This window comes from Shewanella sp. TC10 (assembly GCF_009663145.1).
Lineage (GTDB): Bacteria > Pseudomonadota > Gammaproteobacteria > Enterobacterales > Shewanellaceae > Shewanella.
This window is the reverse complement of the sequence record NZ_VKHR01000007.1, coordinates 57,672-115,342: the sequence shown is the minus strand read 5'-3', so window position 1 is coordinate 115,342 and position 57,671 is coordinate 57,672. Positions and strand designations below refer to the sequence as shown.

46 protein-coding genes and 8 tRNA genes (1 of these 54 only partly in view) are annotated in these 57,671 nt (G+C 40.4%); 29 read left to right on the top strand and 25 right to left on the bottom strand.

Annotated features, from left to right (window positions below; genetic code table 11):
* Nucleotides 1-37: 37 nt before the first annotated feature.
* Both FNZ24_RS04215 and gltX read right to left on the bottom strand, forming a co-directional pair.
* Nucleotides 38-113 (bottom strand) — tRNA-Ala (locus FNZ24_RS04215).
* A 105-nt stretch (nucleotides 114-218) separates the two neighbouring features.
* Nucleotides 219-1,628, bottom strand: coding sequence for a glutamate--tRNA ligase (gene gltX, locus FNZ24_RS04210; protein ID WP_153913165.1), 1,410 nt, complete (start codon nucleotides 1,626-1,628; stop codon nucleotides 219-221).
* A 607-nt stretch (nucleotides 1,629-2,235) separates the two neighbouring features.
* Between gltX and FNZ24_RS04205 the strand changes: the two genes are divergently transcribed.
* The 7 genes from FNZ24_RS04205 to FNZ24_RS04175 all read left to right on the top strand — a co-directional run bounded on the left by FNZ24_RS04205 (nucleotide 2,236) and on the right by FNZ24_RS04175 (nucleotide 2,995).
* Nucleotides 2,236-2,311: transfer RNA gene (locus tag FNZ24_RS04205), tRNA-Val, on the top strand.
* A gap of 36 nt (nucleotides 2,312-2,347) precedes the next feature.
* Nucleotides 2,348-2,423, top strand: a tRNA-Val gene (locus tag FNZ24_RS04200).
* A 37-nt stretch (nucleotides 2,424-2,460) separates the two neighbouring features.
* Nucleotides 2,461-2,536: transfer RNA gene (locus tag FNZ24_RS04195), tRNA-Val, on the top strand.
* A 37-nt stretch (nucleotides 2,537-2,573) separates the two neighbouring features.
* Nucleotides 2,574-2,649 (top strand) — tRNA-Val (locus FNZ24_RS04190).
* Between the two features lie 40 nt (nucleotides 2,650-2,689).
* A tRNA-Val gene (locus tag FNZ24_RS04185) sits at nucleotides 2,690-2,765 on the top strand.
* A 41-nt stretch (nucleotides 2,766-2,806) separates the two neighbouring features.
* Nucleotides 2,807-2,882, top strand: a tRNA-Val gene (locus FNZ24_RS04180).
* A gap of 37 nt (nucleotides 2,883-2,919) precedes the next feature.
* Nucleotides 2,920-2,995 (top strand) — tRNA-Val (locus FNZ24_RS04175).
* A gap of 371 nt (nucleotides 2,996-3,366) precedes the next feature.
* Here FNZ24_RS04175 and FNZ24_RS04170 read toward each other — a convergent pair.
* Nucleotides 3,367-5,196 (bottom strand): ABC transporter ATP-binding protein, encoded by a 1,830-nt coding sequence (locus FNZ24_RS04170; RefSeq protein WP_153913164.1) that lies wholly within the window; start codon nucleotides 5,194-5,196, stop codon nucleotides 3,367-3,369.
* Between the two features lie 184 nt (nucleotides 5,197-5,380).
* On the opposite strand from FNZ24_RS04170, the gene FNZ24_RS04165 reads away from it, so the two are divergent.
* The 7 genes from FNZ24_RS04165 (at nucleotide 5,381) to sstT (ending at nucleotide 13,621) form a co-directional block, all read left to right on the top strand.
* On the top strand, nucleotides 5,381-6,988 hold the full coding sequence (locus FNZ24_RS04165; RefSeq protein WP_153913163.1) for a DNA-3-methyladenine glycosylase 2 family protein: 1,608 nt from the start codon (nucleotides 5,381-5,383) through the stop codon (nucleotides 6,986-6,988).
* The gene (locus FNZ24_RS04160; RefSeq protein ID WP_194944990.1) at nucleotides 6,978-7,505 is read left to right on the top strand and encodes a methylated-DNA--[protein]-cysteine S-methyltransferase; all 528 of its coding nucleotides are present in this window, start codon (nucleotides 6,978-6,980) and stop codon (nucleotides 7,503-7,505) included. Before FNZ24_RS04165 ends, FNZ24_RS04160 begins: the two co-directional genes overlap by 11 nt.
* Before the next feature lie 195 nt (nucleotides 7,506-7,700).
* Nucleotides 7,701-9,044, top strand: coding sequence for a DEAD/DEAH box helicase (locus tag FNZ24_RS04155; protein WP_153913161.1), 1,344 nt, complete (start codon nucleotides 7,701-7,703; stop codon nucleotides 9,042-9,044).
* A 94-nt stretch (nucleotides 9,045-9,138) separates the two neighbouring features.
* A complete protein-coding gene (locus tag FNZ24_RS04150; protein WP_153913160.1) occupies nucleotides 9,139-9,609 on the top strand; it encodes a dual specificity protein phosphatase family protein in 471 nt (156 codons plus the stop codon).
* A 67-nt stretch (nucleotides 9,610-9,676) separates the two neighbouring features.
* On the top strand, nucleotides 9,677-11,194 hold the full coding sequence (locus FNZ24_RS04145) for a phospholipase D family protein (protein ID WP_153913159.1): 1,518 nt from the start codon (nucleotides 9,677-9,679) through the stop codon (nucleotides 11,192-11,194).
* An 88-nt stretch (nucleotides 11,195-11,282) separates the two neighbouring features.
* On the top strand, nucleotides 11,283-12,161 hold the full coding sequence (locus FNZ24_RS04140; RefSeq protein ID WP_153913158.1) for a chemotaxis protein: 879 nt from the start codon (nucleotides 11,283-11,285) through the stop codon (nucleotides 12,159-12,161).
* Nucleotides 12,162-12,397: 236 nt separating this feature from the next.
* Nucleotides 12,398-13,621 carry a serine/threonine transporter SstT gene (gene sstT, locus FNZ24_RS04135; RefSeq protein ID WP_153913157.1) on the top strand — a complete coding sequence of 408 codons (1,224 nt, stop codon included), beginning with the start codon at nucleotides 12,398-12,400 and terminating at the stop codon, nucleotides 13,619-13,621.
* A 79-nt stretch (nucleotides 13,622-13,700) separates the two neighbouring features.
* Here sstT and FNZ24_RS04130 read toward each other — a convergent pair whose 3' ends face one another.
* On the bottom strand, nucleotides 13,701-14,360 hold the full coding sequence (locus FNZ24_RS04130) for an RluA family pseudouridine synthase (protein ID WP_153913156.1): 660 nt from the start codon (nucleotides 14,358-14,360) through the stop codon (nucleotides 13,701-13,703).
* Between the two features lie 115 nt (nucleotides 14,361-14,475).
* Entirely contained in the window at nucleotides 14,476-15,072 is a 597-nt protein-coding gene (locus tag FNZ24_RS04125) for an ACP phosphodiesterase (RefSeq protein WP_153913155.1), read from the bottom strand.
* Between the two features lie 184 nt (nucleotides 15,073-15,256).
* On the opposite strand from FNZ24_RS04125, the gene FNZ24_RS04120 reads away from it, so the two are divergent.
* From FNZ24_RS04120 to secF, 6 genes are all read left to right on the top strand, one after another.
* Nucleotides 15,257-15,451: a hypothetical protein gene (locus FNZ24_RS04120; RefSeq protein WP_153913154.1), complete on the top strand. Its 195-nt coding sequence runs from the start codon at nucleotides 15,257-15,259 to the stop codon at nucleotides 15,449-15,451.
* A 231-nt stretch (nucleotides 15,452-15,682) separates the two neighbouring features.
* Nucleotides 15,683-16,723, top strand: coding sequence for a tRNA preQ1(34) S-adenosylmethionine ribosyltransferase-isomerase QueA (gene queA / locus FNZ24_RS04115; RefSeq protein WP_153913171.1), 1,041 nt, complete (start codon nucleotides 15,683-15,685; stop codon nucleotides 16,721-16,723).
* A gap of 144 nt (nucleotides 16,724-16,867) precedes the next feature.
* Nucleotides 16,868-18,001 carry a tRNA guanosine(34) transglycosylase Tgt gene (tgt, locus tag FNZ24_RS04110; RefSeq protein ID WP_153913153.1) on the top strand — a complete coding sequence of 378 codons (1,134 nt, stop codon included), beginning with the start codon at nucleotides 16,868-16,870 and terminating at the stop codon, nucleotides 17,999-18,001.
* Between the two features lie 31 nt (nucleotides 18,002-18,032).
* Nucleotides 18,033-18,365 (top strand): preprotein translocase subunit YajC, encoded by a 333-nt coding sequence (gene yajC, locus FNZ24_RS04105; protein ID WP_153913152.1) that lies wholly within the window; start codon nucleotides 18,033-18,035, stop codon nucleotides 18,363-18,365.
* A 17-nt stretch (nucleotides 18,366-18,382) separates the two neighbouring features.
* Nucleotides 18,383-20,233 carry a protein translocase subunit SecD gene (gene secD, locus FNZ24_RS04100; protein ID WP_153913151.1) on the top strand — a complete coding sequence of 617 codons (1,851 nt, stop codon included), beginning with the start codon at nucleotides 18,383-18,385 and terminating at the stop codon, nucleotides 20,231-20,233.
* Nucleotides 20,234-20,246: 13 nt separating this feature from the next.
* Complete coding sequence (gene secF, locus FNZ24_RS04095; RefSeq protein WP_153913150.1) at nucleotides 20,247-21,194, top strand: protein translocase subunit SecF; 948 nt, start codon at nucleotides 20,247-20,249, stop codon at nucleotides 21,192-21,194.
* Nucleotides 21,195-21,318: 124 nt separating this feature from the next.
* Here secF and FNZ24_RS04090 read toward each other — a convergent pair whose 3' ends face one another.
* Together FNZ24_RS04090 and FNZ24_RS04085 are read right to left on the bottom strand one after the other, a co-directional pair.
* On the bottom strand, nucleotides 21,319-21,552 hold the full coding sequence (locus tag FNZ24_RS04090; protein WP_153913149.1) for a hypothetical protein: 234 nt from the start codon (nucleotides 21,550-21,552) through the stop codon (nucleotides 21,319-21,321).
* A gap of 16 nt (nucleotides 21,553-21,568) precedes the next feature.
* Nucleotides 21,569-21,967 (bottom strand): DUF3224 domain-containing protein, encoded by a 399-nt coding sequence (locus tag FNZ24_RS04085; protein ID WP_153913148.1) that lies wholly within the window; start codon nucleotides 21,965-21,967, stop codon nucleotides 21,569-21,571.
* A 130-nt stretch (nucleotides 21,968-22,097) separates the two neighbouring features.
* Here FNZ24_RS04085 and FNZ24_RS04080 point away from each other — a divergent pair, with 130 nt between their 5' ends.
* From FNZ24_RS04080 to FNZ24_RS04060, 5 genes are all read left to right on the top strand, one after another.
* A complete protein-coding gene (locus FNZ24_RS04080) occupies nucleotides 22,098-22,415 on the top strand; it encodes a DUF2007 domain-containing protein (protein ID WP_153913147.1) in 318 nt (105 codons plus the stop codon).
* A 115-nt stretch (nucleotides 22,416-22,530) separates the two neighbouring features.
* Nucleotides 22,531-23,466 carry a precorrin-2 dehydrogenase/sirohydrochlorin ferrochelatase family protein gene (locus FNZ24_RS04075; protein WP_153913146.1) on the top strand — a complete coding sequence of 312 codons (936 nt, stop codon included), beginning with the start codon at nucleotides 22,531-22,533 and terminating at the stop codon, nucleotides 23,464-23,466.
* A 142-nt stretch (nucleotides 23,467-23,608) separates the two neighbouring features.
* Nucleotides 23,609-24,145, top strand: a complete 537-nt coding sequence (locus FNZ24_RS04070; protein ID WP_153913145.1) for a YaeQ family protein — start codon at nucleotides 23,609-23,611, stop codon at nucleotides 24,143-24,145.
* A gap of 250 nt (nucleotides 24,146-24,395) precedes the next feature.
* The gene (locus FNZ24_RS04065) at nucleotides 24,396-24,971 is read left to right on the top strand and encodes a CBS domain-containing protein (RefSeq protein WP_153913144.1); all 576 of its coding nucleotides are present in this window, start codon (nucleotides 24,396-24,398) and stop codon (nucleotides 24,969-24,971) included.
* A 97-nt stretch (nucleotides 24,972-25,068) separates the two neighbouring features.
* Nucleotides 25,069-25,533, top strand: a complete 465-nt coding sequence (locus tag FNZ24_RS04060) for a GNAT family N-acetyltransferase (RefSeq protein WP_153913143.1) — start codon at nucleotides 25,069-25,071, stop codon at nucleotides 25,531-25,533.
* Between the two features lie 192 nt (nucleotides 25,534-25,725).
* Here the strand turns inward: FNZ24_RS04060 and FNZ24_RS04055 are convergent, their stop codons facing one another.
* From FNZ24_RS04055 to FNZ24_RS03990, 14 genes are all read right to left on the bottom strand, one after another.
* Nucleotides 25,726-26,118: a rhodanese-like domain-containing protein gene (locus FNZ24_RS04055; protein ID WP_153913142.1), complete on the bottom strand. Its 393-nt coding sequence runs from the start codon at nucleotides 26,116-26,118 to the stop codon at nucleotides 25,726-25,728.
* A 4-nt stretch (nucleotides 26,119-26,122) separates the two neighbouring features.
* Entirely contained in the window at nucleotides 26,123-26,341 is a 219-nt protein-coding gene (locus FNZ24_RS04050; protein ID WP_153913141.1) for a DUF2892 domain-containing protein, read from the bottom strand.
* 28 nt (nucleotides 26,342-26,369) lie between these two features.
* Nucleotides 26,370-29,663, bottom strand: a complete 3,294-nt coding sequence (locus FNZ24_RS04045; RefSeq protein WP_153913140.1) for an efflux RND transporter permease subunit — start codon at nucleotides 29,661-29,663, stop codon at nucleotides 26,370-26,372.
* 4 nt (nucleotides 29,664-29,667) lie between these two features.
* Nucleotides 29,668-30,729: an efflux RND transporter periplasmic adaptor subunit gene (locus tag FNZ24_RS04040; RefSeq protein WP_153913139.1), complete on the bottom strand. Its 1,062-nt coding sequence runs from the start codon at nucleotides 30,727-30,729 to the stop codon at nucleotides 29,668-29,670.
* Between the two features lie 192 nt (nucleotides 30,730-30,921).
* A complete protein-coding gene (locus FNZ24_RS04035) occupies nucleotides 30,922-32,178 on the bottom strand; it encodes an OmpP1/FadL family transporter (RefSeq protein WP_153913170.1) in 1,257 nt (418 codons plus the stop codon).
* A gap of 381 nt (nucleotides 32,179-32,559) precedes the next feature.
* The gene (gene putP / locus FNZ24_RS04030; protein WP_153913138.1) at nucleotides 32,560-34,011 is read right to left on the bottom strand and encodes a sodium/proline symporter PutP; all 1,452 of its coding nucleotides are present in this window, start codon (nucleotides 34,009-34,011) and stop codon (nucleotides 32,560-32,562) included.
* A 153-nt stretch (nucleotides 34,012-34,164) separates the two neighbouring features.
* Complete coding sequence (locus FNZ24_RS04025) at nucleotides 34,165-34,869, bottom strand: DUF3379 domain-containing protein (RefSeq protein ID WP_153913137.1); 705 nt, start codon at nucleotides 34,867-34,869, stop codon at nucleotides 34,165-34,167.
* Nucleotides 34,862-35,425: a sigma-70 family RNA polymerase sigma factor gene (locus FNZ24_RS04020; RefSeq protein ID WP_153913136.1), complete on the bottom strand. Its 564-nt coding sequence runs from the start codon at nucleotides 35,423-35,425 to the stop codon at nucleotides 34,862-34,864. Before FNZ24_RS04020 ends, FNZ24_RS04025 begins: the two co-directional genes overlap by 8 nt.
* A gap of 72 nt (nucleotides 35,426-35,497) precedes the next feature.
* Entirely contained in the window at nucleotides 35,498-37,123 is a 1,626-nt protein-coding gene (locus FNZ24_RS04015; protein ID WP_228768369.1) for a BatD family protein, read from the bottom strand.
* Nucleotides 37,117-39,156, bottom strand: a complete 2,040-nt coding sequence (locus tag FNZ24_RS04010) for a vWA domain-containing protein (RefSeq protein WP_153913135.1) — start codon at nucleotides 39,154-39,156, stop codon at nucleotides 37,117-37,119. Before FNZ24_RS04010 ends, FNZ24_RS04015 begins: the two co-directional genes overlap by 7 nt.
* Nucleotides 39,156-40,166 carry a vWA domain-containing protein gene (locus tag FNZ24_RS04005; RefSeq protein ID WP_153913134.1) on the bottom strand — a complete coding sequence of 337 codons (1,011 nt, stop codon included), beginning with the start codon at nucleotides 40,164-40,166 and terminating at the stop codon, nucleotides 39,156-39,158. The genes FNZ24_RS04010 and FNZ24_RS04005 overlap by 1 nt, the downstream gene beginning before the upstream one ends.
* The gene (locus FNZ24_RS04000; RefSeq protein WP_153913133.1) at nucleotides 40,154-40,690 is read right to left on the bottom strand and encodes a DUF4381 domain-containing protein; all 537 of its coding nucleotides are present in this window, start codon (nucleotides 40,688-40,690) and stop codon (nucleotides 40,154-40,156) included. The genes FNZ24_RS04005 and FNZ24_RS04000 overlap by 13 nt, the downstream gene beginning before the upstream one ends.
* Nucleotides 40,691-41,635, bottom strand: coding sequence for a DUF58 domain-containing protein (locus FNZ24_RS03995; protein ID WP_153913132.1), 945 nt, complete (start codon nucleotides 41,633-41,635; stop codon nucleotides 40,691-40,693).
* 135 nt (nucleotides 41,636-41,770) lie between these two features.
* The gene (locus FNZ24_RS03990; protein ID WP_153913131.1) at nucleotides 41,771-42,727 is read right to left on the bottom strand and encodes an AAA family ATPase; all 957 of its coding nucleotides are present in this window, start codon (nucleotides 42,725-42,727) and stop codon (nucleotides 41,771-41,773) included.
* Between the two features lie 396 nt (nucleotides 42,728-43,123).
* Here FNZ24_RS03990 and fadI point away from each other — a divergent pair, with 396 nt between their 5' ends.
* The gene (gene fadI / locus FNZ24_RS03985; protein ID WP_153913130.1) at nucleotides 43,124-44,434 is read left to right on the top strand and encodes an acetyl-CoA C-acyltransferase FadI; all 1,311 of its coding nucleotides are present in this window, start codon (nucleotides 43,124-43,126) and stop codon (nucleotides 44,432-44,434) included.
* Between the two features lie 5 nt (nucleotides 44,435-44,439).
* Nucleotides 44,440-46,560: a fatty acid oxidation complex subunit alpha FadJ gene (gene fadJ / locus FNZ24_RS03980; RefSeq protein WP_153913129.1), complete on the top strand. Its 2,121-nt coding sequence runs from the start codon at nucleotides 44,440-44,442 to the stop codon at nucleotides 46,558-46,560.
* Between the two features lie 656 nt (nucleotides 46,561-47,216).
* Here the strand turns inward: fadJ and FNZ24_RS21455 are convergent.
* The 3 genes from FNZ24_RS21455 to FNZ24_RS03960 form a co-directional block, all read right to left on the bottom strand.
* Nucleotides 47,217-48,149, bottom strand: a complete 933-nt coding sequence (locus FNZ24_RS21455; RefSeq protein WP_194944989.1) for a hypothetical protein — start codon at nucleotides 48,147-48,149, stop codon at nucleotides 47,217-47,219.
* Nucleotides 48,150-48,231: 82 nt separating this feature from the next.
* On the bottom strand, nucleotides 48,232-52,521 hold the full coding sequence (locus FNZ24_RS03965; protein WP_153913127.1) for an EAL domain-containing protein: 4,290 nt from the start codon (nucleotides 52,519-52,521) through the stop codon (nucleotides 48,232-48,234).
* Nucleotides 52,522-52,795: 274 nt separating this feature from the next.
* Nucleotides 52,796-55,603: an insulinase family protein gene (locus FNZ24_RS03960; protein WP_153913168.1), complete on the bottom strand. Its 2,808-nt coding sequence runs from the start codon at nucleotides 55,601-55,603 to the stop codon at nucleotides 52,796-52,798.
* A gap of 199 nt (nucleotides 55,604-55,802) precedes the next feature.
* Here FNZ24_RS03960 and sixA point away from each other — a divergent pair, with 199 nt between their 5' ends.
* Nucleotides 55,803-56,276, top strand: a complete 474-nt coding sequence (sixA, locus tag FNZ24_RS03955; protein WP_153913167.1) for a phosphohistidine phosphatase SixA — start codon at nucleotides 55,803-55,805, stop codon at nucleotides 56,274-56,276.
* Between the two features lie 163 nt (nucleotides 56,277-56,439).
* Here sixA and smrB read toward each other — a convergent pair whose 3' ends face one another.
* Nucleotides 56,440-56,967: an endonuclease SmrB gene (gene smrB / locus FNZ24_RS03950; RefSeq protein ID WP_153913126.1), complete on the bottom strand. Its 528-nt coding sequence runs from the start codon at nucleotides 56,965-56,967 to the stop codon at nucleotides 56,440-56,442.
* An 80-nt stretch (nucleotides 56,968-57,047) separates the two neighbouring features.
* Between smrB and prmB the strand changes: the two genes are divergently transcribed.
* On the top strand, nucleotides 57,048-57,671 hold the 5' portion of the coding sequence (prmB, locus tag FNZ24_RS03945; RefSeq protein WP_102529495.1) for a 50S ribosomal protein L3 N(5)-glutamine methyltransferase. The gene runs 321 nt beyond the window's last position; the window shows 624 of its 945 coding nt (coding positions 1-624); it begins with the start codon at nucleotides 57,048-57,050; the stop codon falls past the right edge of the window.

Genomic DNA, 57,671 nt, shown 5'->3' with positions numbered 1-57,671 from the left:
TGTAGGCTAAAACTTAACGCTTTGATTTAAATATAATTGGTGGAGCTACACGGGATCGAACCGTGGACCTCTTCGCTGCCAGCGAAGCGCTCTCCCAGCTGAGCTATAGCCCCTCAACTATACTTAATACATTTGGACATGCTGCGATAAATAATCACGTTGTGTCTCAACTGCGAGGCGCATTCTATGCAGCCTGCCCAAAAGTGTCAACTCGTTTTTTAAGAATTTATTCTATCTGCTACAAAATCAATCGCTTTGGATATTCTTTGTTCGCAACGAGCCTTTCCAACTAAAAATATGGTTAAATCTACAGCAGGAGACATGCCAGCGCCTGTAACCGCTACACGTAAAGGCATTCCGACTTTACCCATACCCACTTCAAGTTCTGCAGCTGTATCTTCAATTGCTTGATGAATTGCTTCAACTGTCCATTCTGGTAATGCAGAAATTTTTTGTTGGATAAGCTTTAAAGGTTCCATAGCAACGCCACGCAAATGCTTTTTAGCAGCATTTTCGTCGAATGCTTCGAAATCTTCATAGAAGTAACGGCTAGATGCGGCTAGATCTTTAAGTGTTTTCGCTCTTTCTGCTAATGCTGTTACGACTTCAGCTAATGCTGGGCCATTTGCTGTATCAATTTTTTGGTCATCCATGTGCCATTGAAGATGCTTTGCTACATATTCTGGAGCAAGTTCTTTAATGTAGTGTTGGTTCAACCAATTCAGTTTTTCAGTATTAAAGGCAGAAGCGGCTTTATTGATATCGTCTAGTTTAAATAACGAAATCATTTCTTCCATAGAGAAAACTTCTTGGTCGCCATGTGACCAGCCTAAACGAACTAGGTAATTGAGCAGAGCTTCTGGTAAATAACCATCATCACGGTACTGCATAACGCCAACTGCACCATGACGTTTTGACAATTTAGCGCCATCATCACCTAAAATCATCGATACGTGAGCATATTCTGGTACTGGTGCACCTAATGCTTTAAGAATATTGATTTGGCGTGGGGTGTTATTGATATGATCTTCACCACGTACAACACAAGTAATCCCCATATCCCAGTCATCAACAACAACACAGAAGTTGTAAGTCGGTGTACCTTCTGTACGGGCGATAATTAAGTCATCTAATGTGTCATTAGCAAATTCGATACGACCACGTACGTGATCATCAAACACAACACTACCTTCGGTTGGGTTTTTGAAGCGAATAACAAATGGCTCGTCAGTATCACGAGGTTCAAGATCGCGACAGCGGCCATCATACTTTTGTGATTCGCCATTGGCTGCTTGTTCTTCACGCATTGCTTCAATACGTTCACGAGAACAGTAACACTTATAAGCAGTGCCTTCTTCTAGCATTTGAGCAATGATTTCGTTGTAGCGATCGAAACGTTTAGTTTGGTAATAAGGACCTTCGTCCCAAGTAAGACCTAACCATTCCATTCCTTCAAGAATTGCTGCGCAAGCTTCAGGAGTTGAACGTTCAATATCAGTATCTTCTACACGTAAAACAAACTCGCCTTGGTTTGCACGGGCATAAAGCCAAGAATAAAGTGCTGTACGAGCACCACCTACATGTAAAAAGCCTGTTGGGCTAGGAGCAAAACGCGTCTTAGTTGTCATAATGGGACACTGACCTATTTCAAAAACGTCTATATAAAGACAGATATAATAAAGTGGCCGATATTCTATACCCAAACCACCTTGTTATGCGAGTTTCGCTATTGATAATTTAAGCTACATCAATAAGCAGAGTAATAAAGCACACTATAAGCAAAAAACTATAGTTAAAGAGAGAGGTGATTGCTTAATTGAAATGACAATGTTTTTGCTTTTGTTTTAGCGAAATTGGTTAGGAGCTTAATCAAGTCATTTTAATCACAGATTAGTTGATTTAAATTTCTGAGTTAATTGATTCGCTGCTCAAGAAGTCAAAACGCTAACCCTTAGCCCCTCATCTTAAAACTGCAACCTTAGTGCTAATCAACTGCTAGATGATTATTGTAAGGTTTTACCAGTCACTCACATGCTAATAGTTGGTGCGTGTTAATTGGAAGGTGTTGTTAAGTTACTTATTCACTATGATTAAGGTTATCTTTTTAGCGAACTATTGCAGTTAAAGCGTTTAACAATTCAACAAACAGCACGTTTTTACTGCGGCTGAGCTTTTTTAGTGAAAAATTCGTTGACAGTATTTCGTTGCTCCCTATAATACGGCCCCACACAGCGAGGTCGATTAGCTCAGCTGGGAGAGCACCTCCCTTACAAGGAGGGGGTCACTGGTTCGAGCCCAGTATCGACCACCATTCTTTTTTAAGAATTAAATCATTGTGTAAATCCCAGGTCGATTAGCTCAGCTGGGAGAGCACCTCCCTTACAAGGAGGGGGTCACTGGTTCGAGCCCAGTATCGACCACCATTCTTTTCATAAAGAATTAAAACATTATGAAATCCCAGGTCGATTAGCTCAGCTGGGAGAGCACCTCCCTTACAAGGAGGGGGTCACTGGTTCGAGCCCAGTATCGACCACCATTCTTTTCATAAAGAATTAAAACATTGTGAAATCCCAGGTCGATTAGCTCAGCTGGGAGAGCACCTCCCTTACAAGGAGGGGGTCACTGGTTCGAGCCCAGTATCGACCACCATTCTTTTTTTCATAAAGAATTAAAACATTATGAAATCCCAGGTCGATTAGCTCAGCTGGGAGAGCACCTCCCTTACAAGGAGGGGGTCACTGGTTCGAGCCCAGTATCGACCACCATTCTTTTTTTTCATAAAGAATTAAAACATTATGAAATCCCAGGTCGATTAGCTCAGCTGGGAGAGCACCTCCCTTACAAGGAGGGGGTCACTGGTTCGAGCCCAGTATCGACCACCATTCTTTTCGTAAAGAATTAAAACATTATGAAATCCCAGGTCGATTAGCTCAGCTGGGAGAGCACCTCCCTTACAAGGAGGGGGTCACTGGTTCGAGCCCAGTATCGACCACCATTTCTTCTGTTTTACCTCTCGTTTGTTTTATCTCTAAATAATTCTTAAAAATCATTAAAACTTTATTTGTTGATTTACATTCATGTAGCAATTTCTCTTGAATAAATGAACTTTGAATAAATGCACTTTGAATAATTGTTTCTTGAATAGCAGCACCTTAAATAACAGCACCTTAAATAAATGCACTTGAATAAGTACATCTTGATTATTAGTGTTTGCATACTTAGCTCAACTCTATTTAACCTTTGTTGTGCTAATAAATTTGCCAGATACAAACATCAAGACCTAAAAAAGCCGCTCAACATTATATTGAATGGCTTTTTTGCATCATTAGCGTCTAGAAATTAGCGTCTAGATTTGGACTTTTACGCTTAATCTATGCCTAAGAATCCGCCGGTTTGGTGTGCCCAAAGTTGTGCATATATGCCACCCGATTTAATCAATTCCTGATGGGTGCCTTGCTCCACTATTTTGCCTTTATCTAAAACGATGAGTCTGTCCATGGCGGCAATAGTTGATAATCGATGAGCAATGGCAATAACCGTTTTACCTTGCATTAGTTCATACAAACTTTCTTGAATCGCAGCTTCAACTTCGGAGTCTAGCGCTGATGTTGCTTCATCCAGTAGCAGAATAGGCGCGTTCTTTAGTAATACCCGAGCAATAGCGATACGTTGACGTTGGCCGCCAGATAGTTTCACACCCCGTTCACCGACTTGTGCATCAAGACCAGTATTACCAAATGGATCTGATAGATCTTTGATAAACTCACTGGCTTGGGCTTGTTCAATCGCTGCTAATAATTGCTCATCAGATGCAGTTGGGTCACCATACAAAATGTTTTCACGAATTGAGCGATGCAGTAATGAGGTATCTTGGGTCACCATACCAATCATTGAACGCAAAGAGTCCTGGGTGACATCGGTAATTTTTTGATCGTCAATGGCAACATGACCTTTTTCAACATCATGAAATCGCATCAGCAGATTAACTAATGTTGATTTACCCGCACCAGAGCGACCCACTAAACCTACTTTTTCACCCGCCTTGATGTTTAAGTTCAGGTCGTTAATAACACCCGATTCTTCACCATAATTGAAACTGACGTCATTAAAATCAATTTTACCGTTATCAACCTGGATATCTTTTGCATCGGTTTTGTCTTCAATTTCAATGGGTTTTGACAAGGTATTCATGCCATCTGTCACTGTACCGATATTTTCGAATAGTGAACTGATTTCCCACATGATCCATTGAGACATACCGTTAAGACGCAGTGCCAAGCTAACGGCTATAGCAATGGCACCCACAGTGATGGCGTTATCAGCCCATAACCAAATCGATACCGCGGCAATGGTAAATGCCAATAAATAGTTTATCGCCTGAACCAACACATTAATGATTGTTACAAGGCGCATTTGGCCATAAACCGTGTGTAAAAAGCCGGTCATGCTGTCTTGTGCATAATCTGCTTCTTGTTTGGTATGGGAAAATAATTTAACCGTTGAAATGTTAGTGTAACTATCAACAATGCGGCCCGTCATCGTAGAGCGAGCATCGGCTTGTTTAGCTGATATCGCTTTCAGTTTCGGGACTAATTTCCATTGAATCGCTACATAGGCAAATAACCATGCCAACATGGGGAGCATCAATCGGATATCGGCACTGGCGATCATAACGAGCATAGAAGTGAAGTAGATAAGGATATACATCAATACATCTAGTAGCTTCATCACGGTTTCACGCACCGCTAATGAGGTTTGCATCACTTTAGTGGCAATCCGGCCAGCAAAGTCATCTTGATAGAAAGAAATGCTTTGCTTGAGCAAATAGCGATGTGCTTGCCAACGAATTGCCATAGGGTAATTACCCAATAAAGTTTGATGCACAATTGAAGCATGTAACCAAACCAAAATAGGAATAACGACTAAGACAATCACAGACATGCCAATTAAGGTACTGCCTTCATCCTGCCAGAGTGTTTCAGGATTTTTAGTCACTAACCAATCTACTAACTTGCCCATAAACCCAAATAACGACACTTCTAAAATTGCCAGGGTTGCCGTTAGCATTGACATGATCACTAGGTGCTTTTCAAAGCCACGAGTGTAATGACGGCAAAAAGCATACACCCCTTTAGGGGCTTGTGATGGCTCTTCTTGGGGAAGGGGATTGGTTAACGATTCGAAAAATTTAAACATCTACAGCTCAAACAAATATTAGTTATTGCTAGGATACCGTAACTTGTGAACTAAGTGTTGAATTGATTATTACAATTCATGTCATAAAAGAATCGACATTGAGTTCCGTTTTCCGCTAGTGAGTGATGCAAACTTTAGTTAAAGTAGTTTGAATTTCTCAAGTGGTGAGCGAATGAAATCGGTTATGAAACCCCAGAATAATAATGAATCAAACTCGTTAAAGCAGGGCAATATTAATTGCCATATACCTGATGATGTATGCAGACAGGCGCGATTAAGCCGCGATGCGCGATTTGACGGCCGGTTTTTCATTGGGGTTAAAACGACGGGTATTTATTGTCGTTCAATTTGTCCAGCATCGCCTCCAAAAGAACAAAACGTGGTTTATTTTGACTCTTCCATTAAAGCTGCTGAAGCAGGGCTTAGGCCTTGCTTACGCTGCAGACCTGATAGTGCGCCGCAATCGAATGCCTGGAAGGGAACGAGTAGCAGTTTACAACGTGCAATAAACTTAATCGATCATGGCTGCTTAACAGGGGAAAATGCTGAGTCATTAACAGACTTGGCTAATCGACTTGGAATAAGTTCGCGTTATTTGACTAAGTTATTCAATCAACAACTTGGCACTTCTCCTAAAAAATATGCCTTGTACCGTCAATTGATGTTTGCCAAACAGTTATTGCATCAAACTCAACTTCCCATCACTGATGTGGCGATGGCTGCGGGATTTAACAGTATCAGGCGCTTTAATGAAGTGTTTAAGTCTCAACTGCAACTGACTCCTTCACAATTAAGGCGGTCGCAATCGGTAAAAAGCGTAAAATTGAGTGAGAATAATAAGGATAAAGGCACTCAGGGGATCAATCTGTTATTAGATTATCGACCGCCCTATGATTGGCCTCAATTATGGGCTTTTTATCAAGTGCGCGCAGTCGAAGGCATGGAGTGGCTAAATGAGGACAGCCATGCTTATGGCCGTAGTTTTTCAATTGTTATTGATGAAATATTGATTCGAGGGACATTGGAGGTTGCTGAGGTTAAAGGGAAAAATCAACTTTCATTAAATGTTCAATTTGAAGATGAGCAGCACGTTGGCTACTTATTTCAAGTTGTGCAATATGTGCGAAAGATATTAGATCTTGATGCCGACATGGACGTGATTGAAGCCTCTTTTGAGCCGCTAACGTCTATGGGAATGAAGGTTTCAACAGGATTAAGAATTCCAGCAACCGCGTCAGTATTTGAAGCAGGGTGCCGCGCTGTGCTTGGTCAACAAGTCAGTGTTATTCAAGCCAGTAAGTTACTTAATGTATTAGCAGTCAATTATGGTGATAGGGCTGTCATTGGACAACGTGAAGTCTTATTTTTCCCCAAGCCTCAACAAGTCGCCGCAGCGGGTTTAGATGAATTTAAAATGCCAGGCGCTAGAAAAAGAGCTTTGAACGGTTTAGGTGAGTTTGTGGCGGACAATCCTTTTGCCTCACCAGAAAAGTGGATTGAAGTAAAAGGCATTGGCCCATGGACCATTGCTTACGCCAGAATGCGCGGCGAAAGCGACCCCAATGTTTTTCTTGCTGGTGATTTAGTGATAAAAAACAGAATCAAAGCTCTGGTCGCAAAACAAGATTTAATATTAGGTACAGAGACTGAGTTTACGGCTAAGACCGAGTTTACAGCTAAGACAGAATTTACCGCTAAAGATTATCAACAGTTAGCAGAAAAAATCAGTCAACAAGTTAGCCCATGGGGCAGTTATTTAACCTTTCAATTATGGAAAAATGATGAAAATTAATAATCACCCACCATTATGTATGCAAGTCATTAATAGCCCTGTTGGGCACTTAAAATTGCAAGCTTCAGCATACGGATTAACCCATTTACAAGTCGTATCTGAGCCCGTCAACAATGTTAATCAGCAGCAACCAGAAACTCTAGAACATGCTTCTGCTGCTGAAATTAGTCAGGCTAAGGCATTTATTGTGCAGGCTATTGATGAACTAGAACAATACTTTGCAGGCGATAGACAAGAGTTCGATGTGACACTTGCAGCAAAAGGCACTGAGTTTCAACAACAGGTTTGGCAAGCATTAAAAGAGCTGCCATTTGGTCAAGTGTGCAGTTACGCTGCAATTGCGGACAAAATTGAACGTCCAAAAGCGGTAAGAGCTGTAGGCGCAGCCAATGGTGCTAACCCAATAGCGATAATTGTTCCGTGCCACAGGGTGATAGGGAAGAATGGTAGTTTAACGGGCTACGCTTATGGCCTTGAAATGAAACAGTCATTATTAAGCTTAGAAGGGGTGAAGTAGCCCATTTATTCGAAGGTTGAATTAACTTACTTGGAAAATCTATTCAATTAGCGCCTTTAATCAACGGCTATGGGCCATAAAGCTCAATAATTGCCCATAGCATGAGCAATATCGCTAACTTAACCTGCTCAAATAAGCTAAAATAGTCATTAAAGCTATATTCAATTTCATATTATATTTGAGCATCCTAATTTAATGACATCAGCTAACCTTCCACCTGTAACTTCACACGATGGTGCAACTAATTTTGCCGAGCTTGGCCTAATTGCACCTATTACAAACCGTCTTACGGAAATGGATTATAAAACGCCGACACCTATCCAGGCGCAAGCAATTCCAAGTGTGATCGCGGGTAAAGACCTATTAGCTGGTGCCAATACAGGGTCAGGTAAAACAGCTACCTTTGTATTACCTATTTTACAAAAAATTCATCAAGCCCAACAGAGTGCGAAAAAAGACAAAGGCAACTTTGTATCCGCGTTGGTGTTAGTGCCTACCCGAGAGTTGGCCAAACAAGTTGCTGATAGCGTTAAGTCTTATGCGGTGTATTTTAATGGCGCTATAAAGTCGACAGCTGTATTTGGTGGGGTATCTACCAATAAGCAAATGTTGGCTCTTCGCGGTGGTACCGATGTGCTGGTTGCAACCCCTGGTCGTTTGCTTGATTTGATTTCAAGTAATGCCATTAAACTGGATAAAGTTGAGACTCTAGTGCTCGATGAAGCTGACCGAATGTTGAGCCTTGGCTTTACTGAAGAATTATCAGAGTTGTTAGGCTTAATGCCACAGAAAAAACAAACCTTGTTATTTTCGGCAACCTTTCCAGAAGAAGTGCGCAGCTTAACGGACAATCTACTTATTAATCCTGTTGAACTTCAGTTGCAAAGCGCTGATGCGAGTACACTTGTTCAACGTGTATTCACCGTTAATCGTGATAAAAAAACGGCACTACTGGCTGAATTAATTAAGCAAAATAAATGGCGCCAAGCGCTTATTTTCGTTAATGCTAAAAATAGCTGTAAACACTTAGCTGATAAATTATCTAAGCGTGGTATTACTGCTGAAGTATTCCATGGTGATAAAGGTCAAGGCGCGCGTAATCGCGTTTTAGAGGGCTTTAAAGCCGGTGAAATTGAAGTGTTAATTGCCACAGATATTGCGGCACGTGGCTTAGATATTGAAAAATTACCAGTCGTGATCAACTTTGATTTACCAAGAAGCCCTGCAGATTACATGCACCGTATCGGTCGTAGTGGTCGTGCGGGTGAAGTGGGTCTTGCGTTATCTTTAATTGCTCACGCTGATTATCATCACTTTAGTATTATCGAGAAAAAGAACAAAATCCGTTTAGAGCGTGAAACTTTTGTTGGTTTTGAACCCGATGAAGAAATGCCTGACGATAAATATGCGGTTGAAAAGCCAATGGCAAAACCCGCTGGAACAGGTAAGAAAAAGAACAAAAATAAAGCACCAGTGAATGTTGATATTTGGGCGGGTATTGCTAAAACTGACAATACTAAAGAAGACAGTTCCCAATAGGTCTGTTTAACATTGGAATGTTATCCCTTCAGGGATAGGTTTGAAACAAGCCTTACATAAATACAAGTCGTAAATTTGAGAGTAACCATTAAATATGAAGCAGTTATTTTGGTTAATAGATGGCGTTATTGCTGGTCGCAGTGGCCCAAATAAAGATGAATGGGATTTAGCAGAACTCAAAGCATCCGGTATTGGCGCTATATTGTCACTAAATGATGGTGAAGGTGTCGATAGCGCTCAACTTGAAGCATTAGGGTTACGCTATCTTTGTTCGCCTTTTTCAAGAAATATTCCGCCACTGGAAGGTGACGTTGCTATTTGCGCAGAACAAGCGCCAAAAGCGCTAGCATTTATTCGACAGTGCGAGGCTGATAATCTTCCTGTGCTGCTTCATTGCCGTTCAGGTAAAGACAGAACGGGTATTATGATGGCGTATTACCTGATGGATAATGGCGCGGCCCCTGTTCATGCGGTGAGCCAAGTGCGCAGTGTTAGGGATATTGCTTTTAGTGCTGAAGGTTGGGATCAGCTTGTTTTTGATGTACTTTATGAATTACAGGAATAGCGATACGCCATTTGAGCAGAATGGTTTGAGTTCAACTTAGTGTTAATCATCAGAAAGGAATCCGTTAATGAGCAAGAATAAATACATATTAATCCTTTGTTATGTGTTTGCTTTTGCCATTTCTGGTTGTGCCTCAAAAGTTGAATTTGAACCACTAGAAAAACAATACAAACTTCCTCCAGCTTCCAATACCTTACTAGCGAATTATATTAACGCTCAAGATAAGTCAGATGTAACCGGGGTAAAAGCCTTATCCGATGGTATTGATGCTTTTGTCGCACGCCTTGCCATGATTGAAAGCGCTAAAGAAAGTATTGATTTGCAATACTATATTTATCGCAATGATGACACAGGAAAAATACTAACCTTATTTTTGTATAATGCTGCTGAACGTGGTGTTCGAGTACGTATATTGCTTGATGATTTAACCACAGCGAATCATGATGATGGACTGCTTGCTGTGGCAAACCATCCTAATATATCAGTCAGATTATTTAACCCTTCTTACGAACGAACCTATCGAGGTATTGCCTTCTTATCCGATTTTGGTCGAATGAACCATCGGATGCACAATAAATCATTGACCATTGATAATTTAGTTTCGGTTGTGGGTGGCAGAAACATTGGTAATGAGTATTTTTCAGCCAATGAAAATGTCGACTTTGGTGATTTAGATGTTTTAGCTGTTGGTAAAGCCGTGGATGAGGTTTCGACGCAATTTGATATTTACTGGAACTCCGCTCAAGTTCAGAGTATTCAGCAGCTAGCAGACCCAGGTGACATTAATTCAGACCTCGTTCTTTTGAAAACAAAAGCGGCTGAATTCGAAGCGACACTAGTGAATAATGATTATGTTAAGCGACTAGAACAAAGTAACTTATTAGAGCGTTTAAAAAATCAAAACTTAGATTGGTATTGGGGGGAAACCCATGTGGTTTATGACCCGCCAAATAAACTTGAAAATAATCCTGAAGACCGTTTGCTACTTGATGATTTGAGTTTCTTTTTAGAGCAAACTCAACATGAGTTATTAATTGTATCTCCTTATTTTGTCCCCGGAGATGGAGCTACAAACGGGTTTATTAATGCGGTAAAAGCGGGGAAAGACATTACCATAGTAACGAATAGTTTAGCAGCGACAGATGTACTGGCTGTTCATGCTGGCTATCAGCAATATAGACAGAAACTCGTTGAAGGTGGCGTTAAGGTATATGAAGTAAAAGGCAATCCATCTGATAAAAAATCAAGTTGGAAGGGAAGCAGTAAAACCAGCTTACATGCGAAGACATTTGTTATAGATAAAACAAAAGTATTTGTAGGTTCATTCAACTTTGATCCTCGCTCAGCATTAATTAATACCGAGATGGGGTTAATTATTGATAATGCGGACTTAGCGGCAGATATTGTTAATGGTATCGCTGCAAGCGCAGATGATAAAGCCTATGAATTGGCAATGGAAAAGGGTGAATTAGTTTGGCTAGATCATAAACATGACAAGGTGATCTACGCAGAACCAGGAGCAGGTTTTTGGCGTAAGTTCTTTGCAGATTTTCTGTCATTATTGCCAATCGAGTCACAACTTTAAACTTAAAGAAATCAATATCACAGCGCTTGTTTGCCATGTCATAAAGGCTGTGGTTAACTAAATTCAACATGATTTTATGGATGGGTTTATGAAGAGTAAAGCGAGTCAATCTCAAGGGCTGTTACTGTTTCATCTCTCTCATGTTCAACAGTTTGCTTTAGGTACGTTAAAAATCCGCGAAATCGTACCGTTTTCTGATTTATCTAAAATCCCGCAGTCTCACCCTGCCATTCTCGGCGCCGCGACAGTGCGTGGAAATACTATTGCAGTCGTAGACATGGCTGCTACTATCGGTTTTAAAGCTATTGAGCCTCATGAGCAAAAAGATTGCTATGTGGTTATTACTGATTGCCAGCGAATGGTGATTGGTTTTTTAGTTCGAGCCATTGATAAAATCATCGAATGTAACTGGCGTGATATCGAGGCGCCAGCATCTAACTTAGGTCACAATGTGTTTTTAACGGGTGTTACTCGTTTAGATGATAAACTCGTTCAGTTACTTGATGTTGAACTACTGATGGCAAAAATATTCCCACAAGATCCCGCCACAAGCCGCGCAATTCTTACTGATGTTCAGCGTGAACAATTAAAACCTATGCGTATATTGCTAGTTGATGACTCAAAGGTCGCCAGAAAGCAATTATCAGATGCACTCGATTCGATTAACATTGCATATGATGTCACTTCAGATGGTCATGATGCCCTTCAAATTATGCGAGATGCTGCGCTTGTAGATAAACCAATTAATATTTTGGTCAGCGATATTGAAATGCCAGGGCTTGATGGATATGAGTTAGCGTTCGAGGTTAAAAATAATCCTGACTTAGCTGATGCTTACATCATTTTGCATACATCTTTGTCGAGTGAGATAAGTGTTAGCCAAGCCAAACAAGTGGGCGCAGATGAAGCGTTAACGAAATTTGATGCTCACGAGTTGATTGATGCCATGCTTCGGGGGGCTAAATAAGCCGTTTGATTAGTTTTTTTGTAGAATTACCACTTCACTAGCACTGCACTATAATTGGCCACATGTTGGCTAAATGTGGTTTGTTTGGTAATAGTGAGTAATTTTGGCACATCATTTTGGACTCAGACTAGACTTTAGCCAATTCATCCGATATATACCTACTCAGAGCTTATTAAAAGCCGTACAAATATTAGAGCTTATTAAAAGCCATAAATATAATCATCATAGGTCAAGCAATGAATCAAAATCAATCACTGTTAGCGCGGGTCGCTAGCGGTAGCTTAGTGCTACAAATTCTCGTCGGTATTGTTCTCGGTGTTATTCTCGCCTCGGTGTCAACTTCAGCAGCAACCCAAGTGTCTTTTTTAGGCAGTTTATTTGTTGAAGCGTTAAAAGCCGTTGCGCCTATTCTTGTTTTCGTCCTAGTGGCGTCATCAATTGCCAATCAAAAGAAAAACACCCAAACCAACATGCGACCAATTATTGGTTTGTATTTGGTAGGGACGTTAGCTGCAGCTTTAACCGCTGTAGCGTTTAGCTTTGCATTTCCTACCACGTTATTACTTGCAGGTGGCGTAGAAGGTTCAAACCCACCACAAGGGATTGCGGAAGTTTTAAATACGCTACTGTTTAAAATTGTTGATAATCCTGTCAATGCAATACTAACAGGTAACTACATTGGTATTTTAGCGTGGGCTGTGGGTCTGGGGATTACATTACACCATGCTAGTGAGTCGACTAAAAAAGTAGTGTCTGATTTAAGTGATGGCGTGACTAAAATCGTTCGTTTCGTTATCCGTTTTGCACCTATTGGTATTTTCGGTTTAGTGTCAGGCACGATTGCAGAGACAGGCTTTGCGGCATTGGCAGGCTATGCTCAATTACTTGGTGTGTTAGTGGGAGCAATGTTATTTATTGCGCTAGTGATTAACCCAATCATTGTATATATCAAAATTAAACGTAATCCATATCCATTAGTACTGAAATGTCTACGTGAAAGTGGCGTTACGGCATTCTTTACTCGCTCAAGTGCTGCGAATATTCCAGTTAATATGGCCTTATGTGAAGAGTTAAAACTGCATAAAGATACTTATTCTGTATCAATTCCGTTAGGCGCTACTATCAACATGGGCGGCGCGGCAATTACGATTACAGTGCTGACATTGGCAGCAGCGAATACCTTAGGTATTCAAGTGGACTTCCTAACCGCTGTGTTATTAAGTGTTGTAGCTGCTGTATCTGCTTGTGGTGCATCTGGCGTTGCTGGTGGCTCATTGCTATTAATTCCATTAGCGTGTGGCTTATTTGGCATTTCAAACGATGTGGCTATGCAAGTCGTTGCAGTTGGCTTCATTATTGGTGTGGTACAAGATTCAGCTGAAACTGCGTTGAATAGTTCTACTGATGTTGTATTTACTGCTGCAGCATGTGAAGCGGCGGAAGCTAAAGAAAACAGCTAATAAATCACTATTTATAAGCTATAAAAAACCGCTCATATGAGCGGTTTTTTTATTTCAGTCATTGAGTCAATATCGATGACTAGTCACTAAAAGGGTGCTTACTGAAAAAAGTACGCTGCTTTTGAGTATAAGGGTGAGTAATCGTTAACATCTGCGCATGTAGACTCAATCTTGCTCTTAGTGCGATGGTCGCCTCATCAGCATAAAATGTATCACCAAGGATGACATTACCTAATGCAAGCATGTGCACACGCAACTGGTGCGTACGACCCGTTTCAGGCATCAATTTAACTAAAGTGTGTTCAGGATGTCTTTCAATCACTTCATAATGGGTAATCGCGCTTTTACCTTGCTCAGACACAATTTGAAAAGGCGGGTTAGTTTTGTCAGCTGAAAGCGACAAATCAACAGTACCCGTATCGTCTTTAACTTGGCCTTTAACTTCAGCGATATAAATCTTTTTGGTTTTTCTATCCTGAAACTGGGTTTTTAAGTGTGATTCCGCTTTTTTATTACGCGCAAAAACCATGATACCTGAAGTATCACAGTCCAAACGATGCACTAAGATGGCTTCAGGAAACAGCTTTTGTACTCGAGTAATAGCACAGTCATGTGTAGCTGGGGCTTTACCAGGATTGGCTAGCAGGCCTGCCGGCTTATTGATAACAATGATATCGCGGTCTTTATAACGGATATCAAGCCAAGGGATACTAGGTGGTTGGTAATCAAAAATTTGCATGAAGTCGCATCAGTTTACAAAAATAGTAGGGTATTTTAGCAAAGATTTGCCTGCGAGTATTGATTAACCCGCAGCATATAGCATTTAAGCTTGATTAAGGAATGAATAGACGAGTTTAAGGCAAGTATTGCTCAGGGGTTTTTCTGCTATAAATTCGGCTGTAAGCCATTAATTGTGGGTAAAAAGTTCTAAACGCAATTTCTATATCGACGTAAAGCTTGTCCACATCTTGAATAGCTGTTTTAAATAATTCAGGTTTTGATATGCGGCGACTCACCCCTTCTATAGCTTTATTCATACCTTGTTTAGTTTGATAAGCACCAAGCCAGTCTTGCTCAATGATGTTAGGGGCAATCTCTTGTAGCTTTTCTGGAAGATCAGAAGTTGCCTCGAGGGAGTGATACGCTTTTTGGCTAAAGTCAGCTAAGGAATCTTGATGGTACTCATCCCAGTAATAAGCTAAGTAATGATCAAATGCTAAATCAACCAGAATTGGAGCAACTCTTCGAGAGGATTTTGGAAATTGCTTAATTAAATCCACAATTATTTCATGGCTATCGGTAATTTGATCAATTTGTCTATGCAGCCAAATCCCTTGCTGTAAATGTTGTGGGAAGTGTTTTATATCGCCTTTTGCAAAGTCACCAGCAAGATTTGCTGCCAAATGAGTATTACTGATATCGGCTAAATGTAGGTGAGCAAGAAAGTTCATATTTTGTACTTTTATTTTTTGAGTTTTGCAGTATGATGCTTAACCACGCAAAGAGAAGTTAAACGCTAACTGACGTTTTTTTAAGTCTAGTTTCAATCATATAGATTTCTAGTCAAATGTCATTGGTAATATTTTTCAGGGATATAGCGTCATATTATAAAAATCGGTTTAAGGATCATGGATGATGAAAAACTGGATAATGTCAGTGTTAGGTCAACAACCAAGTCGCAAGCGCACTAAAATTGAAGTCGATCTTCGTTTTGAAAAGCAATCCTTTCTACCTGAAACTAACACTTTAGCTGAAGACACCGAAGCTGCTAAATCTGCTGCGGAGTTAGATAGCAGCATTAATCAATTCGAACCACCAACCTCTAAATAATTTTAGCAATAAAATTTATTCAATTATCTGGTAAATAACCAATAGATGATTTAATCAATCGCTAATCAGTTTTAAATGTCTTTCGCTACCGCTTTAACTTTACCTATTCGAATTTCAATATTTGTATGGTCCTTGCCTGCAAACAGTTCATTATTTAGCAAGCTAAACTTGATATTAGCGGTCGGTAGTCCTAGACTAGCGGCCGTTTTGTTGTCTTTAAAGAGTATTGATATGCGCGTTGCTGACTTTTCGTTTGATTTACCTGATGAACTTATTGCCCGCTACCCAATGGCGGAGCGAAATGCATCAAGATTATTGACCCTTGATGGCAATAGCGGCGCGTTAGCTGACCAGCAATTTACTGACGTATTGTCGAAAGTAAATAGTGGTGATTTGATGGTGTTTAACAACACCCGAGTGATCCCTGCACGTTTATTTGGTCAAAAAGCCTCTGGCGGTAAACTCGAAATATTGGTTGAAAGAATGCTAGATACTAAACGTATTCTTGCTCATGTACGCTGCTCAAAGTCGCCGAAAGTTGACTCAATAGTCATTCTTGATGGTGGCTATGAAATGAAAATGCTTAAGCGTCATGACGCATTATTCGAGTTAGAGCTGGATTCTGATAAAACGATTCTTGAAGTGCTAGAAGAAGTCGGTCATATGCCACTTCCTCCATATATTGACCGTCCCGACGAAGATGCGGATAAAGAGCGTTATCAAACGGTTTACAATCAAACTCCTGGCGCAGTCGCAGCACCGACAGCAGGATTGCACTTTGATGATGCCATGTTGGCAGCATTAAAAGATAAGGGCGTGAAGATAGCTTTTGTGACCTTACATGTCGGTGCTGGTACTTTTCAACCTGTACGTGTTGATACTATTGATGAGCACGTGATGCATTCAGAATGGGCTGAAGTGTCACAAGAGGTAGTCGATTTAATCGCTGAAACTAAAGCGGCAGGTCATCGAGTGATTGCTGTGGGGACTACGTCGGTTCGTTCACTTGAAAGTGCGGCCAAGGCAAGTGGTGATAACCCATTAGCTGAGTTTAAAGGCGACACTGATATTTTTATTTTCCCTGGTTACGAGTTCAAAGTCATTGATGCCATGGTCACCAATTTCCATTTACCAGAATCAACTTTGATTATGCTAATTAGTGCATTTTCAGGTTTTGATAATGTGATGAAGGCCTATCAGCATGCGATTGAACAAAAATACCGCTTTTTTAGCTATGGCGATGCCATGTTTTTAACGAAAAAAGCCCCGTAACGATTGATTTTGATCTAAAATACCCGCCCACAGAGGTGGGTATTTTTTTGGGTTAATTTTAGCTTGTTCCTTGAAGTTATTACTTATGCCCTCATGTCTTATGCAACAACAACGAGTCAGACTGTTTATCTGGCAAGGTGATATATGAATTTTGAGCTTGATACTACAGACGGACGCGCACGTCGCGGTCGTTTAGTTTTTGAACGTGGCACGGTAGAAACACCTGCTTTTATGCCAGTAGGTACTTACGGTACCGTTAAAGGTATGACCCCTGAAGAAGTGCGCGCGACTGGTGCGGATATTTTACTGGGTAATACATTCCATTTATGGCTACGTCCTGGTGAAGAAATTATGCGCAAGCATGGTGACTTACACGACTTCATGAACTGGCAACGTCCTATTTTAACCGATTCAGGTGGATTCCAAGTATTCAGCTTGGGCGACATCCGTAAAATCACTGAAGAGGGTGTACATTTCCGCTCGCCAATCAATGGTGAGAAGATTTTCTTAGATCCTGAGAAGTCGATGCAAATTCAAAACTCATTAGGCAGTGATGTTGTAATGATTTTTGATGAATGTACTCCTTACCCAGCAACACATGACGAAGCGCGTAAATCTATGCAAATGTCACTGCGTTGGGCGCAGCGTTCACGTGATGAGTTTAACCGCTTAGAAAACCCAAATTCTTTATTTGGTATTGTTCAAGGTGGTGTATACGAAGACTTACGTGATGAAAGCGTTAAAGGCTTAACCGAAATCGGATTTGATGGTTATGCCGTTGGTGGTCTTGCAGTAGGTGAGCCTAAAGAAGATATGCACCGCATTTTAGAGCATGTATGTCCTCAATTACCTGAAGAAAAACCACGCTACTTAATGGGCGTAGGTAAACCTGAAGATTTAGTTGAAGGCGTTCGCCGTGGTGTCGACATGTTTGATTGTGTTATGCCAACTCGTAATGCTCGTAATGGTCACTTATTTACTTCTGAAGGAGTCATCAAAATTCGTAATGCTCGTCATCGCGATGATACTGCACCTTTAGATGAAAGCTGTGATTGTTATACCTGTAAGAATTATTCACGCGCTTACTTATATCACTTAGATCGCTGTAATGAGATCTTAGGTGCGCGTTTAAACACCATTCACAACCTACGTTACTATCAAATTTTGATGGAAGGTTTGCGTGGTGCTATTCAGACGGGTACATTAGACGCCTTCGTTACGGATTTTTATACTAAGTTGGGCCGTGAAGTCCCTCCAGTACCTGAATTACAAGACTGATTTTTAATCTAGAAAACAAGAAGAGAGTAATATGTTAATTTCAAATGCATACGCAAACGCAGCTGGCGCACCACAAGGTGGCGGCACGATGGAACTGATTTTCATGCTAGTAGTTTTTGGCCTGATCTTCTACTTTATGATTTTCCGTCCTCAGTCAAAGCGCGTTAAAGAGCACAAAAACCTAATGTCAGCATTAAGCAAAGGTGATGAAGTGCTAACAAGCGGCGGCATTTTAGGCAAGATTGCTAAAATCAGTGACGACAGTGATTACCTTTTATTGAGCATCAATGAAACAAGCCAAATCACTATCAAGAAGGATTATGTTGCAGCGGTATTGCCTAAAGGTTCTATCCAGTCGTTGTAAGCCAAGAGGGCTCAGGTGTGTTAAATAAATACCCAATGTGGAAAAACATCATGGTGTTGCTTGTCCTCACCATTGGTGGTTTCTATGCAATTCCAAACCTTTATGGTGAGGACCATGCGGTACAAGTCGTAGCGACTCGTGGCGCAGAAGTAACAGCTTCAACACTATCGTCAGTAAATGGATTACTTGAGAGTAAAGGCATTGCGGTAAAGCGCGCTGAGCTCGAAGATGGACAATTAATCGTCCGTGTTCAAAATGCTGAACAGCAATTATTGGCAAGAGAAGCGATTGCAGAAAGTTTAGGTGACAAATATACCGTTGCATTAAACTTAGCACCAGCAACCCCAGAGTGGCTTGAAGCCATGGGTGGGACGCCAATGAAATTGGGTCTTGATTTACGTGGCGGTGTTCATTTCTTAATGGAAGTGGATATGGGCGAAGCCATTCGTAAGATGGAAGAAGCCAAAATTGCTGATTTCAGAAGCCAATTACGTGAAGAGAGAATCCGCTATGCAGGTGTGCGTAAAACTGCAAAAGGATTGGAAATTAAATTCCGCGATGCTGAAAATCTTTCGAAAGCTGAGCGTTATTTAAAATCACTCAGTAATGAAATGGTATTCACTGACGGTAGTGTCGGTGAGAACTATGCCTTATATGCGTCGATGAGTGATGACTACCTTAGACAGATTAAGGAAGAAGCATTACAACAAAACATCACCACAATCCGTAACCGTGTAAACGAGTTAGGTGTTGCTGAACCAGTGGTACAACGTCAAGGTGCAGAGCGTATTATCGTTCAGTTGCCAGGTGTTCAAGATACCGCTCGTGCTAAAGAAATTCTTGGTGCAACAGCTTCTATCGAATTCCGTATGGTAGATCAGAATGTTGACCAAGCTGCTGCAGCCAATGGCCGTGTACCTGCAAGTTCTGAAGTATTCCCACGTCGTTCTGGTGGTATCGCAGTATTGAAAAAAGAAGTCATGTTAACGGGTGATCATATCACTGGTGCACAGCCTTCATTTGATGAATACAGTCGTCCACAAGTATCAATTAACCTTGATGCTAAAGGCGGTAATATCTTTTCTAACGTAACTAAAGACAACATTGGTAACCCAATGGCGACTTTATTTATTGAATATAAAGATAGCGGACAACGTAACCCAGATGGCACAGTGAAAATGACTAAGATTGAAGAAGTCATTTCAGTTGCAACCATTCAAGCTCGTCTTGGGCGTAACTTTGTGATTAATGGTCTTGACCATGCTGAAGCACAAAGCTTAGCGTTACTATTACGTGCAGGTGCTTTGATTGCGCCGGTTACGATTGTTGAAGAACGTACTATTGGTCCAAGCCTTGGTGCAGAAAATATCGAAAACGGTAAAATGGCGATGATTTGGGGCATGGTTGTTGTGCTTATCTTTATGCTTATTTATTACCGTGCATTCGGCGTCATTGCAAACTTAGCGCTAACCGCTAACTTAGTGATGGTTGTGGGTGTAATGTCGATGATTCCTGGTGCTGTTTTAACCTTGCCTGGTATCGCAGGTATGGTACTAACAGTCGGTATGGCTGTTGATGGTAACGTGCTTATTTTTGAGCGTATTCGTGAAGAGTTGCTCGCTGGTCGTAGTGTGCAACAGGCTATTCATGAAGGGTATGCAAATGCATTCTCTACTATTGCCGATGCGAACATTACCACCTTTATGACAGCCTTGATTCTATTTGCTGTAGGTACTGGCGCTGTAAAAGGTTTCGCAGTTACGCTAATGATAGGTATCGCAACGTCTATGTTTACTTCTATTGTGGGAACACGTGTCATCGTGAATCTCATGTGGGGTGGTAAACGCGTTAAGAAACTGTCTATCTAAGGAGAAGTCGACTATGTTACAAATATTTTCAGTTACTAAAGCGATCGATTTCCTTAAGCATGCGAAGGTTATTAGTCTTTTATCAGTTGTTCTCGTTGTTGGATCTTTAATTTCTTTAGGGGTTAAAGGCATCAACTGGGGACTTGATTTTACTGGCGGCACCGTCGTTGAACTTGAGTTTTCTCAACAAGTTGATTTGATTCAACTGCGCAGCGAACTTAATGCTGATGAAGCAGAAGGTGCTGTGGTTCAAAACTTTGGCTCAAGCCGTGACGTATTAATCCGTCTTCCGGTACGAGAAGAAATCAAAAGTGATGACCAAGTCGGTGCGGTAATGGAAGCGGCTCGAACAATTGATTCAAGCGTGATTCAAAAACGTGTTGAGTTTGTTGGCCCACAAGTGGGTAAAGAGTTAGCCGAGCAAGGTGGTCTTGCGGTTATTGTTGCGTTAATTTGTATTTTGATTTACGTATCATTCCGTTTTGAATGGCGCTTAGCAATGGGTTCTGTTGCAGCTCTTGGCCATGACGTTATCGTTACTTTAGGTATTTTCTCAATCTTACAACTTGAGTTTGATTTGACTGTACTAGCGGGCTTACTGACCGTAGTAGGTTATTCATTGAACGATACGATTGTTGTATATGACCGTGTTCGTGAAAACTTCCTCAAGATGCGTAAAGGCGGCCCTAATGAAGTCGTCAATAAGTCAATTACTCAAACTATGAGCCGTACCATTATTACAACAGGTACAACCCTTGTGGTGGTGATTGCACTGTTCCTTAAAGGTGGCACGATGATCCACGGATTCGCAACAGCATTGCTTTGCGGTATTTTTGTGGGTACCTATTCATCTATTTACGTTGCAAGTTTCTTAGCGATTAAGCTTGGGATCTGTCGTGAACATATGATGCCAGTTGAGATTGAAAAAGAAGGCGCTGACCAAGACGCAGTTATGCCTTAAGCATTGCTTTATTTAATACCAAGTGTGTTGAATAACTCAGGTTAATGCAAAGCAAAAAAGCCACTCATGAGAGTGGCTTTTTTATTTGTTGGAATTCATTCAAGAATGATTTAATTAAACTGAATTATCCTTTAGCGGTAAGCTGCTGTGATAATAAATGGTGATGAATAAGAGGAGAAATAGTTGTTATAAATTGGCTATTTGCAGGATGTGAAATATCAAGCTCTACCCAACCATCGGTTGAGAGCTGCTCAAGTGTTGTTAATTGAGTTTGGGTGGCTGAATCAAACTGCCACAAGCCTTGGGCTTTAATGATGCCAAAATCAGTATGTAGCCGACTTACAGTAAAAGGGATCATAGTTTAGTCAAATAACTCATAGTTGGGTGATTTCTAATTGGTATTGCGCTTGACCTTTTTCGCCAGAAGTAAACGTACCATGGCCTTCAATATTCACTAACTCGCCTTGGCCAGAGTTCGGGACTATCATAAAACGGCTACTGGCAACGCCAATCTCAAACTTACCATCATGTTGTAATACAAAGCTGCCAGACTTGCCATTTACACTGACTTCAACGTTCTCATAGCCGCAAAATACCGCCATTCCATCAGCGGTATAGCACATAATATATTTAGGTTGGCTGACCCCTTCGAGATCGCCTGAGTACATTTGAGTAATACTGGCAGAGGTTTGTTTAGCGCCATCAGGGTGCTGTATATCGGTGATTTCATCCCAGCTGGTGATTTGGAAAATGCCTGATATTTGAAGATTCATATTGTTCTCCTTTTAGAACTAACATGAGCATATATTGAGTATAAAGTTTAATCAATGCTCGACATCAAGAACCATTTACAAGTAGGATAATTAAAAATTTGCCAGTAGAGCAATAGCAGTAGGAATAATAATGGAAGATAGAAAAGTATTATTAACAGGCGGTAACTTACTCCAAGCGCATACTTGGAAAGGGCTACTAGAGACCAATGGCATTATGGTAGAGCTAACAGGTGAAGCACTTGTTGGTGGAGTAGGAGAGCTTCCTGCTGAAATGCAAACTGTTGATTTATGGGTTAACCAAAATCAATTAGAACAAGCACAAACCATTCTTGAATCCCACGATATGGATCGTCCAGAGTGGCAATGTTTACATTGTCATGAAATGAATGACGGCAGCTTTGAGTTATGTTGGCAATGTAGCTTACCTCAAAGTACCCCCCACAACTGATCTCAATAATCCATTAAGTCATATTAAATGATTATGTTTGATAGCCAAATTAACTAGGACAAGCCATGAGTAAAATGGTTATAGTCAGCACAAGTTGATTTATCGAGAATAATAAATGCAATACTTTCCATTGTTTGTGGATACAAAAAATTTAAATGTGCTAATTGTTGGCGCCGGTGAAGTGGCCACCAGAAAGCTAGATTTGTTATCTCGGACGGAAGCTGAAATTGATGTTATTGCGCCAGATGTCGCCGACGAAATATGCGCTTATGAAACAAAAGGCCGGATCAAGTTATCTCGCCGTGAAGTCCAAGTTGCAGATATAGCCGATTATGACGTGATATACATGGCAACAGCGAATGAACAACTCAATATGGACTTTGCTGTCATAGCCACTCAAAAGGGTATTTGGGTTAACGTAGTTGATAACCCAAGTTTTTGTCGTTTTATTACCCCTTCAATTGTAGACCGAGGCAGATTAGTGGTAGCGATAAGCACTGCTGGTGCAGCCCCTGTATTTGCTCGTACCATTCGCTCACGGCTTGAAACGCTATTACCTCAATCATTGAGTCCATTATTTGATTTTGTCGCTTCTAAGCGCTCAGAAGTGCAGCATAAAATATCTTCAGGAAAAGAACGTCGCTTATTTTGGGAGCGTTTTTTTAATTTAAATAGTGACCGTTTTGATGGCGTGACTGAAAGTCATTATCAAGATGCATTTAGCAGTTATGGCGCCGAAGGCGAGATTTTATTATTCAATGAAAATGACAATGCCGCTATGTTGCCAATTGCTGCTATGCCATTACTGCAAAAGATAGATATATTCTACTCTGATGTTGATAATGCTATTCAGGTTAACGGCAAACTAGTGACTGATATCAACGAACTCGTCAGACGAGATGCCAGTCGTGAGCCTATCCCATCCCTCAGTGCAATCGCAGAGAAATATCAACATGGAGAGCGTTTGCTTTTAGTTGTTAATCAAGAAAAGCTGGAAAAACTTAAAGCGCATTTCCCCATGGCTAAACATTTACAACCGGGTGCACTTTAATTTCATAAGAGTGAATCTTACAAGGGTTAGGTTTAGTCTTTAAATCTAATTATGATGAGCTAATTTACAGGTTAACTAAAACCGAGTTTCATACTGAAGATAAACAGTATAAACTCGGTTTTTTTATTTGATTGGAACCCTCATGGCGCCTAAAGCTACCGTCTTTAAAGCTGCACTGCAAATTGCTGATATGGATAGGCACTACTATGCCGATCATCAACTTACTATTGCGCAGCATCCTTCTGAAACTGATAGCCGTATGATGGTAAGACTGCTTGCTTTTATCATGAACGCTTCTGATGCTTTGCAATTTAGTAAGGGTCTTTGCGTTGATGACGAACCAGAATTATGGGAAAAAAGCCTGTCAGATGAAATTAATCTGTGGATTGAGTTTGGCCAAGCCGATGAAAAATGGCTTCGTAAAGCCTGCGGTCGTGCTAAACAAGTTCAATTAATTACTTATGCTGGTCGTAGTGTGCCAATTTGGTGGCAGCAAAATGAGCAAGCACTGCAAAGATATAAAAACTTGTCGGTATTCAATATTGATGAAGAAAGTGTCAAAGCGATGGAAGTCTTTGTTTCGCGCAATATGAAAATCCAAGTGAGTATTAGTGATGGTGAAATCTGGTTATCAGATGATACCAATAGCTTAATGATCCAACCTGAGCGCTTAAAGTAACGAAGCAGTAAAACTAGACTATAATTTGTCAGTTACCTAGTCTTTGTTATACCGACGTGCTCCGTTTTATATTTGGCTTTTATTTAGATTTATTTATAGGTTTATGACTGTGATGTTATTGCAACTTATCCAATGGATAAGCCTAAATTAAGCTATTAATATCTTGTTTAAGGTATTGATAGAAACATCTAACAATAGACTCGATGACAAATTGGAGTTTGAACTCGTATAGTCTATGAAGGATGTGACAATGAAGACCTTATCGCTGCATGATGTTGAAAAATTAGATTTACTCGCTCGGCCTGAAGTGGCTGAGCATATTACAATATTCTCACCCGCAACTGCTGTTTTTACCGATTTTAAAACCCTCAAACCTTTAGTGATTAAATTAAATACGGCAGCGGTCGACGTCGAACATTTAATGAAGCAATCCCATGTGAGATTAAAAATAGTGATAGATGATAGAGGTCACTTTATGGGACTTGTCAGTCTGCAAATGCTTCATAGTCAGGAAATGCAGAAGCATGTCGCTAAAGGGTTTCCAAGAGAGCAGCTATTACTGTCAGACTTTATGCTGCCAAAAAGCGCACTAAAAGCCATTGATTACCAGGAGCTTTCAAAAGCTCGTATTAGTGATGTTATTGAGACTTTAAAGCACTCACAGCATCAACATTGCTTAGTGATGGATAAAGAGCTTGGTGTGATTAGAGGGCTGATTTCTGCCAATGATATTGTGCGAAAATTAAAGCTACCAGTTGATGTTAATCTTAATCCAAGTTTTATGGAGATTTCTGACAGCATTGAGAAGGTTAAGCTTGCCAGTTAATGATTTAACCGACTCTAATTAAGAAAGTTTTGCAACATGTTGTTATTTGAGTACGTAATCTTTAATGTGTCTTAAACCTTTATTTTATGGAGAGATAATGCATATTAGAAAAGCGACCAAGGAAGATGCCGCCACAGCATTTGAAATTCGTAATCTTGCCATTCTATCTCAATGTACAGGGCATTATAACGCCGATGTATTGGCTAAATGGACAGAAGGGGATGTGCCTGTAGGCTTTGTTTATGACTTTGCAAAATACGGTTATGTTTGCGTTATTGACGATAGGGTTGTTGGCGTAGGTATGATTGATTTAGACAATGGAATGGTTGATGCAATGTTTGTTCGCCCTGAACATTTTGGTAAGGGGCTTGGCAAGCAGATGATCCGCCATTTAGAAATGCTTGCGAGGCAAACAAGCTGTAAAACACTCAAGTTAGATGCCTCGTTAAATGCAGTCGACTTTTATCGTACTTGCGGATTTACAGGTGATCGCCAAGCAATATTTCACTCGCCCAGAGGAATAGAACTTGCCTGTGTACCAATGGAAAAGACATTGAGCTAATTGATTCAAGTCCTCTGAACTAGATGGATTGGCCTAATAAGAAACAAAAAGCCGTTTACTCTATATTGAGTCAACGGCTTTTTTTATGTGCAAATACTAAATAAAATTTTTATAAACAGTACTATGGAGCTACTCGATGTGCAGGCTAATGCTTTGGACACTAATGATTTTGGTAACTAATCATTTTTAAAACTAGTGACTTGTGTGGGCTTCAAGCATTTGCAGACCACCGCCATTGTAAGTTTGAGTAAATCCCGCATCGACTAACGCACTATTTGCAATACCGCTTCGTCTTCCACTTCGACAATAAAGCACGATTTGTGTCTCTTTAGATATGTTTTGCTTGGTTAGTTGCGCTAATACCACTTCAAAAGGAATATTAATCGCTCCTTCAATATGTCCCGCTGCAAACTCTTGTTCTGTTCGTACATCGAGGATCATTGCTCCAGCATTAATCTTTTCCCAAGCTATATCAGGGTTCATATCTTGTGCATTAGTCGCTGCTGTATACGTCAGGGCTAAACAGCATAAAAAGACTAAAACTAGCTTTTTAAAATAGCTTAATTGAATGTGTTGCACGGTCATTCCTTTATTGTTTATGTAACAAGGCTAATTCTGCTTCAGGTTTTATGCCTAGCTTTTTAAATAACATTGCAGCAGGGCAAAATCCCGTGAAGGCACTTTGTAATAGATTAGCCCCAACAAATAGGGTTAGCCAGATAAAATTATGATTTACCCAGGTTGTTAATCCTAAAGATAGCAACACCATAAAACCGGCAAACGCCATAATAGTTCTTTCTAAAGACATGTGATTCTCCTTAAATACCTTTTTATTCTTATATAAATTGTCGATTTTTCATTACGCTGTAGTACAAAATAGGAATGACGACTAAGGTCAAAATACTGGATATAAAAATGCCAAAAATTAAGCTGATAGCGAGACCGTTGAAGATAGGGTCATCAATGATAAACAGTGCGCCAATCATGGCCGCAAACGCAGTTAACATAATAGGTTTTGCTCGCACTGCACCAGACTGAATAACTGCTTGCTCAAGTGACATACCTTTAGCTGTTTCTAATTTGATAAAGTCGACCAATAGAATGGAGTTACGCACAATGATCCCAGCCAGAGCGATCATGCCAATCATCGACGGCGCGGTGAAATGGGCACCTAGCAAAGCATGACCTGGCATGACACCGATAATTGTCAATGGAATAGGCGCCATGATCACCAAAGGGACTAGGTAAGATTTAAAGTGGCTGACCACCAGTAAGTAAATAGCAATCATCCCGATGGCATAAGCTATTCCCATGTCTCTGAAGGTTTCATAGGTTATTTTCCATTCGCCATCCCATAAAATAGCCACTTCATCTAAGCCATCGGGTTGATGAATAAGGTGCTGCTTAATAGGAAAAGGATTAGCGCCGCTTTGGTTGTCATCTTCAATGCCAGCAAACATCGAAAACATGCCGTAAAGTGGACTGTCAGTTGGCCCAGCCATATCGGCAACCACCATGATCATCGGCACCATGTTTTTGTGGATGATTGGTGTATTGATGTTGCCATGATCAATCGTCACCACATCACTTAAACTGATACTTAATCCAGAAGCATTTGTAAGCCTTAGGGCAAGAATTTGCTGTAAATTTAGCTTTGATGCTTCACTCGCCTGCAAGCGAATAGGGATTGGTAATTGATAGTTTTTATTGTGTAAGTAGCTGACATCAGTCCCTTCTACAGCCATCGAAATAGTTTCGACAATGTCGCTGTAGTTAAGCCCTAATAATTTGGCTTTACTCCTATCAATATGAAGTCGCCAGTGGGCAGCTTCGCTAGGCAAATAAATATCCACATCAACCACATGTTCTGTTTGCTTAAAGCGCTGCTCTAATGCATTGGCGGTTTGTTCTCGCAGTTCAGTCGTAGGAGCGTAAACTTCTGCCAATATCGGTGACCAGACCGGAGGTCCTGGTGGTACTTCCACGATTTTGATATTCGCTTGATATGGTTTGGCCAATTCATGCAATTTGGCGCGAACAGAAGTTGCAATCTCATGGCTATCACGACTTCGCTCAGATTTGTCGACTAAGTTCACTTGAATATCGCCTAACTCTTGGCTCTGTCGCATGAAGTAATGTCTTACTAGTCCATTAAAGTTAATCGGTGCGTGAGTGCCAGCATACAATTGCAAGTGTTCTACATCATCAACACTGAGTAAGTATTCGCTTAAGTCTTTAAGCACTCTTTGAGTTTGCTCTACAGGCGTACCTTCAGGCATATCAACGAGTACCTGAAATTCTGATTTATTATCAAATGGCAGCATTTTTAAAATAACGGCTTGTCCGACAGGCAATGCAACCGCCATTGCTATCAATAATATGATGGCTCCAGTCAGCCCTAAGCGGGCTAACCCAGCTTTTTGGCCGATTAAAAATGGTGTCATCAACCAGCTAAAAAGACGTTGTAATTTGCTTTCTTCAGAAGATAACGGCTGTTGCTCTGTGGTCTTGCTCGTTGCAGACTTTTCTGAAATAGGATTGTTGTTCTGCTCTGAATGACTATTGCTTTTGCTATCGTGCTCACTATGCCTTAACAGCTTTAAACTCAGCCAAGGGGTCACAACAAATGCAACCACTAGCGAAATAAGCATACCCATACTGGAATTTATCGGGATAGGGCTCATATAAGGCCCCATAAGGCCAGAAACAAATGCCATAGGCATAAGTGCTGCTATTACGGTAAACGTTGCTAGAATCGTCGGACCACCAACCTCATCTACTGCCAAAGGGATCAGTTTTTTGAAATCTTTATTGCCTAACGCCATATGGCGGTGAATATTCTCAACCACCACAATGGCGTCATCGACCAAAATACCGATAGAAAAAATCAAAGCAAAAAGCGATATTCGATTGAGAGTAAATCCCCAAGCCCAAGAAGCGAATAAGGTCATTGCTAAGGTCACAATAATGGCAATGCCAACCACAAGAGCTTCACGCTTGCCCATGGTGATTAATACCAGCAATACGACAGCCATAGTGGCAAACATGAGTTTTAGGATGAGCGTGTTTGCTTTGTTTCCTGCTGTCTCACCGTAGTTTCGAGAAACAGTGACTTCGACATTATTCGGAATTAAACGGTTATCTACTTTAGCTAAACGGCTCATGATGTCATTGGTGATATCGACAGCATTTTCGCCGCTTTGTTTACCAATGGCGATCGTCACCGCAGGGTAAGTACCGGAGGCGTCGACATGCCAAACATTATCAGTGGCAATATCAGCTTTTAAGCTAACTTCAGCAATATCCGATAAATACACCGGACTTGCTTGGTCGTTATTATCGCCAGCATTATTGATTTTAATGATTAATTGGCTGACATCATCAAGGTGTTGTAGAAACTGACCTGTTTGAACTTTAATTAACTGGTTTTGCTGGATTAAATCACCTGGCATGGAAATTTGATTATTATCCGTTAACACCTGCTTTAGCTCTGAAAAACTCACGCCGTAGTGATTCATTTTGAGTGGGTCTAATCTGACGTTAACAGCAAGCTCTTGGCGGCCCATTGAGTAGATTTCGCGGGTGCCTTTAACGCGTTTAAACTCATTTTCAAGTTCAGTGGCGATAATGGTGAGATCTTCAGCATTCACATCAGGATCTTTTGACCACAAGGTTAAGCCGACGATGGGCACATCATCAATACCTCGAGGCTTAATTAAAGGCGTGCCAATGCCTGCAGCATTATTAAACTTATCTTGGTTGGATTGCAGTTGATTGTATAAATTAACAATGGCGTGATCACGAGGCACACCAACATCAAAAACAGCAATGATTAGCGCGCCATCATTCATCGAAAATGAATACAGCGTATCTATTCCTTTAAGCTCAGAAATAATTTTTTCAGCGGGTAAGGTGACTTGTCTGGAGACTTCTTCAGGTGTGGCGCCAACATAGGGAATATAAACATCAGCAAAAGTGACATCTATTTGTGGCTCTTCTTCTTTTGGGGTGACGAAAATAGCAAATAAACCCAACAACAGAGCCAATAGCGCTAATAGAGGAGTGATGGCGCTTGATTGAAAGCTTTTAGCTATTCTTCCTGAAATGCCAAGATTAGTTGATTCAGTCATTATATTACCCGCCTACTTTTGGGCTATTTAATAAATAGTCAGTAGCGTGAACAATGATTTCGTCACCTTCCATAAGTCCAGCTTCAACAACAAAGCTGTCATTATCTACTTGGCGCAACCTCACTTGGGTTTGCACTAGCTTATTATTACGTTGGCGAAATACTGCAGTGTAATCACCACGTCGAAATACCGCCGAACTTGGAATGATAATTTGTTTGATTGCGGTATCTGCAATCAATATTTTGACCCACTCACCTGGAGAAATAGTGATATCAGTTTGCGGCAGGTTGATACGTACTTGATAACTTTGCCCCGCATTTTGTAAGAAAACATAGGGGTTAATATCAGTGGAATTGATACGTATTCCAGAAGCAAACTCTACCGCAATGGCAGAGTTTGAATCGACAAGGGATCGGTACTGCTGAGGGAGCTGGAATATAGCGCGCATATTGTCGGTTGAGTAACCCGCATAGAGAGCTTGGCCTACAGTGACGGTTTCGCCCTGTTCTACAAAACGCTGGGTGACTCGGCCACTAAAGGGAGCATTAACTGTGGTGTAGTTTAGGGTTTCTTTGGCTTGTATTAGTTTTGCATTTGCAGCTGATACCGCTTGTAAACTTGAGGCTGAATTGGCGGTGGCTTCATCCATTGCCCCTTTTGAAATTGCGCCTTTAGGAAACAATTCCTGATAACGTTTAAATTGAGCTTGGGACTCTATATTTCTTGCTTGCGCTTGGGCTAATTCTGCTTCAGCTGCTGCAAGCCCAGCGCCTTGCTCTTTACTGGTAATTTCTAATAGCGCAGCTCCTGCTGGCACAGTGTCGTTAACATCGTAATTGAGCTTAAGAATTCTTCCCGCAGTTTGCGCTGAAACTGTGGCGGCTTTTATCGCTTCAATTTGGCCATCGAACTGTAAATAAGGTGTGTGCTGTTGAAGCTTTATAGTAAGCAGTTCATTTGGCATTGATTTAACTGATGCTTTATCAGTTGCTGAAACCATAGGTGTATAAAACCCTGTTGAGGAGATTGCAACAAGGGTGAAAATCAATGCTCGTGTGAGAAACATAAACTTATCCAACTAAAAATAATAATCCATAAGAAAATTCTAATGGAGTTGGTTAGATAGTGCAATCTATTTATGAGAAAAATCTAATGAAGTGCTTTTTTTGAGATTTAAAGCGGGAATTCAGACACAAAAAAGCCGCCTAATAAAATAGGCGGCTTATCACTAATAAATTAAACGGTTAAATAGATTAATTTAGAAAGTGTGGTTGTATTGCAGTGAGAAGTAGTTTGCGCCTGATTCTGTATAAGCACTCACTTGACCGACTAGTGCGCTATCTTCTAATACATGCACTTTTTCACCAGCAACTAGAGTGTAACCAAAATCAATACTTGATTTATTAGTCAAGTTATAAGTGAAACCTGCTGAATACCACATGCGGTCTGAGTCAGGAATTGACAATGATGATACTTCGCCAACTACGCCTTGATCACTGGCTATACCAGCACGAACAGTCCAAGTTTCATTGATGTCGTATGTTGCACCAAGGCTTAAGAACCAAGAGTCTTTCCAGTTATAATGCTTGATAACATCATTAGCAGTGCCAAGATCACCATCTACAACACTGATGTTGTCAAATGAACTCCACTGAGTCCACTGTGCGGTGTAATGGATAGCAAACTTATCCGTTAACTGATGGAAACCTGCAAGCTGTGCGATATCGGCAATTGGAATTTCAATGCTGTCAAAGTTTTGTGGTAACAAAACAGAAGGGTTATACATGATGTCGCCACTAGCTTCCATTTGTGGGCTATAGCGGTAACTCAAACCAATTCTGTTATTTTCGTTAAACTCATAAGCTAAACCAACGATACCACCAACAGCCCAGCCGTCAGCTTCAACGTCAACTAGATTTAGCGGCATGTCACCAAGGCCGATATCTATATTACCGTTACGTGTTAATGTTCCAGAACCATATACAGCATCAAGGCCTAAACCTAGGCTTAATGAATCGTTAATACGGTATGACACGCTAGCGTTGAAGTTAATTGTGGTTACTTCAGTATTACCCAATAAATCGATCGGTGTATTGAAGTCATGACCACTATTTAGTGATGAAAGATCAGTACCGGTACCGTAGTTTGAGAAGGCTGCAACACCGTATGCCCACGTATCGTTGATAGGGCTAATGTAGTAGAAGTTAGGGATGAATTTAGCTTCTGCAGCATTATCCATACTTCCAATATGATTGTCGCCATATTGAACATCAGTCACTTCAACTTGAACGTCTGCGTACGAAGCACCAATTGAAAGTGCCTTCTCATCAAACAATGCCATTGCTGCAGGGTTACGTGATAATACAGACGCGTTATCAGCGATGATTGCATCACCAGCCATAGCACGGCCAATACCAGTTGCTGATTGGCTGTTTAATTGGAAGCCTGCAGCCATTGATTGTGTGCTAGCTAGCGTTACCGCTGCTGCTAGTAGAGTCTTGTTGAATTTAGTCATCATTTTAATCTCATCGTTGTACGTCAGTTTATTAATTTGCTCAGTACTCAATCTTGCTTGGTACTGGGCTCCCCAATTAACACCAACTTTAATAATGCGGGCATATTAGGTAACAGTTGTTACCTCTACAACTCCGACCAGTTGCTAGTTATTGTTACTGTTAAGTTAATTTCTTCTTTTGACGTATTTAGGTCAATTTGAGTAAATACTCTATAAACGCTGTACTGTAGGGCAGTTGTGAATTTGGATCTGGAGGCTGAAATATTATAACGAAATAACGAGTAACAAGTGAGTAACAAGATTATTTTGTAAAAAAGCGTACAAGTGTACGCTGAGAGGTCCGATTACCAGTTTTGAACCAGTAATCGAACCTTTTGGAGATTAAAGCGAAGCTTTAAAGTTAGCGAATTGAGTCTTAATTGTCTCTGCAGGAGGGGAAAGCTTACTGACAACAACACCTACGATAGTCGCAAATAAGAAGCCTGGTAAGATTTCATATAAGTCGAATAGACCGCCAGAAAGCTGTTTCCATACGACTACAGTGATTGCACCAACAAGAATAGTGGCGATAGCACCATTACGACTATAGCCTTGCCAAAATAGTGACATTAGCACCACTGGCCCGAATGCTGCGCCAAATCCTGCCCATGCATAGCTCACTAACTCAAGAACTTTACTGTCAGGGTCAAGTGCAATAACAATTGCGATGATGGCAATAGCGAGTACCCCAAAGCGGCCAACGAGCATTAACTCTTTATCTTTTGCTTCAGGACGTAACCATTTACGGTAGAAGTCTTCAGTGATTACACTAGAACAAACCAATAACTGTGAATCGATGGTGCTCATAATGGCTGATAAAATTGCTGCGATTAAGATACCGCCAATCCAAGGATTAAATGCCACTTGTGCTAAATGAATGAAAACGGTTTCAGAATTAGCTAATGGTGCATCAGCAAAATAAATCGTACCAGCTATACCTGTTGCTAATGCGCCAATTAATGCAACAACCATCCAGCTCATTGCAATGCGGCGTGATAGCGGGATGTCATCTGGGCTGCCGATTGCCATAAAGCGAGACAGAATATGTGGTTGGCCGAAGTAACCTAAACCCCAAGCGAGTAGTGACACCAGACCAATCGTCGTCATATTGCTGTGTAAGAAAGACAGCATTTTCGGATCGAGAGTTTCTAAAGCCACTTGCGTATCTGGTTTACTGAAAATTGCAATAGGCACGATTATCAATGCCAGAAGCATCAAGCAGCCTTGAAAAAAGTCAGTCCAGCTTACCGCGAAGAATCCACCAACAAAGGTGTAAGCGACAATGATGACTGAGCCAATCATTAGCGCGATAGTGTAATCTAAACCGAAAATCTGTTCGAATAAGATGGCGCCACCAACCATACCTGAAGAAGTATAGAAGGTGAAAAAGACCAAAATTGTGATTGCTGAAACCAGCTTTAAAACACCTTGCTTATCTTCAAAGCGTTTTTCGAAAAACTCGGGGAGGGTGAGAGAGTTGTCTGCTGCTTGCGTGTATATACGTAGACGCTTTGCTACAAATAGCCAGTTTAGCCATGCGCCAAATACTAAACCGAAGCCAATCCATGCTTCACCTAAACCACCTAAATATACTGCGCCCGGTAAACCGAGTAATAACCAACCTGACATATCAGATGCACCGACACTCAGTGCTGTGACTGCGGGGCCCATTTTACGACCACCTAGAATATAATCGTCAACTGTGTCTGTTTTGCGGTAGGCCCAATAGCCTATGCCCATCATAAGGGCGAGATATCCAATGAATGTAATTAGAATTGGAGCTTCAATTGCCATGCTACTTCCGTATTGTTCTCTTTATTGTGCGGCATATGCTAACAGATGTTTGACATAGTGCACAATTTTGAAAGGAAGTATGAAGAGTTATTGACCGGCCAATGAAATTTCATTAGCCGTTTTGTGATAGTTATGTACGTTAAGTATATGAATTTAGATGAAAGTTTGCTCAATCTCGTTTTTTACGTATTGTAAGTCTTCATCCTGTTCACCAACTAATAACATGAAGGTTTCAGCGGTCTGAAATCCTAAGCCTTGATAGTTCTGATCTGCGAACGATTCTTCAGTCACCATCCTGTTTTCGGCAGGAATAATAAATAGGGTGACTTTACCTTGTTCACCTTCCATCACAAGGTGCAAACTCTTTACTCCTTGGAAATCACAATAAGAAGTGTAAAACACTTTACCTGGTTGTTGGATGAACTTGGCTTTTTCTAATCCACCAATGCCAGCGAGTTTAAAGTTTACATCTTCAAATCCGACATTTTGATCTACAGCCATCGCCTTGGGCTCATGGTAAACATGTGCAAGAGCGTGTTCTGCTAAATCAACGGGCGTGAAACGCAACATGCTGAAACTCAATCCAATCACTAAAGCAACTGAAGCTGCCATCGCCATGAGGTAACGAGTATGTTTCTTTTGCTGCTGATGTTGAGTGAGCTGTTGACGTAAAATCAATTTGTCAGCTAAGTCATCAGGCACGTCAATATTGAGCGCGCTAGTGAGTTTACTGTCTAATGACTTTAAATCATTCACGAGCTTTGCATCGGACTCAGACGCTGCAATCTGTTCCAAGAATGCTTCATCTTGGCTATTTGGGTCACCATATGCTTGGCGACGAAATTTTAGATCATCCATTTGATTGACCTCTAACTTCAGGAGACTCTAAAGCGTCTTTTAATTGATTACGGGCACGAAATAATCGCGTCATGACGGTATTTCTATTGAGTTCTAATAAATCAGCTATTTCTTCACCACTAAAGCCACCGATAAGTTGCAGTAAAAGTGGTTCACGATATTCCACTTCTAAAAGACCAATTTGCTTACGTAGCCAATATTGCTCAGTTTGCTCTTCTGTGGTTGATGACTTTTCATCTTCAAGCAACTCTTGCTCTACATCACTGTAGTCAAATTGCTTGCGCTCAAAACGACGTGCGTTTTCACGACGTAAAATAGTGATGAGCCATGCTTTTGCGGCTTTATCATCTTTTAACGAATCTAAAGCACGCCAAGCGCGAAGAAAGGTTTCTTGAGTGACGTCTTCAGCAATATGTTTATCCCCAATTAACCAATAGGCATATCGGAAGATGTCAGTGTGAAGTGCCTTGACGAGGCTGTCGTATCGTCGCTGTTTAGTTAGCATGTCAGATAAGACCGTGGGTTCGGACTTTTTATTTCGCAAGCTATCGAACATTTTATGACTTATTGTTAAATATTATGTTCGATAGCTTAAAAGGTTAGCTGTGAATAGCAAGTATAAATACGCTTAAGGGTTAAGAGAACTCAGTGGGGAGCTGGTATTTTGCTGTTGATTTATATCGGTTTGTTCGATGGCTTTTAACAACATATTCTTATCAATAAGAGCACTAGATTGGCTGTATTTAGCTTGTTGTAGCTGATGAATTGCTGCTGATAATTGATCAGATAAATTGGCTATATCAGACAATGTCATCGATTTAGCGAGCTGAGCACTGTAAAACTGTTGCAGTAGGGCAATGACTAAAGTGACATCATTATTGTCGCAAGCTTGGGCAATTTGACTCATATCAGTAGCCGGTTTTATCTGAGTGGTGGCAGGTTTTTCAGTTGTCGTAATAAGGTGTTTTTTACTGCGAGCATTAATCCACAGCGCTAAAGTAATTAACCATAACGTTGCAAACAATAAAGTCAGCCAAGGCCAAATGCCAGAGGTTTCATTTGTTGTTTCAGTTGCTTCTATGGTTGGAGCAGGGGCGGCTGCAATGCTGCCTGTTATGGTGACCGTTCTTGCCGGAATTGTTGCGTATTGCTGCTGACGTAAATGCGGATTCCACCAAGGTATGGTAATTTCAGGTAGAGTAAATTCCCCAGGCTTTGTTGGCACAATTGCACTGGTTAAACTGTATTGAGCAATCACTTGATTTTCACGGACTACAGTCTGTCTTACAGGCTTCTCTGGGTAAGATTTTAATCCATCTGGCATATCAATTTTGATATCAGGTAAGCTATTACTATTGGCATTGGATGCAACCACATTAATGGTGCGGGTTATCGGCGTACCAATCTCGAATTCATTACCTTGCTCTTCAGGCCAAACTTCTTTAGCGATAAGCAAATCACTCACAAGCCAGTCCCCTTGATAAACATCAGGGATCGGGTTAATCGTCACTTGAGTATTTTCAGCTTTTGCTTGCATTGGACGGCTTTCATTAAAACCAAACATACCACCGCGCCTTGGGGCTTCAATCAGAATATCACCAGAAAATCCTGCGCCTTTGATGGCTAACGTCCCTGCGGTATCAGCGATAATAGAATAGGTTCTTTCAATCACTCTAAAGCGTCGGCCATCGACCACTTCAACACCATCTTTATCTTCACCGATTTGCTTGATTTCAGCGCCAGCAATTTCGGGGGCACTTATTACACCGCGTTGGAGTTCTGCTGCTAAAAATAGCTTAACTTTGTAGGTTATCAATTGCCCGACATAGGCTTCATTGGTGCTGAGTTCACCTTCGACAAATAAATTGCGCATCTGTTGAGGCTGGCTACCCGCTTTTGCAACGGTTAAGTTAATTGGGTTGGACTTTACTCCCTCCATGGTGAAGGAGGGAATCGTTACTGTGCCTGCGTTTTTGGCAGACAGTAAAACTTGCCAGCGGGTTTCTTTAGTGGCATCAAAATTTACGATTTGAGTGCTTCTACCGACACTGGTTCGACCGACCACAAAATCTTTTAATAGCATAGATGTGTCTAATGAACCGGCATTGAGATCAGCATCAGCTGTAACGTTTAATACAAAGTACTCACCTTGCATTACTGGGTTTCGGTCTACAGTCGCTTGGATTTGACTGACTGCGAAAACTTGCCCTGTAAAAAGAATTGCAAGAAGGGCGATAACGATTCTATTTACCACTGTTGTTTATCCTTAGGCAGTTGGCCGCTTTGGCGACGCTTTTGGTATTCCAATTGCATTTTATTTCTGATCAGCACTTGCGGATCTTCACTCACTGCGCGAAGAGCCCGCTCTAAATCTGCCGGTAATGGCTCTTCAGCTAATTGAGACGATGCGACAGCTTGAGAAGGTTCAGCCTGTTGATCAGATTCTTCACTTTGTGCAGGTTCTGGCTGAGCTTTGGCGTTGGCTTGCTGCTCTTCAAGAGACTCTTCAGATGTTGCTTCTGGTTGAGCATTAGCTTCAGCTTGCATCTTCGCTTCGTTTTCTGTTTGTTGCTCTTCAGTGGACTGGCTTTGTGAAGAAGGAGATTGAGATTGATCTTCTTCATTTCCTTGCTCGCTACTTTCTTGTTTACTACTTTCTTGCTCGCTCGTTTGCTGGTCATTTTCTTGCTCAGCACTTTTCTGCGAAGAGTCTTGTTGTGAAGAGTCCTGTTGTGAAGAGTCTTGTTCAGAACTGTCTGACTGCTCCTGCGATTGACTGTCATTGTTATCGCTTTGGTCACCATTTTCATTTTGATTAGCGCCGTCACTAGAAGATGAGTCCCCGTTTTGAGAGTCGCCATTGTCTGAATCATTTTGATCAGATTGATTTTGGTCTGAACCATCACCAGATTGTTGTTCCTGTTGTTGCTTCATCTGCTGAGCTAACTCCAGGTTTTTTTGCGCTTGAGGAAAATCAGCTTGTTGAGTCAACGCCTCTTTATAACGGTTAATCGCTTCATCAAGTTTGTTTAATTGCATTAAACTATTGGCTTGATTGTATAAACCACTGGCTGAGTTGTCTTGCTCAAATCCAGCTAACGCATTTTCATAGTCGCCTGCTTTATACTGCGCACTGGCTTGCCATAGCGGCTGGTTAAATTGCTCGGCGGCGCTGGCATAATCTTCAGCAGATTGTGCTTGGTTAAAGGTGTTGCTTGCTTGTTGGTCTTGAGTTTTCCATAAATCATCCCAAGTATTGGCCATAACAGGACTTGGTTGAAACAATAAGCCTAATGTAAAAGCTGTAAATACTGGCACTAAAGTAAACCTAAAGCTCAGTAAGATGGGGATAATTAATAACATGGCAATATAAGGTCCTAAATCTTGCCAAGCCTCACCTTCAAGCTCTGTTGCTTTGGCGTCGCCATCATTGGCTAACCAGTTTTCTAATCTGCTTAATGAACTGCCGTCAGCTGTTGCGGGGATCATTAATCCACCTGTTGGACTGACTAATTTTTCTAATAACTTAAAACCGGTTTTATCAATGACGATTTCGCCTCTGTTATCACGCATTAATTGGCCATCAGGGAGTTGTATCGCAGCGCCTTGTTGGGTTCCAAATGCCATGACTGAGACTCGATATCGACTGTTATCAAGTACTTTGGCTGCATCGGTATATTGCTGCGGATTCACGCCATCTGTCATGATGATAATGTCACCAGTGATATGACCGCCTTGGGATAATAACTGTTGTGCAAGTTCGATAGCCGCAGATAAATCTGACCCTCTTACTGGCATAATATCTGGGGTCAGTGTTGGCAACAGGTTAAGCAATGTTGACTTATCACGTGTTAACGGACTAATGGTAAAGGCATCACCAGCGAATGCAATTAAGCCAGTCTCACCTTCAGATAAGTTGGTTAAAAAGTCAGTCGCTCTAAATTTGGCTTGGGATAATCGGTTAGGTTTTTGGTCAGTGGCGTACATAGATAAAGACATATCCATAACAAGCACACGACCTTGCTCGTTGCTGTAAACCGGCAAACTTTGTTTATTGACAGCAGGACCTGAAATGGCAATGACTGCGATAAACCAACACAACATCAGTAGCCATTTAGGCTGCTTTTTTACTTGGTTAGTTTCGCTGATTAAGGTATTGGCTAAATGTGGAGCGATATAACTTTGCCAAGCTGAATTGTTTTGCTGGCTACGCCACAAAAATAATCCAATCGCGATTAGCGGTACAAGACCGAATAACCATTCTGGTCGAATAAAATGTAAGCTCATTATCGACCTCCCGAAGGTGTTGTGGCTTTGACATTTTGTCGAGCTAAGGTATTGAATTGGCTTCTAACACTGATAAATACACTTACAAGCAACGCGAAAAATAATGGCCAGTAAAACAATTCACTTTTGGGGCGATAGGTCAGTTGGTCGCGACTAACGGGTTCTAGCTCATCAATTTTTTGATAAATTTGCGCCAATTCTTCACTGTTTCGTGCTCTAAAATAATGGCCATTAGTCATGTCTGCGAGGCTTTGCAATTGGTCTTCATCTAGATCTAATGATGGGTTCACACGCTCAGTGCCAAATATACTGCGGCGCTCTAATACCTCTGCGCCAACACCTACGGTATAAATAGTGACATTACGTTTAGCAGCAATTCTTGCTGCAACTTCTGGCTCAATATTACCCGCATTATTTGAACCGTCAGTGAGCAGGATTAATACTCTATTGCTGTCATTCACCATGTCAAAACGTCTTACAGCAAGGGCTATGGATTCACCGATTGCTGTTTGTTTACCGACTAATCCTATTTCACTATCCGCAAGGAACTTAGCAACAGAGCGCCTATCTTGTGTTAATGGGGCTTGAAGGTAAGCATGATCGGCAAATAAAATGAGCCCGAGTCTGTCACCGTTACGTCTTTCGATAAAATCCCCAATAACATGCTTGATTAGGGTTAATCTATCTACCGTTTTTCCATCAACAATCATGTCTTCAATTTGCATACTGCCGGATAAATCAACCGCCAACATGACATCTCGACCTTCAGAAGGTAGCTCTATTGGCTCACCTAACCACTGCGGACGTATTAAAGCGCATAGTAAGCATAACCACATCAGCCAATACGCTTTTCGACTCGGCTTATGTTGACTGGTTGACACTTGCTGCTCGGTATTGCCAATACCTGGTAGCTGCAAGTGGCCGCCACTATTTTTTGCGACTTGCTTTTGTTTGAACAAAAATGGCAGCGGTAATAACAGAAGTAACCATGGCCAGGCTATTGAGAACATGCCGCCTCCGTATGCTGTTTACTAGGAGTATTTGGCGTGATTTGAGCAAGTGAACTGAAGCGACTGGACTTATTTAGCCAGCTTTGTGTTAAACCGTTAAGTTGTTGCGACTCTTGGTCGGTGAGGCCATTTTTTTGATAACGTTTCTTAAGTAACTCGCTCAATTGTTCTGCTTCATTTTGAGGTAAACGTAGCCCTAACCAAGCATACCAAAGCTCACCATCTAGCTTGGCAAACTCAGCTCGTGGAAAGTAACTCATGGCCACTCTTTTTAATAGCGTGTTGATGTCTACGGCATATTGAGACGATGAAATGTTCAATAACTCAAATTCTGCCAACGCCGCTTTTCTTGGTACATGGTAACGACGATGCTGATTGAATTTAATCACAGCAGCAATGATGGCGACAATAATCAAAAGGGCGAGTATCCAAAACCCAGGGGCTATAGGGAGTTGGCTTATTTGTTCTGGAAGGACAATGTCTTCTAGTTGCGATAATGCAGGATTAGCTTGAGCAGTATTCATTTAGCGTAATACTTCCAATTGTTCACTGAGACTTTTGCCTGCATCGATAAATCGAGTCGGGACTTTAATCATTTTCATTAGTTCGATAAATTGCTGTTGGCTTGCAAGTTGAGCGTTAAGCCAATCATCATAACTGTTTCGAGTGAGGGTAAGTTGCTGCTTTCCATCTCTAACGGGCAAAGTAAATCGTTTTGGTAATGCTAGTGTACCTTGCCTTAATGGATCGCTAATAACAAAAGCGCCGACATCACAATGGCGCTTAAGCTCAGTCAGCGCAGCTAAACATTCTTGAGTAAAGTGCTGACCATCGGTAATAATCCATACCAATGAACCCGGCTTAGCTATACGCTGTAAGCGCTGACAAGCGCGGAGTATATGCTTTGGATCTTGAGGTAATTCATCAAAATGGTTTAGCTGGTTTGCATGCATTTTTATCAGTGCTGAAGTGAGCTGCAAGATCCCTTGCCTGCGACTTCGAGGTTTTAATTCAAGGTGTTCAGTTTCACTGGCAATAAAGGCTCCAAGACGATCACCATGATTAATGGCATTCCACCCCAGTGTAGCAGCAACATGCGCCGCTTGAACTGACTGCAGTAATAGACGTGAGCCAAAAAACAAGCTGTGGCTAAAATCCACAAACAAGATAATTGGTCGTTCACGTTCTTCGACAAACAGTTTGGTATGTGCCTTACCTGTTCGAGCTGTAACTCGCCAATCAATGGTTCTGACATCATCACCGTTTTGATAATGGCGAACTTCAGCAAATTCCATTCCGCGGCCTTTTATCAGGCTACTACGATGACCTGCTTGGCTAGCTTTTGCTCGGCTACGTTTATCCGGCATTGCTCGCGCAGTGCTTTGACAGCTAATAAGTTCCTGTTCGTTGAGGTTTACGCCATTACTAAATAATGGCAATGCTCCCTCAACGGGTTGTTCAACTGGCATAGTGAAAACGTTCCAACTTTAAGGCGTTAAAAATAACAATGCTTAAGAGTGATGTACTCAAGCTTAATACGCTCTCATTAAAGGTACTCAAGCTTAAGCTACTCAAACTAAGTTACTCAATCTAAGTGACTCAATTTAAGGCACAGCTACTTGGCTTAAAATGTGGTTTATTACGTGATCTGCATTTATGCCTTCAGCTTGTGCTTGATAACTCAGTAATAAACGGTGTCTTAGCACATTTGGCGCAACGGCTTGAATATCTTCAGGAGAAACAAAATCACGCTGTTGTAGCCATGCTCGAGCGCGTGCACATCGTTCTAATGAAATTGAAGCGCGGGGGCTCACACCATACTCTAGCCATTTCGCAAGCTCAGGGCTGTATCGCTCAGGCTGACGAGTTGCCATGATGATTTCAACAATATAGCTTTCAAGAGGTTCAGCTAAATATAGCTCCATTGCTTGCTCACGAGCAGCAAAAACATCTGATTGCGCCACAGGCTCAATGGTAGGTAGCTGTTTAGTGACGGCTTCATTGCGTGATTGGCGTAAAATTTCACGTTCAGTTTCAGCACTTGGGTAATCTAAGTTTAAGTGCATTAAAAAGCGGTCTAATTGGGCTTCTGGTAATGGGTACGTTCCTTCATTTTCTAGTGGGTTTTGTGTTGCCATCACTAAGAATAAGTCTGGAAGAGGGTAGCTATTTTTACCAACGGTCACTTGGCCTTCAGCCATTGCTTCAAGCAGTGCAGATTGCACTTTAGCTGGGGCACGGTTAATTTCATCGGCCAATATGAGGTTATGGAAAATTGGCCCAGCTTCAAATTCAAACGTTGCCGTTTGAGCGCGATAGATATCAGTACCGGTTAAATCGGCAGGTAATAAATCAGGGGTAAATTGAATGCGGTGGAAATCGCCTTCAACGCCATCGCATAGTGCTTTTACAGCTCGTGTTTTGGCAAGACCTGGAGGCCCTTCTACTAATAAGTGACCATCGGCAATAAGTGCGATGAGCAAGTTCTCTGTTAATACAGGCTGTCCCAAAATGACATTATCTAAATAAGCGCGTAAGGAATGAAATCGACTCAAAGGCATGATGATACTCAGTTATTTTCGAAATTTATTCTATTTAAACCCATGTTAATGAATTTCATTAGCCTTTGGCTAGTATGATTAACAGATTTTCATTTTTAATTGTTAGTTATGAAAGTTGGAGTGAGTTAAGTCAACTAATAATGCTTATATATTCGATGAATAAAACAATTTAAAGTTAAAGCTCTAAATTTTAACTTTATGATTTTATGAGGTTTATAGCTTAATGTTATCGATGTTTTGTATTTTATTTGAGCTTATTTTCATACGGATGTTTAAAACTTGGCAATTAAAAGTTAGAATCAGATCACACTTTTATGGTCAGACCAGATCTGCCCGACAAAATAGATATTCACTGATAAGCCATTTTAAGGCTAAACAATTAAAAGAGGGTGAACAATGAGTGATAGACAACAAGTAACCAACGCCCGCGGAGAGCGCATTGCAATCGTTGCGGGATTACGTACCCCATTTGCAAAACAAGCCACTGCTTTTCACGGCGTATCAGCATTAGATATGGGCAAAATGGTGGTTAATGAATTGCTATCTCGCTCAGAGTTAGATCCTAAGACCATCGAACAACTCGTGTATGGTCAAGTTGTGCAAATGCCTGCGGCGCCAAATATTGCTCGTGAAATTGTGCTTGGTACTGGAATGGATGTATCAACAGATGCATATAGCGTGACGCGTGCATGTGCAACCAGTTTTCAATCGGCTGTTAACGTAGCTGAATCAATTATGACAGGCAATGTTGAGATCGGTATTGCTGGTGGTGCAGATTCATCGTCAGTATTGCCTATCGGCGTATCGAAAAAGTTAGCCCATGCGTTAGTTGATTTAAATAAAGCCCGTACATTTAAACAAAAGTTTGCCATTGCTCGACGCCTTGGTCTTAAAGACTTAATGCCTGTACCGCCAGCGGTAGCAGAATATTCAACAGGCTTGTCGATGGGACAGACTGCTGAGCAAATGGCAAAGACCTATGGCATTAGCCGTGCTGATCAAGATGCATTGGCGCATCGCTCGCACACATTGGCTACAGAAACCTGGAACACAGGTAACTTACGTGACGAAGTGATGACCGCTCATGTGCCGCCTTACAAACAGTTTATTGATCGCGATAATAATATTCGTGAAAACTCAGTGCTTGAGTCTTACGCAAAACTGCGTCCTGCTTTTGACCGTAAACATGGTTCTGTTACCGCTGCTAACAGTACTCCATTAACAGATGGTGCTTCTGCCATTATTCTGATGAGTGAAGGCAGAGCTAAAGCTTTAGGTTATGAACCTATTGGTTACATTAAGAGTTATGCGTTTACAGCGATTGATGTATGGCAAGACATGCTAATGGGACCTTCTTACGCTACGCCACTTGCGTTAAAGCGTGCAGGAATGGAATTAGAAGATTTAACTCTGATTGAAATGCATGAAGCGTTTGCTGCGCAAACACTGGCAAATATGCAAATGTTTGGTTCTAAAAAGTTTGCTGAAGAAAAGCTTGGTAGAAACCGTGCAATCGGTGAAATTGATATGAGTAAATTTAACGTATTAGGTGGCTCACTTGCTTATGGACATCCATTTGCGGCTACTGGTACTCGTTTAATTACTCAAGTGTGTCGTGAATTAAAACGACGTGGTGGTGGTACCGGTCTAGCAACAGCTTGTGCTGCTGGTGGCCTTGGCGCAGCAATGATTGTGGAAGTGGAGTAATTCTAATGGAAAAGACATTTAATTTATCTCGCCGTGAAGACGGTATTGCTGTGTTAACAATGGATGTTCCTGGCGAAACCATGAACACGTTAAAAGCAGAGTTTGGTCCTGAAATTAGCGAAATTTTAGCAGAAATTAAACATGATGCTAGCGTGAAAGGTTTAGTGGTTATTTCAGGTAAGGCCGACTCGTTTGTTGCTGGGGCCGATATTAGTATGCTTGACGCATGTACTAGTGTTTCTGCGGCAAAAGAGTTGTCTCAGCAAGGTCATATCGTATTCAACGAACTTGAAAATTTATCTATTCCAGTTGTTGCAGCTATCAATGGTGCTTGTTTAGGCGGTGGTTTGGAGTTGGCATTAGCATGTCATTTGCGAGTATGTACCGATGATAAGAAAACCATTATGGGCGTACCAGAGGTTCAACTTGGATTACTTCCTGGTGGTGGCGGAACGCAGCGTTTACCAAGAAAAGTAGGTATTACTACAGCACTAGATATGATGCTGACAGGAAAACAAATTCGCCCGAAACAGGCCCTAAAAATGGCGCTAGTTGATGATGTTGTTCCTGAGTCAATTTTATTAGATACCGCCATTGCGTTAGCAAAAAAAGGCAAATCAGCCGCTAAAGTTGTTAAAAAGAGTGCGCTAAATAAAGTGCTGGAATCAACGAGTACCACACGGGATATTATCTTTGATCAGGCTGCAAAGCAGGTCATGAAGAAAACTCAAGGAAATTACCCTGCGCCAGCTAAAATCATTGACTGTGTGAAGCAAGGCATGAACAAAGGAATGATTAAAGGTTTAGAGGTCGAAGCAAGTCATTTTGCTGAATTAGTGATGTCGCCAGAATCTGAGTCACTTCGCAGTATTTTCTTTGCAACTACAGAGATGAAGAAAGAAACGGGTGCAGAAGGAGCTGAGCCTCGTAAAGTGAACAAAGCGCTTGTTATTGGTGGCGGGTTAATGGGCGGTGGTATTGCTTCTGTGACTACCACTAAAGCTAAAATCCCAGCTCGTGTTAAAGATATCAACGATAAAGGCTTAAGCAACGCGTTAGCTTATGCATATAAATTACTAGCCAAGGGAGTTAAGCGTCGTCACATGACTCCTGCAGTTAGAGATAACTTAATGGCGCTAATGACAACCACAACTGAATATAAAGGCGTTAAAGATGCCGATATTGTAGTTGAAGCAGTGTTTGAAGATTTAGCGCTTAAGCATCAAATGGTGAAAGATGTAGAGCGAGAGTGTCATGAGAACACTATTTTTGCTTCTAACACTTCATCTTTACCTATTGGTCAAATTGCAGAAGCTGCACAACGGCCTGAAAATGTCATTGGTTTACACTACTTTTCACCAGTAGAAAAAATGCCTTTAGTTGAGGTAATCGCTCATAAAACGACTTCACCTGAAACCATTGCTACCACAGTTGCTTTTGCTCGTAAGCAAGGTAAAACACCGATTGTTGTACAAGATGGTGCGGGCTTTTATGTAAACCGTATTCTTGCTCCTTACATGAATGAAGCAGCGCAAGTTTTACTGTCTGGTGAACAAATTGAGAGCTTAGATAAAGCATTGGTTAAGTTCGGCTTCCCAGTAGGCCCTATCACTTTACTTGATGAAGTTGGCATTGATGTCGGCGCTAAAATTGCCCCAATTTTAACGGCTGAACTAGGCGATCGTTTTAAAGCACCTGACGCATTCGATAAGTTACTTGCTGATGATCGTAAGGGCCGTAAAAATGGTAAAGGCTTCTATCAATACGGTAATAAGAAGTCGAAAGCAAAATTAGTGGATGAATCTGTTTATCAAGTGCTTGGTGTGTCGAATCAAACTACGGGTTCAGCAAGTGACATTGCAATGCGCTGTGTAGTCTTAATGCTAAATGAGGCAGTCCGTTGTCTAGATGAAGGTATTATTGCTAATGCTCGAGATGGAGATATAGGCGCTATATTTGGTATTGGGTTCCCGCCATTCTTAGGTGGCCCATTCCATTATATGGATTCAATGGGCATTGCCACGTTAGTGTCAAAATTACGTCAATATCAACAGCAACATGGTGATAGATTTGAGCCATGTGAAAGATTAGTTCAAATGGCAGAAAGTGGAACTAAATTTTATTAGTCATAATTAATACTTTTAGCTATTGATAAATTAACAAAGCGGCAACATATTGCCGCTTTTTCATGCGAAAGTGGCAGGTTTTAGCCTAAATAATAACCTTGCTGTCTATTTGTATTTTGATTGTTTAGTCGGTGAAGTTAGCAAAATTGAATAGGTTTGGTTATAATCTGAGCGTCAAAGTGAATTTTGAAATAAACGGTTTACTTGCACATTAATGGAATGATGTTAACTGAATGAATTATAGAGGTTTCAGTGATATTTCTACTTATCTTTGTTTCATGTATATCTGGGCTTTATCTGGGTAACCAAGCTTTTTATAATGGCATGGCTGTCAAAAGATGGTCATTAGCTGGTTTGTTGATGGGACCTTTAGCGTATCCGTTATTTAACAGCCACAAATACTTATTGATGAGAAAATTAACCGTCGATAATGAGCAGTCTAATTATTTTTAAGTTAAATAAGCCAATAAAAAAGGGAGCAAATGCTCCCTTTTTTATTGGCTTTGGTTTTCCAGTAGATTATTCAAATCTAACTCCACCAAGCTTTAGCTTTAATCACTTCTAAATGTTCTAAACCTTCAGGTAGTTTAACTTTTTTACGCTGAGGTTGTGCAATACCAAGAGCTTTCTTTAAAGAATTTAACATGATGACTTCCTTAAGCGATGCTTGAGTTGCTGAATTTGATGTTTGGCAGACCAGCGACCTGAGTGTTGCTGAATTTAATGTTTGGCAGACCAGCTACTTGAGTGTTACTAAACTTGATGTTTGGTAGTCCTGCAACTTGAGTGTTGCTGAACTTGATGTTTGGCAGACCAGCTACTTGAGTGTTACTGAACTTGATGTTTGGYAGWCCAGCRACYTGAGTGTTGCTGAATTTAATGTTTGGCAGACCAGCTACTTGAGTGTTACTAAACTTGATGTTTGGTAGTCCTGCAACTTGAGTGTTGCTGAACTTGATGTTTGGTAGTCCTGCAACTTGAGTGTTGCTGAACTTGATGTTTGGCAGACCAGCTACTTGAGTGTTACTGAACTTGATGTTTGGTAGTCCAGCTACTTGAGTGTTACTGAACTTGATGTTTGGTAGTCCAGCTACTTGAGTGTTGCTGAACTTGATGTTTGGTAGTCCAGCTACTTGAGTGTTGCTGAACTTGATGTTTGGCAGACCAGCGACTTGAGTGTTACTGAACCTGATGTTTGGCAGACCAGCTACTTCAGTGTTGCTGAACTTGATGTTTGGTAGGCCGGCGACTTCAGTGTTACTGAACTTGATGTTTGGCAGACCAGCTACTTCAGTGTTGCTGAACTTGATGTTTGGCAGACCAGCTACTTCAGTGTTGCTGAACTTGATGTTTGGCAGACCTGCGACTTGAGTGTTACTGAACTTAATGTTTGGTAGCCCAGCTACTTCAGTGTTTGTGTTGCTGAACTTGATGTTTGGTAGTCCAGCTACTTGAGTGTTGCTGAACTTAATGTTTGGTAAGCCTACTGTCTTAACCCTCTCTGGGTGAATAGTAGGAAGTACTTCCATTGTAATATTAGCAGCAGAAGTCGAAGTTAGAAGTGCAGCTATGATAATTCCGTTAATCATTGTATTAATCTCTCAGTTCAGGGTTAATAAAAAAGTTTATTATTTGACGTCTGAACTGCTAGTTGCACTTGTTGTGCCAATGTTAACTGCTAATGCGTTTTTCCTCTTGTTTGTCGAAATTGATATTCAATAGTGTAGTGAAATCATTTTCTGGAACTGGCTTGCTGAAAATGTATCCTTGGATTTCTTCACATTTTAGCGCTTTCAATATATTGAGTTGAGCATCATCCTCTACGCCTTCTCCGACGACAGATAAGCCCATGTTATGAGCGATGGTGATTATGCTATCAACCATCTTAAGATCTCTATCAGATTTGCTGATGTCATCTACAAATGATTTATCTATTTTTAAACAGTGGATAGGGAAACGTTTCAAATATGATAATGACGAGTAACCTGTACCAAAATCATCTAGCGCAAGTGTTACCCCCATCTTCGCAAGCTGGTTCATTACCTTAATCGCATTTTCTGGATTTTTAATAATTGTGCTTTCAGTTATTTCTAGTTCTAAATGACAAGCAGGTAATTTTGTAAGCTGTAAGACGCTGGAGATACGTTGTTGTAGATCGGGAAGGGCAAACTGTCTAGATGATAAGTTAATCGCTACACGACCATTAAAGATACCTTGCTCACGCCATTTCTGCGCTGCAAAGCAAGCTTTTCGTAACACTAAATCACCGATTTCTACAATAAGGCCATTTTCTTCAGCTAAAGGAATAAACTCATTCGGAGCAATAATGCCATGATCAGGATGAACTAATCTAACTAAAGCTTCCATGCCAACGAGACTATCCTCTTTCAAATCGACTTTAGGTTGATAGTAAACTTCAAATAAATCTTCTTTTAAACCTTCTCGGATTAGATTTTCAACCTCAAGTTGGCGAAGTGCATTCTGATTTAAGGATTCTGAATAGAACTGATAGCGATTACCGCCACCAGCCTTAGCGTGATACATAGCAATATCAGCTTTACGTAATAAGGCCTGTTCATTTTGCTCATCCTCTGGGTAAAGCACGATACCGATACTTAGGCCAACAACTAAAGATTCGTTGTCGATTTTAAATTCTTCTTTAAGTGCGTCTATTATTCGTGAGGCAATTGCAGCACATGAACCGATATCAGGGTTGTGATCAACCAAAATAGCAAATTCATCACCACCTAAACGATATAAGCTGACATGTTTAGGGACATTATTTTGAATACGTTTGGCAACATCAACTAATAACTCATCGCCTATCTGATGACCTAGAGAGTCATTGATACGTTTGAAATTATCTAAATCTAAAACCATCAAAGTATGATGGATATCTTTTTTAACTAAGTTATTAAGAGTCACCTGCAAACTTGAGCGGTTTGGTAAGCCGGTTAAAATATCGCTGTTGGTGAGCTTTCTTAGCTCTTCTTCTTGTTGCTTTCGGCGGGTGATGTCTGAGAAAACCCCTACATAATGGGTGGTTTCACCTTGTTGGTTATATATAGCATCAACGGTAAGTTCCATTAAAAAGTGGCTACCATCACCTTTGTTAGCTTCAAGTTCATTACTCCAACAACCTTGTTGGGAGAGTGAAGCATGTATTTGATTTGAATATGATTCAGGGTAGCGCCCAAAGCTGAAGAGCTGACCAATAAACTCATCACGAGCTTGATTAGTCAGTTCACAACAGGCATCATTCACTTCTACAAAACGGTACTTTTCATCAAGAATAAACATACCTTCTGAGATATTTTCAATAGCACGTTCGAACAAACGCAGTTGTTCCTCAGTTTGTTTGAGGTTATTAATATTCTTTATTGTACCTGTCATACGTACAGGGTTTTCTTTGTGATCCCTTTCAACAATTTTGGCTCTATCGAGGATCCACATCCAAAGGTTTTCACGACTTTTAACTCGATAAGCGACTTCGAAGTGATCAGTTAATCCTTTAAAGTGGTCATTAAGTGCTGTCTTGACCCTATTTTGATCTAAAGGGTGGATATTACTTTCTTCACCAGGTTTTCCTGAGCGCTGACCATCTTGCGGGAATTCTAAAGTTCCCCAAATATTGGAGCGGTATATCTCTCCGGTTTCAATATCCCAGTCCCACATTTCATCGCCACTCCCCCAAAGAGATAGCTTTAATCTTTCTTCGCTTAGTGCGATTTGTTTTTGTATTTGACGACGGCGAAGAATTATTTTAGTTATAATAAACAATAGAATAAAGCATAGTAATGTATAGGAAAGTTTTGCTTCAAAAGAGTAATACCAAGGAGGGGTGACCGTTATTTGAATAGACTTGGTCTCACTTTGTTTTCCTGAAAGTTTATTAATAGCATAAACATGGAAGTTATAAATTCCAGCAGAAAGGTTAGTGTATGTTGCTGAGTTTATATTTTGCGAGGGCAACCAACTGTCATTTAACCCTTCCATTTGATAATAAAAGTCAAACTCTTCTAAAGGTTGTCCTGGAGTAACAAACGTAAAGGTAAAAGGGTAGTCAGAGTATTTTAAGGTTATGTTTCTCTGTTTGTTTATTGGTTTGTTTAAGATTTTTCCACCAATATTTTCTGAAACATTAAATAATGAGAAATCAATCAAAGCTGCATTTGTGCTTCCTGACATTAAAATATCATTATATATTTCATTCGGGTTTACAATGCTGATTCCTTTAGTGCCTCCAAATAAAGAGTAATCTCCAATATGTAATGAAGCTAAAGAGTTATAATCGCTTTGAGAACCGTTTCTATTTGTTAATTTTAAATTTTTAAAGCTGGTTTTATTCGTTATATTTAGTTCCATCGCTGAGGCTGAAACTAAAAAATTATCGAAAATCTCTATCGAGTATATTAGTTTGTTATGTCTAAATATTTCTTTTAGCTCGTTAGTTTGGATATTCAGCTTTAACAAAGAGTTTCTTGTACCAAAGTAGAGCTCATTTTCATCAAACTTTAATGTGGTAACCATACTTTCAGAGAATATTTTCTCTGTATTACCATCTTTAATTTTGAATAACCCACCTTGAGATGCTATCCAAAGTTCATTGTTTTTTTCAATTAAATCGAATATTGGATATCTTTCACCAGTAGTCAAGGTGTCGGTAACTGTAGAGTTTTCTATAACAAATACTTTTCCATTGATAGTAGAAGCATATATTTTGTCTTTGCTCTCACTTACTTGTACATTACTAATATGTCTATTTAATATTTGAACGGTCTCTAAAGTCGAAAGGTCTGTTTTAGTTAAACCTGTAATATTCCCTGTATAGAGTTGGTTGTTTAAAACTTTTATCGATTTTGGGCCTGATGCGTTTTCAATCGTTACTGAATATAAATACTTTAGAGATTTGTCTAAAACTCTTACATCCAAAGAGTCTGTTGCTAAAAATATGTTTTCATCTGTTTGTGTAATAGCCCAAATGTTTTCTTTAATAAATTTTGAGTTTTTTATAAGATTTCGATTTCTATCTATTTTAATGACACCTAAATTGACATCGGTTATAAAAATGGCAGATTTAGTTTCTTTTATATAAGGGCGTTTTCTTGATGCATCTTGTTCGATAAACCCTATTTTCTTTATTCTGTTATTACTATCTATCCTTACAATATCGGAGTCTATTATTGAAGTTAACTCATCACCGTTTCTTGATGGTTCAAGGTAGGTCATAACAATATCTGATACTTTTTCTTTGTTGTTATTTTTTATACTGTACAAGCCATCATTAGTAGATATAAATAATTTATTTGAAATAATTCCAATGTCATTGGATTTGTAAGCAACCGTTGATAGCTTATTATCTTCTAACTTAAAAACAATACCATTATAATTTCGAATAAAGAGGCTGTTACCTACTTCAATGACCTTTTTAACCTCTTGTAAAACCTCACTGTTAAACTCCCATAATACTCTAGTTAGGTTATCGCTTAATATTAAAATTTTATTATTTAAACCTATAGCTATTCCTTTAGATAGAGGTGCTATTGACCAAATGGCTTCTGACAGAGGTTTATTATCAATTTCTATTTTTGTAAATGATTCGGATTCATCATCGTATATTGCTAAACCTAAATCAGTACCAACAATTATCCTGTTTTGGTTGTCTACAATTAAAGTTTTAATGAAAGAGCTTGGTAAGTTTGAGCGGCCATCTTCAGCAAAAAAGTGTTTAAAATTTGTTCCGTCAAAGCGATTTAAACCGTTTACAGTTCCTAACCAGACAAACCCGTCTTTGTCTTCAACTATGCTAGTAACTGTTACTTGTGATAAGCCATCTTCGGTATTATAAATTTCGGTATTAAGAGTGAGATCATAATTAGTACCAGAATCAGCAAAAGCGAGACCCGTTAAAGCATGGGCTAGGAGAAATGTACAAATCAAGAACCGACTTATCATCTGCATAAAAAGTATACTTTTATCTTCTGTAATCTAGAATTATTCAAGGTAATACTCCACTTTTTCAGAAAGTTAATACTTTGTCAAAAATTGGTAAGAATAAAAAAAATATATTTCAATTACCTGTATTAATTTTATACAAACAAAGGCTTGCAATGATTAAAAAATGAACTCTATCATCTTCAATTGTCGCAAATACTAGTTTTTTACACTGTAAAAATAGTTGTTGATGATAGTTTTATAAAATCTGTAAATGTTTTTAAACGTCATCAAGCTTTTCTTAAAACTCAAATTTATCCGCATTTTGTTTAAATCCTTTTAAGTCCGTTATGACATGGGCAGTAGGCATTGGTTCTAATTGATTATGCTGCTCTCCTGCATTAAACATCACTAATCGGTCACTGTGTTTACTGCGCATATTGCTGACAATAAACTTAATAAGGTCGGCACGAGTAAATTGTTTGATTTCTTCAACGACTCTTTCACGTTGTTTGAAATCATAATCTCGGTTGCCGAGGCAAACCCAATAGCGTTGGCTTCTGCTCTTAAGGTTGGCGTCTTTTTCTAAAATTTGATTTATTAAGCCAAGTTTTGTCGCTTCCCATTGTTCTTTAGTGATTTGCATGACGGCATAATTAAAGTCTGCAATGAACTCATCAATGGCTTCGAGCAACTTGCGAGGTTCGGTGGTTGGTGATTGTATGTAGAATATCATCCCTGGGTGGCGATTGAGTGGCAGATATCCCGTTCCGACCATATAACCAAGCTGTTTTTCTGTCCTTAGCTCATGAAAAAAAGTAGACGACATTGTGTGGTTTAGCAAACTAAATAGGCCTACAGTATGAGCTGTTGTTTGATTTGATTGATAATAAACAATGATTGCACTGTCTTGATGTTCTACAGATAGCTCACGCATTAAGGTGCCTCTGCCAGTGAGGTTGATCAATTCCCGACTGGACTCAGCACTTGGTTTAGTCACAAGTGATAATACCAATTCTAATCGCTTGGCAAGTTGCTGAGCTTCACTGACAAGCCAATCGCCATAGACCAAGCCTTCTACATATATTTTCTCATAAAAGGCGCTTACGTGGTTATGAAGCTCGTCTAACGTGACGTCTTCTAGCATTTCTGCCATTTTGGCTGGCTCATAGGAACGTTTTTGAAGTGTCACAGTCAGGCTAGTAAATAATTGTGCGATAGGCTTTGCTTGAGCGACGTTTGTCCAACTTCTGAGTAATTGCTTTTTAATAAGCTTAAAACGTTCTTGGGTAAAGTTTCTTTCTCGCGCTTTTTCTATCACCAAGGCAAGCAAGGTTTCTTGGTTACCGGTAAAGCCAGTTAAGTGCAGAGTGATCCCACCTTGATGGGGATAAATATTGTAATTAAGCCCTGCCACTTCAGCTTGGTAAGTTGACTCAGTTAAGTAGTCTAAAAGCATTTCGACATATAAACGGGTTAATGCTGCATGTTTCGGCGTTGGACTTGCATTTTCAGAGTCCAGTGAGAGATATATATGACCTTTCGGGACATTAAACTCATCATCTTTACGGTGCCAAATGCGGTAACCTTCATCTTCAGCAACCACAACTGGTACATCGCTTTTACTCGGCTCTATGCGAGATTGAGGATCGTTGACAATAAAAGGGTTCTTAGCGGGAAGAGCTAATTCCTTTCTCGGTTTCGCTTGTAACCAATGGTCAATTTTATCTGCTGGGATTGCTTCTATTGAGTAAGGTGTAAAATACCACTTCGCTTGCTGGTTAGTACTGACTTCTCTTGAAACAAGCTGGGTACGCATATTATTAGGAGATAACAAGCTTAATAAGCTTAATGCCTCTTTAGCATCTAAGCCGTCCATTCGATAATCACCAAACACTATGTCTTCAACTTTATAGTGCTGCATATTAATACTGAGGTGGCTGGCTAAATCGAGAATTTTGATTTGTTCTTGAAATTTAAATGCTGTGGTTAATAAGCTTGAACGCTCATCATAACGCCAAGATTCAATACCTGAGTCACGGATCAACTGAATGTATTCGAATGTACATTCGATAATGGCATCGAGTTGTTGCAGGCCTTTTTCAGTTAACTGAATACTAATACTGTAGTCTTTAAAGTTATAGCCGTTAACGCCACCACCGGCAGACAGGTTATTCGCATAGCCTTGTTCTTTTAAGTATGACAGCAAACTGCCAGGGCTTTCATTACCTAATAAATGACTAATAAAAGTGAGCGGTTTACGTTGATAGAAAGGCTCAATAGATGGAAGAGCAAAACTAATATTTAATCGTTTTTGGTCTTTTACTGGCGAAATATTAATGTGCTTTAGTTTCGCACGTTCATCAAGGTAGGGCGTGTCAGGGTAACTTGCCTGTGCCTTTCTATTTTGGACTTCACTAAAAAAGTGCTGAGCTAACTTAGCTTGTTCATACAATGAAAGCGGTGATACTAAACACAGCGTCATGATATTTGCGCTATATTTTGACTGATAAAAATCAAGTAATTCTTGCCTAATATCCGCTTCATCACCTGCAAGAGTTTGTAAGTTCCCGACTGAAAACTTACTGAAAGGGTGGGCAGGGTTAACAGACACTTTCTGGACTTGATATACCCGTCTAATATCATCTTTGAGTTTTAAACTATATTCCGAATCAATAGCATGTCTTTCTCTATCAACCAGTTCTAAATCGAACTTTGGCGCGATAAAAAATTGGCTAAATCTGTCTAAAGACTCTTCGAAATGTTCTGCATCGATACTGTAAAAAAAGTTAGTTTGTTCAGTACCTGTCCAAGCATTGTTTGAGCCACCATGCTGATTGATGAATTGGTGATATTCACCCGAGTCAGGAAACTTTTTTGTGCCTAAAAACAGCATGTGTTCTAAAAAGTGTGCCATCCCAGGTCGAGATATAGGATCATCGAAATGGCCAACTGACACAGTCATTGACGCAGCCGCCTGAGTCGCTGTTTTATCTTCAACGAGTAAGACCCGTAATGCATTATCAAGCACAATATGTCGGTATTGGCGATGGTCATTTGGGCTGGTAACAATACTATTTTGTGTGTTTAGTGCTGTGTCTGGTTTTATGGTCAAGATAATGCTCCAGATAGGAAGGCTTGTTATATATTGATCTCGTTGGCGACTTTTAGCAAATATCTAATGAAAATATCGACTAAAGACTAATTAATTTTACTTCATTGTTACTTTGTAGATGGGATATTTAAGGCTACAATTGGAAAACAAACACAATAATAAATGAGTAGCGATAATGAGCAGCAATAGAAGTATGCAGCTATTTTTGATGCGACATGGTGAAGCGGGCTTTGATGCACCATCTGATAGAGAAAGAATGCTATCGCAATTAGGGCGCACTCAGTCTAACGCAATGGCGAACTGGCTGACAGAAAAGGTCAGTAGTGTCGACTTAGTGATTGTGAGCCCTTATTTAAGAGCACAACAAACGTGGCAAGAAGTGGCTAAACACCTGCCAGAACCTAATAAATGGCTAGTATTAGATGATATTACGCCCTCTGGAAGTCCACAAATTGCAGTTGATGCCATTTTGGCATATGCCGAACATTATGCAGCACGTAAAGTGTTAGTCATAGCTCACATGCCAATCCTTGGTTATATGGTCAGTGAGTTAGTTGCAGGAATGGAGCCGCCTATTTTTGCGACATCAGCAATTGCATCCATTGAGCGAAATGAACACGGTGGGCACTTTGACTTGATGCAAACACCAGCTCAAATGAGTGCGTAAATCCGACTTAGCACTTTTTACGACAACACTAACTTTATTTGTTGGTAAGTTTATTTAGTACGTAAGTTTATTAGATAGGTTAGTGCTTAGATGTTGAAACAACTAAGCACTCACATGAGACTTTTTACTAAAATTGATCGCTGAGACTTTCTACTAAAATTAATTACCTGCGGTGAGCATGTTCGCCAATATCAATGAGTATTAATAATGCCGCATCTGCGCCCCATTCTTTAGTGGCTTGATGGAATGCTTTAACCTTAGGGTGTTGAGCAAGCCACATTGGTAATTGTTGCTTTAATATTCCAGAACCATAGCCATGCATTACACAACAGCAAAGGATATGTTGCTTAACACATGCCTGCAGTAAAGCGGCTAACTCAAGTTTAGCTTCAGCTTGGCGCATGCCATGTAAATCAAGTAATAAATCAGGCTGATAATCTCCACGACGTAATCGTTTCAATTCAATTTTTTCTACGCCTTCGTTTAACCAGCGCATTGGACCTTCAACAGGTAAAATTGGCTGATAATTATCCGAAAAATAGCTATCAGCATAAACCTGCTGTTCTTTTACTTCGACTTGTTGTTTAGATTTGACCGACTGCTTAAAGTGGTGTTTATCTTGATTTAGTGGTTTTACGCCGCCAAATTGCTCTGAAAACAACGCAAAGTCAGGATTATTTTCTTTATTCATGGCGCTATTGTATTGAATTCTAGGTCATCTTAATAGACTTCAGTTACAATGGTCAGGAACAATTTTTCAGGAGTTATGTTTTGGATAAAATCTTTGTAGATGAAGCTGTCACCGAATTAAGAACCGTTGGCGATATGTTGCGTTGGGCTGTAAGCCGTTTTAACGATGCTAACATTTATTATGGGCACGGCACTGATAACGCTTGGGATGAAGCTATTTCTTTGGTTTTCCATGCTTTACATCTTCCTGAAGAAATCGGTCAACAGGTAGTTAACTCAAATTTGACCAGTAGTGAAAAACATAAAATCGTTGAACTGATTATCCGTCGCGTACGTGAACGTTTACCGGTTCCTTATTTGACCAATAAAGCTCGATTTGCAGATTTAGAGTTTTATGTAGATGAACGTGTGCTCGTGCCACGCTCACCTATTGCTGAAATGATTAATAATGGTTTCAGCCCATGGTTGTATAACAAACCTGTTACTCGTGTCATGGATTTATGTACCGGCAGTGGTTGTATTGCTATTGCATGTGCTTATGCGTTTGAAGATGCGGAAGTTGATGCTTTAGATATTAGCGAAGATGCTTTAGAAGTGGCGCAAATCAATATCGAGTCTTTGAATGTACTGGATCGCGTTTTCCCAATTCAATCCGATATTTTCTCTGCTATTGAAAAAGGTCCGCATTACGATTTGATCGTATCT

Excerpts from the sequence above, each read along its gene's own strand:
- FNZ24_RS04130 (WP_153913156.1), bottom strand. The coding sequence starts at position 14,360 with ATGCAAATTTTTGATTACCAACCACCTAGTATCCCTTGGCTTGATATC.
- FNZ24_RS03965 (WP_153913127.1), bottom strand. The coding sequence starts at position 52,521 with ATGCAGATGATAAGTCGGTTCTTGATTTGTACATTTCTCCTAGCCCAT.
- FNZ24_RS04085 (WP_153913148.1), bottom strand. The coding sequence starts at position 21,967 with ATGAATCTTCAAATATCAGGCATTTTCCAAATCACCAGCTGGGATGAA.
- FNZ24_RS04120 (WP_153913154.1), top strand. The coding sequence starts at position 15,257 with ATGAAAAACTGGATAATGTCAGTGTTAGGTCAACAACCAAGTCGCAAG.
- FNZ24_RS04000 (WP_153913133.1), bottom strand. The coding sequence starts at position 40,690 with ATGAATACTGCTCAAGCTAATCCTGCATTATCGCAACTAGAAGACATT.
- smrB (WP_153913126.1), bottom strand. The coding sequence starts at position 56,967 with ATGAATAAAGAAAATAATCCTGACTTTGCGTTGTTTTCAGAGCAATTT.
- FNZ24_RS04010 (WP_153913135.1), bottom strand. The coding sequence starts at position 39,156 with ATGAGCTTACATTTTATTCGACCAGAATGGTTATTCGGTCTTGTACCG.
- fadJ (WP_153913129.1), top strand. The coding sequence starts at position 44,440 with ATGGAAAAGACATTTAATTTATCTCGCCGTGAAGACGGTATTGCTGTG.
- FNZ24_RS04020 (WP_153913136.1), bottom strand. The coding sequence starts at position 35,425 with ATGTTCGATAGCTTGCGAAATAAAAAGTCCGAACCCACGGTCTTATCT.
- FNZ24_RS04050 (WP_153913141.1), bottom strand. The coding sequence starts at position 26,341 with ATGTCTTTAGAAAGAACTATTATGGCGTTTGCCGGTTTTATGGTGTTG.
- FNZ24_RS04055 (WP_153913142.1), bottom strand. The coding sequence starts at position 26,118 with ATGACCGTGCAACACATTCAATTAAGCTATTTTAAAAAGCTAGTTTTA.
- FNZ24_RS04150 (WP_153913160.1), top strand. The coding sequence starts at position 9,139 with ATGAAGCAGTTATTTTGGTTAATAGATGGCGTTATTGCTGGTCGCAGT.
- yajC (WP_153913152.1), top strand. The coding sequence starts at position 18,033 with ATGTTAATTTCAAATGCATACGCAAACGCAGCTGGCGCACCACAAGGT.
- FNZ24_RS04005 (WP_153913134.1), bottom strand. The coding sequence starts at position 40,166 with ATGTTCTCAATAGCCTGGCCATGGTTACTTCTGTTATTACCGCTGCCA.
- FNZ24_RS04080 (WP_153913147.1), top strand. The coding sequence starts at position 22,098 with ATGGAAGATAGAAAAGTATTATTAACAGGCGGTAACTTACTCCAAGCG.
- FNZ24_RS04090 (WP_153913149.1), bottom strand. The coding sequence starts at position 21,552 with ATGATCCCTTTTACTGTAAGTCGGCTACATACTGATTTTGGCATCATT.
- putP (WP_153913138.1), bottom strand. The coding sequence starts at position 34,011 with ATGGCAATTGAAGCTCCAATTCTAATTACATTCATTGGATATCTCGCC.
- FNZ24_RS04025 (WP_153913137.1), bottom strand. The coding sequence starts at position 34,869 with ATGGATGATCTAAAATTTCGTCGCCAAGCATATGGTGACCCAAATAGC.
- FNZ24_RS04035 (WP_153913170.1), bottom strand. The coding sequence starts at position 32,178 with ATGACTAAATTCAACAAGACTCTACTAGCAGCAGCGGTAACGCTAGCT.
- sstT (WP_153913157.1), top strand. The coding sequence starts at position 12,398 with ATGAATCAAAATCAATCACTGTTAGCGCGGGTCGCTAGCGGTAGCTTA.
- FNZ24_RS04170 (WP_153913164.1), bottom strand. The coding sequence starts at position 5,196 with ATGTTTAAATTTTTCGAATCGTTAACCAATCCCCTTCCCCAAGAAGAG.
- FNZ24_RS03990 (WP_153913131.1), bottom strand. The coding sequence starts at position 42,727 with ATGCCTTTGAGTCGATTTCATTCCTTACGCGCTTATTTAGATAATGTC.
- fadI (WP_153913130.1), top strand. The coding sequence starts at position 43,124 with ATGAGTGATAGACAACAAGTAACCAACGCCCGCGGAGAGCGCATTGCA.
- secF (WP_153913150.1), top strand. The coding sequence starts at position 20,247 with ATGTTACAAATATTTTCAGTTACTAAAGCGATCGATTTCCTTAAGCAT.
- queA (WP_153913171.1), top strand. The coding sequence starts at position 15,683 with ATGCGCGTTGCTGACTTTTCGTTTGATTTACCTGATGAACTTATTGCC.
- FNZ24_RS03995 (WP_153913132.1), bottom strand. The coding sequence starts at position 41,635 with ATGCCAGTTGAACAACCCGTTGAGGGAGCATTGCCATTATTTAGTAAT.
- FNZ24_RS04160 (WP_194944990.1), top strand. The coding sequence starts at position 6,978 with ATGAAAATTAATAATCACCCACCATTATGTATGCAAGTCATTAATAGC.
- FNZ24_RS04060 (WP_153913143.1), top strand. The coding sequence starts at position 25,069 with ATGCATATTAGAAAAGCGACCAAGGAAGATGCCGCCACAGCATTTGAA.
- FNZ24_RS04045 (WP_153913140.1), bottom strand. The coding sequence starts at position 29,663 with ATGACTGAATCAACTAATCTTGGCATTTCAGGAAGAATAGCTAAAAGC.
- sixA (WP_153913167.1), top strand. The coding sequence starts at position 55,803 with ATGCAGCTATTTTTGATGCGACATGGTGAAGCGGGCTTTGATGCACCA.
- gltX (WP_153913165.1), bottom strand. The coding sequence starts at position 1,628 with ATGACAACTAAGACGCGTTTTGCTCCTAGCCCAACAGGCTTTTTACAT.
- FNZ24_RS04070 (WP_153913145.1), top strand. The coding sequence starts at position 23,609 with ATGGCGCCTAAAGCTACCGTCTTTAAAGCTGCACTGCAAATTGCTGAT.
- FNZ24_RS04145 (WP_153913159.1), top strand. The coding sequence starts at position 9,677 with ATGAGCAAGAATAAATACATATTAATCCTTTGTTATGTGTTTGCTTTT.
- FNZ24_RS04065 (WP_153913144.1), top strand. The coding sequence starts at position 24,396 with ATGAAGACCTTATCGCTGCATGATGTTGAAAAATTAGATTTACTCGCT.
- FNZ24_RS04165 (WP_153913163.1), top strand. The coding sequence starts at position 5,381 with ATGAAACCCCAGAATAATAATGAATCAAACTCGTTAAAGCAGGGCAAT.
- FNZ24_RS04140 (WP_153913158.1), top strand. The coding sequence starts at position 11,283 with ATGAAGAGTAAAGCGAGTCAATCTCAAGGGCTGTTACTGTTTCATCTC.
- FNZ24_RS04125 (WP_153913155.1), bottom strand. The coding sequence starts at position 15,072 with ATGAACTTTCTTGCTCACCTACATTTAGCCGATATCAGTAATACTCAT.
- FNZ24_RS04075 (WP_153913146.1), top strand. The coding sequence starts at position 22,531 with ATGCAATACTTTCCATTGTTTGTGGATACAAAAAATTTAAATGTGCTA.
- FNZ24_RS04155 (WP_153913161.1), top strand. The coding sequence starts at position 7,701 with ATGACATCAGCTAACCTTCCACCTGTAACTTCACACGATGGTGCAACT.
- tgt (WP_153913153.1), top strand. The coding sequence starts at position 16,868 with ATGAATTTTGAGCTTGATACTACAGACGGACGCGCACGTCGCGGTCGT.
- FNZ24_RS04040 (WP_153913139.1), bottom strand. The coding sequence starts at position 30,729 with ATGTTTCTCACACGAGCATTGATTTTCACCCTTGTTGCAATCTCCTCA.